A 55,588-nucleotide genomic window follows, 5' to 3' on the forward strand; every position below is an offset into this window, starting at 1 on the left:
CGCGGTCGTCGCGGGCCGTGAGCTGGCCTCCGCCGTCGACAACCCCGTCGTCCTGCCCGACGGCCGGGTCGAGTCCAACGGGAACTTCCACGGTGCCCCCGTCGCGTACGTACTCGACTTCCTGGCGATCGTCGCGGCCGACCTCGGTTCGATCACGGAGCGCCGCACCGACCGGCTGCTGGACAAGAACCGCTCGCACGGGCTGCCGCCGTTCCTCGCTGACGACGCCGGTGTGGACTCGGGCCTGATGATCGCTCAGTACACCCAGGCCGCCCTGGTCAGCGAGATGAAGCGGCTCGCCGTCCCGGCCTCGGCCGATTCGATCCCGTCCTCCGCGATGCAGGAGGACCATGTCTCCATGGGCTGGTCGGCGGCGCGCAAGCTCCGTACCGCCGTCGACAACCTCGCCCGGATCGTCGCCGTCGAGCTGTACGCGGCGACCCGCGCCATCGAACTGCGCGCCGCCCAGGGCCTCACCCCCGCGCCCGCCTCGCAGGCCGCCATCGAGGCGCTGCGCGCGGCGGGCGTCGAGGGCCCGGGGCCGGACCGCTTCCTGTCGCCGGACCTGGCCGCGGCGGACGCGTTCGTCCGTGCCGGCGGGCTGGTCGCCGCGGTCGAGCCGGTGACCGGGCCGCTGGCCTGAGGGCTGTCCCGCCCTCAGGGCCTCTCGTTCGAATCAGGCGGACAGGGCGTCGGCACGGCCCACCGGGGCCGATTCGGTGCGGCGTACCGAGCGGGTGACGAACGCGGCGCCGATGCCCAGGAACGCCATGCCGCCGATCAGATATGGGGTGGTGTCGAACCCGGCCCCGGTGTCGGCGAGCCTCGGACCGGTCGCGGTGCTCCCGGCGGCGTCGGCCGGCCGGTTCCGTGAGTCCGGTGCGCCGGCCGGTTCGACCGTCGCGTTGGCGGAGGGTACGAACCACAGGGCGGCCAGTAACGTGCCCGCGGCGGTGGCGGTCAAAAGTGGGCGGCGAGCAGCGGCCACGGAATCGTTCCCCCTTGTCACAGCCGTGAGTCAGGCCTGTACGCCGATGCTAGTGAGATCAGCGGGTCGTGGGAAAGTCGCACGTGCGGGGCGCTTACGCTCCGGCGCATGAGTACTTCTGAGTCATCGCGCTTTGTCCGGCTTCGGATCGACATGGTGGTGGAGATCACGGACCCCGCCGCGCTGAGCGGCACCGCACTGGAGTCCATCGCCGCCGAGTACGGGGAACCCGGCGGTGAGTCCGCCGAGGAGCGCATCCGGGCCGAGGCGGCCGTACGGGAGGACGGCGCGGAGGCCCTCGCCTCGCTCGTCGACCCGTTCGACCTGGTCGGAGAAGTGCCGGGGGTCGAACTCGCCCAGGCGTCGTGGAGCAGCGAGACCGTCGACTACGACCCGGACGACCCGGACACCTGGGACCTCGACGACGAGGCGGACGACGAGAACGGTGAGGGGGACGAGAACGGTGAGAATGACGAGAACGGTGAGGGGGACGAGAGCGACGGCACGGGGGACGAGGACGACGTCCCGCACAATGGGGTGGACGACCAAGAGCGCGGCGGCGTGAGCGGTGGTGCGGGACGACGGGTCTAGCAGGCGCGGTGTGCACGGCCCCGGTCCGCTCCCGGCGCACCGGGGCCGTGGCACGTACCGGTCGCACATACGCGACCGGCGCCGGGAACCATCGCTGCCGCGTACGCGTCGATGAGTGTTGTTCCCCACATCTTCCTTGGATGTGGAACGGAGGACCCTTTCTATGGGTTCTAGGAACATTGACGGTTTCGCCGGTCGACGGCGGCTCCGCTCGGGGTATTTGGGGATTCGGCAACGATGGAGAAGCGTGTGATGACGGGAAGCAAGCGGCGCAGGGGTCTGGTGGCCGCGTCCGCACTGCTCGGCGGCGTTCTGGTGCTCACTGCCTGCAGCGACGGGAGCAGCGCCGACGGCTCGAAGAATTCGCAGGCGGCGGCCGACAAGGCGGCCGCCGAGGACGCGTCGGAAGCGCAGATAGCCATCGCGCCGAAGAACGGCGCGACCAACGCGAGCATCAACAAAGACGCCAAGGTCACCGTCACCAAGGGCACGCTCTCCGAGGTCACCATGACCACGTCGGCCGGTGCGGCCGTCAAGGGCACGCTCGCCGCCGACGGCAAGAGCTGGAAGCCCGACGGCCAGCTGGAGCGCTCGACCACGTACAAGATCAGCGCGACGGCCAAGGACTCCAAGGGCCGCGAGGCGCACGAGAACACCTCCTTCACCACCGTGTCGCCCGCCAACAGCTTCATCGGCAACTTCACGCCCGAGGACGGCTCCACCGTCGGCGTCGGCATGCCGGTCTCGATCAACTTCAACAAGGCGATCACGGACAAGAAGGCCGTCCAGGACGCCATCACCGTGACCTCCAGCAGCGGCCAGGAGGTCGTCGGCCACTGGTTCAACTCGCAGCGCCTCGACCTGCGCCCCGAGAACTACTGGCAGGGCGGCTCCACCGTCACGCTGAAGCTGGCGCTGGACGGCGTCGAGGGCGCGAAGGGCGTCTTCGGTGTGCAGCAGAAGACGGTCACCTTCAAGGTCGGCCGCAACCAGGTCTCGACGGTCGACGCCAATACGAAGACGATGACCGTCACCCGGGACGGCAAGACGGTCAAGACCATTCCGATCTCCGCCGGTTCCTCCGCCAACCCCACGTACAACGGTCAGATGGTGATCTCCGAGAAGTTCCAGGAGACCCGGATGAACGGTGACACCGTCGGCTTCGGTGGCGAGTACGACATCAAGGACGTGCCGCACGCCATGCGGCTGTCCACCTCGGGCACCTTCATCCACGGCAACTACTGGAGCGGCTCCGGCGTCTTCGGCTCGGCGAACACCAGCCATGGCTGCGTCGGCCTGCAGGACGCGAAGGGCGCGGGCGACGCCAACCAGCCCGGCGCCTGGTTCTACAACAACTCCATGGTCGGCGACGTGGTCATCGTCAAGAACTCCCCGGACAGGACCATCACCCCCGACAACGGCCTCAACGGCTGGAACATGAGCTGGGCCGACTGGAAGGCGGACTCCGCGGCCTGACCTGCGGCACCCACCCCGTCCGCAGCTCCCGCAGTCCCTTCCCGAATCCCGTACGGAGGCGGCGGCACCCGGATCCCCTCGGATCCGCGGTGTCGCCGCCTCCGGCGTATGCGGGCGTTGTATGCGGGCGTTCTCATCTGGCTCGCATCGTGGCCTCGACCCGCCCTCACTCCTCGCGGCCCGTACTCCGCCCAGCCAGCGCCGCACCCCCATTAGTCTCGCAGTCATGACTGCCGCCATCACCGCCATGATCACCGCAGTGGCCGGGGTGCTCGGCACCCTCTTCGCGCCGGTCCTCGCGCAGCGGATGACCGATCGCCGGCGGGTGGAGCAGGCCCGACTCGATGGCGAACAGCGGAAGTTCGAGGAACGGCGTACCCAGTACACGGCCATGAACCGGGCCTCCCGGCAGTTCCACACGCTGCTCAAGGACGCCCTGCACCGCATCCGGGACGATGTCTACACCGAGCAGGAACGCACCCAGCTCGAAGAGGCCCGCCTCGACCACCGCGACCGCTACGCCGAGGCGCAGATGATCGTCCCGGAACGGATATTGCAGGCGTCCCGCGACCTGAACAGGGTCCTCGCCGCCGGTGACGCTGCCATCAAACGCCTCGACCGGGGCGTGGCCCGCGACGGCGAGAGCGTCGAACGGGCCCTGGAGGACCTGAAGGCGGCCGACCCCTGCCTCGACACGATGCGGCACCTGATGCGCCGGGACCTCGGCGTTACCGACTGAACCGCCCGGTGGCGCCTCAGAGCCTGTCGGGTGACCTCTGATCGGGCGGCCACGCCCTGGCACGCACGCTTCCCGCGTTGCCGAAATGCCCAAGTAGCTCCTTCCCCAAGCTCTCAGCTTCGTTCGAGCAGGGGATACCCCATCCCAAGCTCTCGGCTTCGTTCGAGCAGGGGAGACCCCATCCCAGGACATCCCGGCGCCTTGGAATCGCACGCACCAGACCGCGTCCGCTACCCGATCGAAGGTCACCCGACAGGCTCTCAGCAGCCCCCGAACGGCCACAGCCGGTACCGCGAGTCCAGCCGGTACTCGCCGCCCCGCGGCACCGTGAGCCGCGTCCACTCGCCGTCCTGCCGCAGGCAACCGCCGCCGTCGGCCCGCAGCCAGGGCGAGTACGCGATCCGTACCGTCACCGATCCGGCCGCGGGCATCCGTACCACCATGGAGGCGTCGTCGCCGCGTACGACGGTGCCCGGTGCCGAGACCAGCGGAACGGCGTCGCGCACCCGGTAGATCCGCCACCCGGCGTCCTGCCACACCGGTTCCAGCCAGTCCGTCCCGCGCCGGACGATCTCCGCCTCCGCCTCCGCCGGGCCGTCCGGCCTGCCGTTGTGCAGCACCACGAGGCCCACGCCCCACCGGTCCAGCCAGGCGCGGTACGCGGCCGGGGTCGGCCCCTCCCCGTAGAACAGCCGCCCGCGCTCCACGTCGAGCTGCCGGTTCCAGCCGCGGGCCATGTTCACGTAGGGGGCGAGGACGTCCGCCTCCCGGTGATTGCGGGCCGGAACGACCTCCACCCGGGTCCGGTCGGCACCCAGCCGGCGCAGCTCGGCGACCACACCGTCGGTGTGGGCCGCCCAGCCGGGCACCGTGTGGGAGACCCGCAGATCGTCATCGGTCTTGTTGATCAGCCAGCCGGTGTTGAACGCGAGCATCCCGACGAGCAGGGCGGCCCGCACCCGCGGCAGCCGGCCGCCCCGTGGCCGCCCCGCCAGGACGGCCAGTGCCGCCGCGAGCAGCACGGGCGGGCCCGCCACCCCCACCAGCCGCTCCACGTTCGTCCCGATGGGCGAGGGGATCAGGAAGGTCAGGACGACACCGACCCCGTACACCGCACTCGCGAACCGGACCACCCGCCAGCCGCCCTCGCGCGGCGCCCCGAGCCATACGGCCGCGCAGGCGGCCAGCGGCATCCACAACTTCCCCACGGCCATCGGCTGTTCGCCCGTGAAAGGGAACAGCACAGTCGTCGTCGCGACCACCACGAACGGCGGCACGAGCAGCACGGCCGCCCGCCGCCACTGCCGGTCGAGCCCGTACGCCGCACCCACCACCACCAGGAACAGCCCCGCCACCGGACTCGCCGCCGTCGCCAGCGCCGCACAGCCCGCGGCGACGGCCGTACGGTGTCGCACGTACAACAGCGCGACCAGCCCGATCGCCACGCCCAGCGCGAACGTCGTCCGCCCGGACGCGACATTGCACCAGAGCACCAGCGACCCCAGCACCGCGACCGCGACCGGCCACCGCACCCCTGCCCGCACACAGAGCCGCCCCAGCGCCCACGACCCGCCGAGCCCGGCGGCGACGGTGACGGCCCGCACCCCGAACACCGCCATGAGCGGCGGCGTCAGCAGGCTGTAATTGGCGGTGTGCGTCCCTCCGTACCAGGAGAGGTTGTACGCGGACCCGGGGTGGCGCGACGCGAAACCGGCCCAGGCGAACTGCGCCGCCAGATCACCGCCGCCGGTGGCCAGCACCAGCGCCCACAGCACGTACAACGGCACGACGACCAGCACGGCGACACCCGGAACCCACCACCGCGCGGCCTCTGTGACCGCCGGGCGCGGACCGGCACCGGGCCGTTCGCTCCGCCGCTCGTGCGTCGCCGTTCCCTCGGTGGTCTCCATCCCGCAAACCCTAATGGGACGGTGAGAACCGCACGATGGTGGAGCTGGCTCCACCACGGACCCGGGAGACCGGTCCCTCGTGGCGGCGGATACGGGCCGGGAGGATGGAGACGTCACGGAACACCGTCGACATCGGCCCAGCCACGAAGGATCCCCATGAAGGCCCTGCTCTGGATCGTGCTCTGCGCGGCGCTCGCCGCGAACGTCTCCCTGAACTTCCTCACGGAGGACAACGGCCTGCACATCGCCCTGAGCGTCGTCTCCGGCGTGGTGGTCCTCGCGTCCGGAGCGGGGCTGTGGATGCGGCGCCGTACCGCGCAGCCGTAGACCGGGTCCGGGAGGGGGCGTCCGGGGCGGGGACGTCCACGATGGGGACACCGTGGACGGAGATCAGGGACCACTGGGACAATCGTGCTGCCACAACGGTTCTGTACGTCGCTTTCGTGAGCGCAGAGCGCGCGATGTCCGGGCGACGCCCTCAATGGCGAGGGGGACCGCTGGTGCCCCCGGGACGGGGGCACCTTCGCGCGCGATCCCGACCCACGGAAGGTCTTGACCACATGAGTGTCATCGAGCCGCTGTACGCGGAGATTCTCCGCCGCAACCAGGGTGAGAAGGAGTTCCACCAGGCGGTACGGGAGGTCCTGGAGACCCTCGGCCCGGTCCTCGAAAAGCGACCGGAGTTCGTGGACGCCCGGATCATCGAGCGCGTCTGCGAACCCGAGCGCCAGCTCATCTTCCGCGTGCCGTGGTCCGACGACTCCGGCGACATCCACGTGAACCGCGGCTTCCGGGTCGAGTTCAGCAGCTCGCTCGGGCCGTACAAGGGCGGGCTGCGCTTCCACCCCTCGGTCAACCTCGGCATCGTGAAGTTCCTCGGCTTCGAGCAGATCTTCAAGAACGCGCTCACCGGCATGCCCATCGGCGGTGGCAAGGGAGGCGCCGACTTCGACCCGAAGGGCCGCTCCGACGCCGAGATCATGCGGTTCTGCCAGTCGTTCATGACCGAGCTCCACCGCCACCTCGGCGAGTACACCGATGTTCCCGCGGGCGACATCGGCGTCGGCGGCCGCGAGATCGGATACCTCTTCGGCCAGTACAAGCGCATCACCAACCGCTACGAGTCCGGAGTCCTCACCGGAAAGGGCCTGGGCTGGGGCGGCGCCCAGGCACGCACCGAGGCGACCGGATACGGCTGTGTGCTCTTCACCGCCGAGATGCTCCGCAGCCGGGGCGAGTCCCTCGACGGGCAGCGCATCGCCGTCTCGGGCTCGGGCAATGTCGCGATCTACGCGATCGAGAAGGCCCAGCAGCTCGGCGCGACCGTGGTGACCTGCTCCGATTCCGACGGCTACGTCGTCGACGAGAAGGGCATCGACCTCGCCCTGCTCAAGGAGATCAAGGAGGCCGGCCGCGGCCGGGTCTCCGAGTACGCGGAGCGCCGCGGCGAACATGCCACGTTCGTCCCCGGCACCGGCCTCTGGAACGTCCCCTGCGACGTGGCCCTGCCCTGCGCCACCCAGAACGAACTGGGCGAGACCGACGCCCTGGCGCTCGTGCGCAACGGAGTGAAGGCAGTGGCCGAGGGAGCCAACATGCCCACCACACCGGAGGCCGTACGCGTCTTCCAGGAGGCGGGCGTCGCCTTCGCCCCCGGAAAGGCGGCCAACGCGGGCGGCGTGGCCACCAGCGCCCTGGAGATGCAGCAGAACGCCTCACGCGACTCCTGGACGTTCACCCACACCGAGGAGCGTCTCGCGGAGATCATGCGCCACATCCACGACTCCTGCCACAGCACCGCCGAGCGCTACGGCAGCCCCGGCAACTACGTGGTCGGCGCCAACATCGCCGGCTTCGAGCTGGTCGCGGACGCGATGCTGGCACAGGGGCTGATCTGACCCGCCCGTCCGTTCAGTGACGGTTTCGGCCCGGCCGCCTCGTACGACCGGGCCGAAGCCGTGTCGGGCGGCCCCCACGGCACCGCGCGGCGCGCGGCGCGCGGCGCCGGAAGGTCTCCGCCGGACCCGTGTTCACGACCACCACCGCGAAGAACACCAGGCTTCCACATCCACGCCGCGCACGGCATTCGCACAACGAATGGTTGTGCTTGCCCGCTGCTCGGTTGTTTGAACTCTCCTTCACTCACTCGCTTTGATGCCGGTGGCCGACGTGCGGTGGTTCGGATCGGGGAGAGACGTGGCGGGTAGGACGGGCAGGCGGGCGCTGGGGCGGCGATTCGGCTGGTTGTGGGCGGCGTACGCGGTCAGCGCGTACGGCACGGGATTCGGGTTCGGCGCGTTTCCCCTGATCGCGGTCCTCGTGCTGCACTGCGGGCCGACCCAGGTGGCGGTGCTGGCTGCCGCTGGGCGGGCCGTGGGAGCCCTGGTCGCGGTGCCGCTCGGTCCCTGGGTGGAGTTCCGGCGCAAGCGGCGGGTCATGATGGCGATGGACCTGACCCGGTTCGCGGCGCTGATGAGCGTCCCCGCCGCGTTCGCGCTCGGCCTGCTCAGCTTTGCCCAGCTCCTCGTCGTCTCCGTCGTCGTCGCCGCGGCCGACATCGCCTTCAGGGCGGCGAGCGGTGCGTATCTGAAGGCGCTCGTACCGCCGCAGGACCTGCTCGTCGCGAACGGCCGGTTCGAATCCACCTCGTGGACCTCGACCATGGTCGGACCACCGCTCGGCGGGGCCGCGATCGGGCTGTTCGGCCCGATGGCGACCGTGGTGGCCGATGCCGTCAGCTACCTGCTCTCGGCGCTGGGCATCCGCGCCATCGGCGGGACGGAACCGCGCCCCGAGCGAACCGGTGCACCACGGCTGCGAGCAGGCGATCTGCTCGAAGGCTGGCGCTACATCCTCGCCCACCCCACACTGCGTCCGCTGCTCTTCAACGCGATCGTGGTCAACGGCCTGATCATGGCCTCACAGCCGCTGCTCGCCGTACTCCTGCTGGGCGACCTCGGGTTCGCACCCTGGCAGTACGGTCTCGTGTTCGCGGCCCCCTGTGTGGGCGGCCTCGTCGGCTCACGCCTCGCGCACCCACTCGCGGTGCGATTCGGGCAGCACGGGGTGATGCTCATCGCCGGGGCGCTGCGTGCGTGCTGGCCCGTCGGACTGGCATTCGTCCAGCCCGGTGTCCCGGGGATCGTGCTCATCATCGCCGTCCAGTTCGGCCTGGTGACCTGCTGCGGCCTGTTCAACCCGGTGCTGGCCACCTACCGGCTCGACCGGACCGACCCCCAACGGGTCGCCCGCACCCTGTCCGCCTGGTCGATCAGCAGCAGCGCCGCCATCGCGGCCATGACCGCCCTGTGGGGTCTGCTGGCCGCCGTCACCGGCCCCCGCACCGCGATCGCCGCCGCCGGGGTCCTCCTCCTGGCCACCCCGCTGCTGCTCCCGCGCCGCGAGAACGCGCCCCGGAACGAACTCACCGGAGACCGGAAGATCAGCGATCCCGTCTGAGGCCGGAGCCTCACCCAAGGCCCACCGCCTGCCCCGGTGCCGGCGAATGCCACCAAGTCGCCTTCCTCCAGCTCGACTTGACGGATCACGGCGTTCACGGCATTCGCAGCATTCACGGCATTCACGGAATCGGCCGTCACCCGCGCTTCGCCCCTGGCTCCGAGGGCGTTTTGCGCCGGTGGGTGCTCGGTCAGCGGTGCGGTGCGGCCTGAGCGCCCTGGGGTGTGCGGGTCAGTCGCCCTGGCCGGCGCTGCCCATCGGGCCGACCTTCACCGGGGAGCCGGAGCCGTCCGTGGCGGGCAGCGTGGCGGCGCCGGGCCATTCGACGGAGAACGACTTCGTCTCGTCGGGCGGGGTCACCACCAGGGCCGTGACGCGGACGCCGGAGCCGCCCGACTTGTTGATCGGGTAGGTGACGCCGAAGTACACCGACTTCCCGTCCTTGAGGGTCATCGGGGTGCTCTTCTCACCGGTACGCTCCGCGGACAGCGATCCCGCGCTGGTCTTCAGGTCGACGCCCGCGTACCCGGAGAGCACGCAGTCCCGGCCGCCGCCGTTCTTCAGCTGCACCGCGACGGTGCCCTCGGTGTCGCCGTCGATGGTGCTGTCCGTCGCGGAGATGTCCAGGTCGTCGGTGCGGCACTTGCCGATCTTGCCGTTCTCGCCGGAGCCGGTCCCGGCGGCCGTGCCCTGCCCGCCGGAGCCCTTCCCGGCAGAGTCCTTCCCACCGCCCGAGGAGGACCCGGCGGACGCGGCCGGCGGGTCGTTCTGCGCCATGGCGTCATCGTCGTTCTGGCAGGCCGTGAGCGAGAGACCCGCGGCAACGGCCAGGGCGGCGAAGGTGAGCTTGCGAACGCGCATCGTTTCTTCCTCAATATCGGTGGGGGGAGTGCGGACCGCTCGGCAGGAGTCGGTACGGGCGAGCGTTTCTGATCACCAGGAGCCGCCCGGACCGGCCAACCGTTCCACCCAACCACCCCCTAATACATCCCTGTTACACGCACAGCCGGGCACAATGCACACCACCACCGCGAACACCCCGCCGGGGCACGCCATAGGCCGGCCGATCCGGCGGTTCCCGCCACCGTTGCGCACCTGTTCGCGGCCGCCGCCCACTGGGACAGACCCGTAACCCGGCGGATCTTGACCACAACCGGTGGCATGCCCGCCGGGCGAAGCGCACCGCCACCGTGACCTATGGCACCGGTCGGGCAGCCGTCCGCCGACCGACCGGATCGCGCTCACGAGACTCAGTTGATGACGATGGAGAACCAGGAGTCGGAAAGCTTGTTGTCGGTGTCCGTCGCCCAGACCCTCGCCTGCCGCTTGGCCGAGTCGCAGCTGCCGGCGGTGCTCCAGGAGTAGGACACGATCTTGCCGCGGCTGAGCGATGAGACGCTGGGCAGAACGTTCCCCGGAGAGAGGTCGCTGTCACGGAAGGTCACGCAGTACTCGCCGGGGCCCAGGTGCTGGACATTTTCAATCCCCTTGGCGCGCCGCACCTTGCCGTCGGGTTCGACCGTTGCGCCCGCCTGTGCGTACGGGGCCTTGACGTTGTCGGCCACGGCAACAGCCACCCCGGCAGTGGCCGCCACAACGGATACGCCCACGGCACCGAGGGCGAGAGAGCGGGTACTCCTGCTCTTGAACATGCACGTTCTCCTCTGGGACATGCCCGAGGGCTCACGGACAAGCCCTCGCGACCGTGCGCAGTCAAACAGGTGCCAGGAGTGATGACCCAGGGATGGGGCTTCGCATCACCCTGAAGCCTGACCCCGGTCAAGCAGCCGTTACGCAGGCACGCCCCAAGGGTGGCGACATCGACTGGGGCGGCCCCGGAACACCGTCCTGGTCAGCAGGAAGGTGCCCGCCTGCCCGAAGCGGGCAGGCGGGCATCCACCGGGCTACGGGCAACCGGGCACTCACCCGCCCGTCAGTCACGGTCAGGTCTCGCCGAGGCCGGTGCAGTATGCGATCGTCGCGTCGTCCGCCGCCACCGCGTGGCGGGCCTCCGCCTGCCGGACGCGGCGGATGATCTCGGCGGGTCCGCTCGATGCCAGGAGAGCGATGACCGTCGGCCAGTCGGCGAGCCGGAACCGGTCCACGATGCGGCCGGCTCCGTTGCTGAGCAGAACGGCGCCGGTCAGCTCGGAGAGCGGACAGCTTCCGGTGATCGCTTCGTCCGCCGCTCGCGGGTCGTCCTTGGCCACCCAGAACCCGCCCGGCCGGTTCCGGTTGGCGCGCAGCTCCCGGAGGATCCGGTGGTACGCGTCGCTCCCCTCGGCAGCGGCTTCGAGCATGGACGCGTACGGGCGGCTGATGAGCACCTCCCGGGGATCGGAGACGACGAGCGGCGCGTCATCCGCTCGGTCGAGCACGAGGAACGAGTCACCGAGCACCAGGTACTCGACGAGGCCGTCGGAAAGGCGCAGGAGGGCTACGGCCGCCGACGGGCTGATGGGCGCGGCGACATCGCAGGTGTCCCGGTGATCGTCCGTCACCTGCTCGATGGCCTCGGCGAGCAGCTCCGAGAGGCTGCGATCGCGCACGAGTGACAGGAGACCGAGGAGGCTGCCTCCCAGACGGCCGGCGTACCAGGCCACACCGTGCCGGCAGATCGACGCGGTGCCGGGGATGCCGGCACCGTCGATCAGCACCGCTGCCGTCGGCAGGGCGCCGGTGAAGTCCTCGTTCGCGCGATCGGTCCGCGCCGCGGAACTCGTCAACGTCACCCGCAAGCCTGGCTCCTCTTCCACGTGGCCGGTGGCGCAGGGAAGCGCCACCCTGAGCCGGCCTCACGGGAAAGGCCTCGGCGATGGCAGCTGGTGGGGCCTGTGCCGTCTGGACCGAGGCGGGCTCGCAGTGGCGCCCTCGATCTCGTGGCGGGAGGTCGGGGTGCCACCTCCAAGTATCCACTCCGCCGCCGGACTGCTGCTCTCCGAGGAGTGGGGCCTCACCGATGGCCGTGACCGTCCACGGGTGCGACATCGGCACCTGGACGCGTGACCCCGCCGTCTGGGACACCCTGCGCTCGGGCCGGACTGGGCGGCGTAGCCCGAAGCTTCCGCTCCGCGCCGGCGCGCAGCGGCCCCGTACACACCCGGACGAGATGCCGCGGCCGGCCGTGAGGTCAATACGCCTGTGACAGAACGAGGACGTCGCGGAGGACCGCCTGTGACTCAGCGCGAGATACAAATATTTCCGACCGCATGCACCGCCCTACTTCTGGGGGAACACCGTGAAGTACACCCGCATCACTGCTCTCGCCGCCATCGGCGTCGCCGCCACCCTCTCGCTCACCGCCTGTGGCAGCGATGGCTCCGGGAAGGACTCGTCCTCCAAGGGCTCCTCGTCCTCGTCTTCTTCGTCCTCGGACGGCGGCTCGAAGTCGGAGGGCGGCTCGGAGGCCGGCAACGCGAAGTCGGGCTCCGGTAAGGACATTGAGGCAAAGGCAGCCGCGGTCGGAACGAAGACCGGCGGCAAGGTCGCGTTCTGCAAGACGAAGGACCTGGCTATCGACGCCAGGGACGCCGCGCCCGACAAGGACTCCGGCAGGATCGACATCACCATGATCAACCGGGGTTCGACCACCTGCTCGGCGACGGGCTTCGCGGGCGTCGACATCAAGGACGCCGACAACACCTCGAACCCCATCGAGCGCGGCCACGCCCAGCCGCGTATCACCATCCTGAAGCCCGGCGACGCCGCTGTCTTCAACCTCGCCTACGACATCGACAACAGCGGCAACAGCCTCGCGTCCCCGACCAACATCCTGGTGACGCCCCCGAACGAGACCCACACCGTGAGCCTGAAGTGGCCCGCGGGTGCGGGGGACATCAAGGGCGCCTACACCGACGTCGAGGTCTACCCCACGCACACGACCAAGTAAGGGCGGTGCGCGCGGCCTGGGTCCAGGACCCACTCATGCACACTGGCTAGGAACGGTACTTGCGACGGCGTTGCAGCTGATCAGAGCAGGTATGACGGTGATAGCCGCATCGGGAATCGTGTGTCACCGTGGGCCCATGGAAGGGAAAGGGCGCAGCTGCATACCTGACCACCACGATCACGGCAACAAAGGACACCACCACGGCGGCTCCCGCCTGGCCCGGTCGCGGCACCAACTGGCCCATCTGGTCAAGCCGCACAGCCATGAGGCCGCTGACAAGGTCGACGCGGCGATGGAGACCTCGCGAGAGGGAATGCGCACGCTGTGGACCTCCCTCGCCGTCCTGGGCGTCACGACGGTGGTCCAGGCCATGATCGTCGCCCTGTCGGGATCGGTGGCGTTGCTGGGCGACACGATCCACAACGCCGCCGACGCGCTGACCGCGGTGCCGCTGGGCATCGCGTTCGTCCTGGGCCGACGGACGGCCAACCGTCGCTACACCTATGGCTACGGTCGTGCCGAGGACCTGGCCGGTATTTTCATCGTCATCACCATCGCGGCCTCCGCGGCCTTGGCGGCATGGGCAGCGATCGACCGGCTGCTCAACCCCCGCGACATCACCCACCTGTGGGCGGTCTCCGCGGCCGCACTCGCCGGGTTCGTCGGCAACGAGTGGGTGGCCCGCTACCGCATCCGTACCGGCCGCCGCATCGGCTCGGCCGCCTTGGTCGCCGACGGTCTGCACGCCCGCACCGACGGCTTCACATCCCTGGCCGTCCTCTTCGGCGCAGCAGGGGCAGCCCTGGGCTGGCGCTACGCCGACCCCGTCATCGGCCTGCTCATCACCGCCGTCATCCTCTTGGTCCTCAAGGACGCTGCCCGGGAGGTCTGCCGTCGCCTGATGGACTCCGTCGACCCGGCCCTGGTGGAGAACGCCGAAGCGGCCCTGGCTTCCGTGGAGGGCGTACGCGGGGTCGGCCAGGTGCGCATGCGCTGGATCGGCCACGTGCTGCGCGCCGAGGCCGACATCGTCATCGACCCTCATCTGACCGTCGTCGCCGCCCACCGGCTGGCTGTCGAGGCCGAACACGCTCTGATCCACGCCGTCCCCCGCCTCACCGCAGCCACCGTGCACACCGACCACACACCCACGGGCGGCAACGACCCGCACGCCGCCCTCCACCACCACAACCACATACGACCGGGCCACACGCCCCGAGCCGGCAAGGATGCGGGAGTGTCTGATGCCACCCTCGACGATGTGACGACGACCCTCGGCCGGTGCCACCCCGATCGGGCAGGAGACGCCCGTCCCGCCGATCCCGCAGTAGTCCGCCCGAGTGCCGTCGCGATGCGATCACCAGGCGCCAGCGCGCCGAGAATCGGCCTCAGTCCCGCACCAGTGGGCAGGCCGACCGTGGGCGCGATCCGGTCGAACGACCCAGGCGCGTGCTCCGTCGCGTCGGCAATGACGAAGTGGGGGAGATCCCGAGCTGGGCCAGCCGTTCACCAGCCGCACGGGTGAGATGGGGGTCCAATTCCAAGCTGGTCACGTGCTGATCCCCGATGCGCCGAGCCACATAAGCGGTGAGTCCACCACTCCCGGTCCCCAAATCCAGGACCGAAAGCCCGTCCCCCAGCCGTCCATGCCGAAGCATGCGCACCACGAGACTCGGCATCGTTGCCGATGACGTGGGCCGACCGTGCGCCCGATCCCCGATTTGGGCATGGTCGGCATGCAGGGAGTCAACGCAGCCGCCCCGGTATGACGCGTAACGCCGGGACGGCTGCCGGCAGGGCAGCTCAGTTGCCGCAGGCGCATCCCGCCGCTGGCTTGGACGTCACGGTCTCGGCGGTCCCGCTCTGGCTGGTGCAGCAGACATCGCTTTCGAGGGCAGGGCTCTTGCCCAGCTGGTCGGCGTCTGCCTTGACGACGTAGATCTCCCACGGCTCCTTGCCGGGGCCGTGGACCCAGACCTTGTCTTGGAGGGCGTAGCAGCAGGAGGTGTCGTTCTCCTCGAAGGTCGCGAGCCCGGCGTCCTTGAGGCGGGTGGTGGCGGCGGTGACCTCGTCGGTGGTCTCCACCTCGACGCCGAGGTGGTCCAGGCGGGTTTCCTGTCCCGGCTCGCCCTCGATGAGGACGAGCTTGAGCGGCGGTGCGGTGATCGTGAAGTTCGCGTAGCCGGGGCGCCGCTTGGCGGGCTGGACGCCGAAGAGCTTGGAGTAGAAGGTGACCGACGCTTCGAGGTCGGCGACGTTGAGCGCGAGCTGGGCACGGGACACGGCGGTCTCCCCGAATCAGTTGCATTGATGCCTGTCGATGCAACCTTGCGCCTTGGATCGAGAAACGTCAACATAGAAGCATGTCGAAACAAGAGCTTGTGGCGCTCGGCCAGGACGGCGTCGAAGGATGCTGCCCCGCCCTGCTGACCGCTCCACTGGACGAAGGCCAGGCCGAGACGCTGGCAAGGGTGTTCAAGGCCCTGGGCGACCCGGTGCGGCTGCGGCTGCTGTCGATGATCGCCTCCCGCGCGGGCGGGGAGGTCTGTGTCTGCGACCTCACCCCCGCCTTTGACCTGTCGCAGCCGACGATCTCCCACCACCTGAAACTGCTGAAGCAGGCCGGGCTCATCGACTCCGAGCGGCGCGGTACCTGGGTGTACTACCGGCTGCTGCCACAGATGACCGACCGCCTCGCGGCGATCCTCACCCGGCCCACCGGGCAGTCCTTGGCAGAGACCGCGCCGGCCGGGGCCGCCTCGTGAGCGCCGAGTCCACCACCACGGTGCCCGCAGGGCCGGTCGCCGGGCGGCTGTCCTTTCTGGACCGCTTCCTCGCCGTGTGGATTCTCATCGCGATGGCCGCTGGCCTCGGCCTGGGTCGCCTCGTGCCCGGCCTGGGGAGCGCGCTCGCGAAGGTCACCGTCACCGGCGTCTCGCTGCCGATCGCGCTCGGCCTGCTCGTGATGATGTACCCGGTGCTCGCCAAGGTCCGCTACGACCGCCTGGACACCATCACTCGCGACCGGCGCCTGCTGATCCCGTCCCTGGCCCTGAACTGGGTCGTCGGCCCGGCCCTGATGTTCGCCCTGGCTTGGCTCTTCCTGCCGGACCTACCCGAGTACCGCACCGGCCTGATCATCGTCGGCCTCGCCCGCTGCATCGCCATGGTCATCATCTGGAACGACCTCGCCTGCGGCGACCGCGAAGCCGCCGCTGTCCTCGTCGCCCTGAACTCCGTGTTCCAGGTGATCGCGTTCAGCCTGCTCGGCTGGTTCTACCTCTCCGTACTCCCCGGCTGGCTCGGTCTGGAACAGACTGCGCTCGACGTGTCCGTATGGGAGATCGCCCGCAGCGTGCTGATCTTCCTCGGCATCCCGCTGCTGGCCGGGTTCCTCACCCGCCGCCTGGGCGAGAAGGCCAAGGGACGCACCTGGTACGAGACGAAACTGATCCCCCGCATCGGGCCGTTCGCCCTGTACGGGCTGCTGTTCACCATCGTGGTGCTGTTCGCCCTCCAGGGCGACGCCATCACCTCCCAGCCGCTCGACGTCGTACGGATCGCGTTGCCGCTGCTGGTGTACTTCGCCGTGATGTGGGCCGGGTCCATGGTCGTCGGGCGCGCGGTCGGACTCGACTACCCGAAAGCCACGACGCTGGCGTTCACTGCTGCGGGCAACAACTTCGAGCTGGCCATCGCGGTCGCCATCGCCACCTTCGGAGCCACCTCCGGCCAGGCCCTCGCCGGAGTCGTCGGGCCCCTCATCGAGGTGCCCGTCCTCATCGGCCTGGTCTACGTCGCCCTGGCCGCCCGCCGCTTCTTCCCTCAGCCCACCCCGGCGGCCACACCGGCTGCCTCTCCGGAAGGCTCCGCCCGTGTCTGAGATCAAGCCGTCCGTGCTGTTCGTGTGCGTCCACAACGCCGGCCGCTCGCAGATGGCCGCCGCCTTCCTCACGCACCTCTCCGAGGGCCGGGTCGAGGTTCGCTCCGCCGGGTCCGCACCGGCCGACGTTGTGAACCCGGCGGCCGTTCAGGCGATGGCGGAGGTCGGCATCGACATGTCCGCCGAGACGCCGAAGGTCCTGACCGTCGAAGCCGTGCGGGCGTCCGACGTGGTGATCACCATGGGCTGCGGCGACACCTGCCCCGTCTTCCCCGGCAAGAAGTACCTCGACTGGAAGCTGGAAGATCCGGCCGGGCAGGGCCTCGACGCCGTACAACCGATCCGCGACCAGATCGAGCAGCGCATCCGCGGCTTGCTCGCCGAACTCCTGCCCGAGCGCACCTGACCTCCGCTTGGCAATCGCCGCTGTCGTCCAGCGGACAGGCGTCCCGGGCAGGCAGCGGAATCCGTGCCGCGAGGTCTGCCCAGGCCGCTCCGCCGAGCAGTTCAGCCAGCCGCCTCTCGAACGGCCAGCAGCTGATTCAGCGCGGGCGTTCTTCGCCGCGCCGCTAGTAGGAGACATGCCTTGCCAGGGCATCGAGCTGTCGGCAGTGGTACTCAGTGCCCGGTGAGAGCCGCCGTAGTAGCACCTCCCACGGCTGCCCGCCCGGCCGCACGACGACGGCATGGGCGCCCCGGGCCTGGATTACCATGCAGGGCATCTCTTTGACCCGTTCGAACACCACCTGACCAGGCTTCAACTGCCGCCAGCAGGTGAACACCTGTGATGGGTGTGGCGCTTCGGATGGGCGGTTGCGGTGTTGCTTTGCAGTCGACGCGGCAGGCGCATTGATTCCTCGGGTGCTCACCCCAGCCCGCAGTTGGTCAGCGTTCATCGCTGACGTGAAGGCGGCACGTGGTACCCGCTGAGCGTCGTCCCGGCGGCTGTGTCAGCAAGAGAGGGCTGGGTGCGCTGTAACGCGCGGGTGTAGGCGTGCCCGCCGGCCAAAAGCAGGCAGGCGGGCACTCACCGGGCCCCGGTTGGTCTGTCACTCCCCAGCCGGAGCGATCCCCACGGGGCATGCAACGCCGGTGCCGCCGATCCCGCAGTAGCCCGCCGGGTTCTTGTCCAGGTACTGCTGGTGGTACGCCTCCGCGGGCCAGAACGTGCGGCCCTGCGCCGGGAGGATCTCCGTGGTGATCTCGCCGTAGCCGGAGCCGGTGAGGACCTTCTGGTACGCCTCGCGGGAGGCCGTCACGGCCGCCGCCTGCTCGGGGGAGTGGGTGTAGATCGCCGAGCGGTACTGCGTGCCCACGTCATTGCCCTGGCGGAAGCCCTGGGTCGGGTCGTGGGACTCCCAGAACAGCTTCAGCAGCTCGGGGTACGAGACGGTCTTCGGGTCGAAGACGACCCGGACCGCTTCCGTGTGGCCGGTCAGGCCCGAGCAGACCTCTTCGTACGCGGGGTTCTCGGTGTAGCCGCCCTGGTATCCGACGAGCGTCGTCCAGACGCCGTCCGTCTGCCAGAACTTGCGCTCGGCGCCCCAGAAGCAGCCCAGCGCGAAGTCCGCGATCTCCAGACCCTCCGGGTACGGGCCCAGCAGCGGGTTGCCGAGGACCGTGTGGCGGGACGGGACGGTGAATTCGGGGGTGGGGCGGCCCTTCAGGGCCTCCTCAGGGGTGGGGAGCTGGGGGGTACGGCGGTGCAGGAACATGCGGGGGCTCCTCCAGGGGCTGGGGTTTACGGTCCGTACAACGCGGTGCGGGCGCCGGAGATTCCGGCGCCCGCACCGTGTACGCGAGGGTCAGTTGCCGTTCGCCTCCACGACCCGCCGGGCGCTGTAGCCGCGGCAGTGGACGCAGTACTTCTTCGGATCCCTGAAGTACGACCACGGGGCACCGGCATCGAAGTGGCCGTCGATCGCCCGGAACTGCCCCACCGCCGCCCGTGTCACCGGACGGCCGCCGGGCAGTACCCCGGCGGCAGGTGCCCGGCGGCTACCGCGGCAGCGTCGCCGGGCTGCCGCCGTTCGCCTCGTAGCCGGCGACCGCCAGCGCCCGGTAGACCGTGTACTCGGCGGCCGGGTCGGAGTTCTGGGTCCACGGCAGGGCCCCCACGTGGCCGTCGATGTGGACGAGCTGGTTCATCGCCTCCGACCAGCGCTCCATCCGGACGAGGAAGAGGACCAGCAGGTGCCGGACATGGGCGAGCATCGGATCGTCCGCACGGGCCGCGTGCACCGCGAACAGGGCGCCCTCGACCGCCTTGGTCACCACCGCGCTCCGGTAGAAGCCCTGCACGAGATTGACCTCGGGAAGGTGCTCGTACACCGCGAAGAGCGGCAGCGCGGCCAGCAACGAGCCCTGCGGGGCACGGGCGGCCGCCGTGGTGGCGAAGCGGTCGGCCTCCTCGCGGGAGCCGTGCCACTTCTCGCACCAGTAGTGCAGCGCGGCGATGTGCGCGCCCATGTGGGCCGGGGCCCGGTCGATGATCTTCGCCCAGAGCTGGTCGAACTCCTCGTGGGAATACCCGAGTCCGCGGCCGACGGCCAGTTCGACGAGGTACGGGACGGGGTCGCCCGGCGCCAGCAGTGCCGCCTCGCCGCAGACCGTACGGGCCTCCTCCAGGATGATCCGGAAGTCGTCCGTCCCCGCGGTCGACGAACGCCACGCCTGCTGCACCAGGAACTCGGCGTGCACCGCCGCACCGCCCGCGTCCTTCGGCGCCTCGGCGCGCCACATCCGCAGCCACGCACCACCGGCACCGGGCTGCTGCGCCAGCTCCAGCGAGGCGGCACCCGCGAACGCCTGCACCCGCTGCCACCGCACCTCGCCCTCCTTCGGCGTACCGGCCAGCAGCTGCGAGGCCGCCCGCCAGTCCTGGCTGCGCTGCACGACATCGAGCACATCGAGCAGATCCTGGTCCGGGCCCGGCAGCCGGACGTCCAGTTCCTCCTGGCGTACGAAGCCGTAGGTGTCCGGATCGGCGGCGTCCGGCGAACCGGGTGCGACCTGACGGATTCCGCCGCGGCGACGCAGCACGAAGGGGCCGATGACCGCGGCGAGCATGCAGAGCGCGAGCAGGAACCAGAGAATCTCCATGCCCCCATTGTCACCGGACGGCCCTGAAGCCCGGTGAGCGCCCTCGTGACGAACTACGCTCGGGCCCCATGAGCGACCAGCACAGCTTCGAGACTCTCGCCATCCACGCCGGAAATACCGCCGATCCCCTCACCGGCGCCGTTGTTCCGCCCATCTATCAGGTGTCCACGTACAAGCAGGACGGCGTGGGCGGGCTGCGCGGCGGCTACGAGTACAGCCGCAGCGCCAACCCGACCCGTACCGCCCTGGAGGACAACCTCGCGGCCCTGGAGGGCGGCCGTCGCGGCCTCGCCTTCGCGTCCGGCCTCGCGGCCGAGGACTGCCTGCTCCGTACTCTGCTCGCTCCGGGCGACCACGTGGTCATCCCGAACGACGCCTACGGCGGCACGTTCCGGCTGTTCGCGAAGGTCGTCTCGCGGTGGGGCGTGGAGTTCTCCGTCGCCAATACCTCGGACGTGGCGGCGGTGCGGGCGGCGATCACCCCGCGCACCAAGGCGATCTGGGTGGAGACCCCGTCCAACCCGCTGCTCGGTATCACCGACATCGCCGCGATCGCCGGTGTGGCCCGCGCGGCAGGTGTGCGACTGGTCGTCGACAACACCTTCGCCAGCCCCTACCTCCAGCAGCCGCTCGCCCTGGGGGCCGATGTGGTGGTGCACTCCACCACGAAGTACATGGGCGGCCACTCGGACGTCGTCGGCGGTGCACTGATCGTCAACGACCCGGAACTGGCCGAGGAGTTGGCGTACCACCAGAACGCGATGGGTGCGGTCGCCGGGCCGTTCGACGCCTGGCTGGTGCTGCGCGGCATCAAGACCCTCGCGGTCCGCATGGACCGGCACTGCGAGAACGCCACCAAGATCGCCGATCTGCTGACCCGGCACCCCAAGGTCACCCAGGTCCTCTACCCGGGGCTGCCCGAGCACCCGGGGCACGAGGTCGCCGCCAAGCAGATGAAGGCCTTCGGCGGAATGGTGTCCTTCCGGGTCGTGGGCGGCGAGGACGCGGCCGTCCACGTCTGCAACCGGGCGAAGCTGTTCACCCTGGGCGAGTCGCTGGGCGGCGTCGAGTCCCTGGTGGAGCACCCGGGCCGCATGACGCACGCCTCGGCGGCCGGCTCCCCGCTGGAGGTGCCGGCCGACCTCGTCCGGATCTCCGTCGGCATCGAGTCCGCCGACGACCTGATGGCCGATCTGACGCAGGCCCTCGGCTGACGCCTCCGACGCAGGTCCTCGGCCGGTGCTCGTGCGCGGCCGGGGCACGACGAAGGCGGGCGGCCCGGTCACCGAGGCCCGCCCGCCGGCCTCCGCGCCCGGGGCCGTCAGGTGCCGGCCTTCTCGTCGTCCAGCGACGCCCGGATCTGTTCGCGCAGTTCCGGGCCGTCGGTGTGTTCATGGACGGAGACCGCGTGTTCCGCCGCGGCCCGTACGACTTCCTCTTCCTCGCCCGAGATGGTGAGCGAGCAGTTCGTGACGCTCGGATACGTGCGGCAGTCGGCGACTTTCCTGGTCATCGCAGCCTCCTCGGCCGGTTCCCGCGGCGCCCCTTCCAGGATATTCGCCGGTGCGACGGCTCGCCCCGAACCGGACCTCACCAGCTGTCCGGCGGCGTCGTCTCACTGGGCGGCACCTGCCACGGCTGCGTCGTCACCGCCCACACCATGAACGCGACCACCGCGGCGAACGCCGCGAGCAGCACCAGCCGACGGGCGAAACGCCGCCTGCGCAGCAGCCGGCCGCCGTGCTCGGCCGCCCGCTGCGCCAGATCGGCGGGCACCTGCGGATGGGGACCGTCCAGCATGCGCCGGACCTCGTCCTCCCGGCTGCCGCCACCTCCGCGGCGGCTCACGGCGTGGCCCCCAGCGGCCGTTGCGGCCCCCACCGCGCCGTGGGCCCGCGGGTGCCGCGCATCGTGGCCACCGAACGGTTGCAGATCGCCCGGACCCGCTCCACCGGAAGCCCCAGCAGCGCCGCGGCCTGCTCCTCCGCGACGCCCTCGTACAGCCGCAGTACGAGCACCAGGCGCTCCTGCGGGGTGAGCCGGTCCAGCGGCCCGCCGCGTGGCCGTCTGTGCCGCCACACCTCATGGGCGAACCCGATGGCCAGCTCCCGCCGGGTGCGGTCGTACGGGTCCTCGCCGCGCAGCCGTTCCCACTGCGCGTATGTGCGGGCCAGCGCGGCCGTGAGCATCCGCTGGGCCCGGGGGTTCGCCCCGGGCGGCCGCAGGGGCTCGGCGGTGAGCAGCGTGGCCGTGTGCAGCAGTCGGCTGGCCGCGCCCGCGACGAAGGTCTCGAATTCCTGGGCGCGGCGCCGCTCCCGGCCCGCCTGGCGCTCTCGCACACTGCTCATCCGAGCCGTTGCGGGGGCTCCTGGTCAAGAGGTGTGCGCCGCCCGGTGGCGGCGGTGGTGCCGCCCGCTATCCGGCCGGGGGCGTCTGGTGTGTGGTCTGCCGGGCGGCCAGCGCGGTGTTGAACCGGGTGAGCAGCGTGCAGAACGTCTCGCGCTCCTCGGCCGTCCATTCGTCCGTCACCTGCGTCATGAGTTCGCGCCGGGAGGCGCGGACCTCGTCCAGCCGTGCCTGGCCGCGCGGCGACAGCTGGAGCACGACGGCCCGGCCGTCCTCCGGGTGCGAGGTGCGCTTGACCAGGCCGGTGTCGACGAGCGGCGCGACCTGCCGGGTCACGGTCGAGGAGTCGATCCCCATGCCCGCGGCCAGCGCCTTGACGCCCATCGGGCCTTCCCGGTCCAGCCGGTTGAGCAGCAGATAGGCGGCACGGTCCATGGAATTGCGCACCTGGCCGATAGCGCCGAGGCGGGTCTGCTCGGCACGGCGGGCGAATACCGCGACCTGGTGCTGCAGCGCATCGAGGACGTGGTCGGAACCCGTGGATTCGGGGGTGGCGCCCCCGGAAGGAGACGCAGCTGTCGTCATGTCCTGAGGGGGCATGGCCGGGGGCTCTCTTCGTGCGGTGTCGGATGGGTGGGGGACAGAGTACGCGGCCACGGGGCAACGCGTACCAGCGCTGCACAAACCTGTGGACAACGGGGCGGGACGGGGTCGTACCGGGCGTCCGGGGCGGCGCCGAGCTGCAAGACTTACGGTATGAACTTCCGCACGTCCGGCCGCTTTCCCCCGCTGATCCTCGACGACATCCGCGGGGCGCAGAAGATGCTCTCCGGTGTGGCCAGGGTGACCGCCATGGAAGGCAGCCGCCACCTGACGGAGCTCGTGGGCGCTCCGGTCCACCTCAAGTGCGAGAACCTGCAACGGACCGGTTCGTTCAAACTGCGCGGCGCGTACGTACGGATCGCCGGGCTGTCCCCGGTGGAACGGGCGGCCGGGGTCGTCGCCGCGAGCGCCGGAAACCATGCGCAGGGCGTCGCCCTCGCGTCCGCGTTGCTCGGCGTACGGTCGACGGTCTTCATGCCCGTCGGGGCGCCGCTGCCGAAGGTGGCCGCCACCCGCCAGTACGGGGCACAGGTCCGGCTGCACGGCCATGTCGTCGACGAGACGCTCGCCGCCGCGCAGGAGTACGCCCAGGAGACCGGTGCGGTCTTCATCCACCCCTTCGACCACCCGGACATCATCGCGGGACAGGGCACGGTGGGCCTGGAGATCCTCGAACAGTGCCCCGAGGTGCGCACCATCGTCGTGGGGGTCGGCGGCGGCGGTCTCGCCGCCGGCATCGCGGTGGCGGTCAAGGCGCTGCGGCCCGATGTGCGGATCGTCGGCGTGCAGGCGGCGGGCGCGGCCTGCTATCCGCCGTCGCTGGCCGCCGGACATCCGGTGTCGATCGGCTCACCGACCACCATGGCGGACGGCATCAGGGTGGGGCGCCCCGGCGACGTGCCGTTCGACCTGGTGCGGGATCTGGTCGACGAGGTCCGTACGGTCTCCGAGGACGAGCTGTCCAGTGCGCTGCTGCTCTGCCTGGAGCGGGCGAAGCTCGTGGTGGAGCCGGCCGGCGCGAGCCCGGTCGCGGCGCTGCTGAGCGATCCGGAGTCGTTCCGCGGGCCGGTGGTCGCGCTGCTGTCGGGCGGCAATGTGGACCCGTTGCTGATGCAGCGCGTCCTGACCCACGGGATGGTGGCGGCCGGCCGGTATCTGAGCCTGCGGCTGCGGCTGACCGACCGCCCCGGCGCGCTGGCCACGCTGCTGGCCGTGCTCTCGGTGGTCGACGCCAATGTGCTCGACATCGGCCATGTGCGGACCGACCCCCGGCTCGGACTCACCGAGGTCGAGGTGGAGCTGCAGCTGGAGACGAAGGGCCCGGAGCACTGCGAGGAGGTCTCGACGGCGCTGCGCGACGCGGGGTATCTCGTGATGGGCTGACTCCCGGGCACCGACGCGAGGTGCCTCCGGCCCGACGGACCGGAGGCACCTAGGGCCTCTCGTTTGGATCATGCCGGGCTCGCGGGGCCTGGCACGCACTCCCCCAAGGCCTTAAGGGCCAGGGGGGACCCCCCTCCGCGTTGTCGTCACTCGCCAGGGCTCCGCCCTGACTCCCTCCTCCGCCTTGCGATCGCACGCACCAGGTCCCGCTCCCTGATCCGGCCTGATCCAAACGAAAGGCCCTAGCGCCGATGGTGCGGGATCAGCCCGTGTAGGGCTTCGCCGCGAGGATCTTCACGGTGGCCGTCCTGCCATTCGGCAGCTCGTACTCGGCGTCGTCGCCCATGCGCTTGCCGTTCACACCGGTGCCGAGCGGCGACTGCGGGGAGTACGTCTCGATGTCCGCGCTCGCGTACTCGCGCGAGGCGAGCAGGAAGGTCAGCGTGTCGTCCGGGTCGTTGTCGAAGGCGATCGTCACGACCATGCCGGGCTCGACCACGCCGTCGTCGGCGGGCGCCTCGCCGACCTTCGCGTGCTCCAGGAGCTGGGTGAGCTGGCGCACGCGCAGCTCCATCTTGCCCTGCTCCTCCTTGGCCGCGTGGTACCCGCCATTCTCCCGGAGGTCACCCTCCTCACGGGCCGCCGCGATCTTTACGGAGATTTCCGTGCGCGCGGGACCAGACAGGTACTCCAGCTCGGCCTTGAGCTGGTTGTACGCCTCCTGCGTGAGCCAGGTGACGTTTTCGCTGGTCTGGGTCACAGGGTGCTCCTCGTCGGTACTGGGAATACAAAGCATCGCCCTACCCGTAAGCATGTGCCTTCACGGGTGGGCGAAACCACGAGCCTAACAATTCCCCAGGAAAAGGGGGAGAAGGTAAAACGTCGGAACCGTGTGTGGGCAGGTCAGCGCCTGCGACGCCGGTTCAGCGCCGGTGTGCGGCGGTCAATGGGCCGCCCCGCCGTCCTCGGTGCAGCCCAGCAGTTCGACGCTGGTCGCCCTGGATGTCGTGCGCAACGACAGGACGCGGTCGATACGGTCCGTGCGCTCGTCGAAGCGGAAGTCCTTGCGAGCGACGTCGCTGCCGTCCTCGTGCTGCGAGCGGAGGGTGCAGTAGCCCTTGGCGTCCGTGTCCTTGCGCACCTCCAGGTGCACCTCGACCCGCTCGTCCGAGACGACCTTGAACTTGATCACCTCGGCGCTGATGTCCTGGCCGCCGACGTAGTCGAAGCCGATCCAGCCGATGATGCCGAGGAGAGCGACGCCCAGCACCGAACCGATGATCTTGAGCTTGCGGTCCGCGCGCTGGTCGGCGGAGCGTCCGTAGCGGTTCTCCGGAAGCTCTTCGCGCACCGCGGCCATGATCGTTCCTCCCGGACCGGGGATCGAGGAATTTTCCACCCCCCGGTTCGGTCACTATAGAAGCCTGCCGACCGCCACCCGACCGCCACCCCACACCGACGTCCCACCGGGACGGCACTTCTCCACGGCGTCCAGAATCAATGAGGATCGAGTCTTGACTGAGCAGCTGCGACTGATGGCCGTTCACGCCCACCCCGACGACGAGTCGAGCAAGGGCGCGGCCACCATGGCCAAGTATGTGTCCGAGGGGGTGGACGTGCTGGTCGTGACCTGCACGGGGGGCGAGCGCGGCTCCATCCTCAACCCGAAGCTCCAGGGCGACGCGTACATCGAGGAGAACATCCACGAGGTGCGCAAGAAGGAGATGGACGAGGCCCGGGAGATCCTGGGCGTCGGGCAGGAGTGGCTCGGCTTCGTCGACTCGGGGCTGCCCGAGGGCGACCCGCTGCCGCCGCTGCCCGAGGGCTGCTTCGCGCTGGAGGACGAGGAGAAGGCCGCCGGCCGCCTCGTCCGCAGCATCCGTGCGTTCCGGCCGCAGGTCGTCACGACGTACGACGAGAACGGCGGGTACCCGCACCCCGACCACATCATGACCCACAAGATCACGATGATCGCCTTCGACGGCGCGGCGGACACCGAGCTGTACCCCGAGTCGGAGTTCGGCCCGGCCTGGCAGCCGCAGAAGCTCTACTACAACCAGGGCTTCAACCGGCCGCGCACGGTGGCCCTCCACGAGGCGCTGCTGGCCCGTGGCCTGGAGTCCCCGTACGGCGAGTGGCTGGAGCGCTGGAAGGAGTTCGAGCGCGACGAACGCACGCTGACCACGCACATTCCGTGCGCGGACTTCTTCGAGATCCGCGACCGGGCGCTGATCGCGCACGCGACGCAGATCGATCCCGACGGCGGCTGGTTCCGGGTTCCGATGGAGATCCAGAAGGAGGTCTGGCCGACCGAGGAGTACGAGCTGGCGAAGTCTCTCGTCGATACCTCCCTCCCCGAGAGCGACCTCTTCGCGGGCATCCGCGACAATGCCTGATATGTACGCGACCCAGGCACTGACCGACCTTGTTCCGCTTGCCGAAGAGCTCGACAAGAACAAGGTGACCCCCGGCGTTCTCGGCTTCATCGTCTTCGCGGCGCTCGCCGTGGGCGTGTGGCTGCTGATGAAGTCCATGAACCGGCACATGGGCAAGGTCGACTTCGTGGAGGCCCCGGACCCGGCGGAGGCTGCCGACGCCCCCGTCGGGGCGGGTTCTGCGAAGCGGAAGTAGACACGGGGCGGTTCCCGGGCGTCCGGCGGCCGCCCCCCCGGCCCGGCCCCGGCCCCGGCCCCGGCCTCGGGCGGGCCGGGGCCGGGGACGAACATGTCCTCAGCCGCCGGACGGACCGGCTGCGGGCCGGACCGGTACGCCCATGACCTCCCGGGCATGACGTGTCGGCGTCATGCCCAGGCGCCACGCCTGCCAGCCGTCCTCCAGGTCCACACCGCGGTTCAGCACCACCGTGAACGCCTTCGCGCACTCCTCCAGCTTGCCGTCGCGCGTCGGATGACCGGCCAGGAGCAGGTCGGACAGCTCCTGCTGTGCCACCACCGTGCCCACCTCGCTGCCGCCCGGTGACGCGTACGGCAGCAGGGTGCAGCGCAGGAAGCGGGCCCAGTCCGCGCCCCGCGCGTCGCCGTAGGAATCGAACAGCTCCGCCGCCTCGCCGCACAGCTCCAGTGCCTGCGGGGCGCGGTTGTTGCCCGCGTCGACCAGAGCCAGCTCCAGGCACGTCCACGCCTCGCCGTGGGCGACGCCGATGCGCCGGAAATCGGCCCGGGCGTCGACCAGGAGCTGGCGGGCGAAGCCGGAGTTGCGGAGGTTCCCGGTCTGCGCGGCCCGCTGGTCGCGGGTGACCCGGCCCGAGTGGTGGCGGGCGCACGCCAGCCCGTACACGTCCCGCATCCGGGAGAACATCGAGCGGGCCCGCTCCAGCTGCCGCACCGCCTGGTCGGTGTCGCCGTTCTCCTCCAGGGCCTGGCCCAGGTAGTACCGCGTCCACGCCTCGCCGCGCGCGTCCTCGTTGTCGCGGTGGCGGGCCAGGGCCAGGTGGAGTTCCTCGGCCGCCGTGGCCGGGTCGCCGTCGAGCAGCCGGGCGCGGGCCAGCTGGGTCAGCGCCCAGGCCTCGCCGCGCTCGTCACGGGTGCGGCTGTACAGATCCAGGGCCGTGCGCAGGGCGTCCTTCGCCCGGTCCACCTCGCCCATCCGCAGCAGGGTCTGGCCCAGCTGGAACTGCGTCCAGGCCTCGCCGTGCAGCGACTCGCCCTCCCGGTGCAGGGCCAGCGCGGAGTCCAGGAGGGTCAGCGCCTGGGCCAGACGGGCCCGGTCGCGTTCGACGGCGGCCAGGGCGTGCAGCGACCAGGCCCGGTCCTCGGCCTGCTCGTCGGAGGACTGGAGCTCGATCGCCTCCCGCAGCCGTGCCGCCGCCTCGGTCAGATTGCCCTGGTGGTGCAGGGTGATGCCGAGGGAGCAGAGCGCCAGCGCCGTACCCGCGTCGTTCTGCGCCTCGCGGTAGAGCCCGACCACCGACGACAGTGTGGTGCGGGCCTTGTCCAGTTCGCCGAGCTGACGGGCCGCGATGCCGGTGCGCCACTGCACGGACCGCTCCAGCAGCCCCTTGTCCACGGCCTGCGTGAGCTCGCTGATCTCGCCCAGCCGGTAGAGGTCGCCGCGCAGCAGGCAGTAGTCGCACAGCGCGCCCAGCAGATCCAGTACGGCCCCCTGGTCGACGCCCTCCGCGTGCCGGAGCGCCGAGGTGATGAAACTCGACTCGTCGTCCAGCCAGCGCAGCGCCGAGTCGAGCGAATTGAACCCGTGCGAGCCGAACTGCCCGGCCCGGGTGGACATCTTGCCGTCCACCATGCGGATCACCGCACCGGCCAGCTCCGCGTAGTTCTTGATCAGCCGCTCCTGGGCCGCGGTACGGTCGGCCGCGGTCTCCTCCTCCCGCAACCGGTCCAGGGCGAAGCCCCGTACGAGATCGTGCAGCCGGTAGCGCGAGCCGCGTACGTGGTCCAGGAGCCCGGCCCCGGCCAGGGCCGTCAGCAGCCGCCCGGCCTCCTGCTCGTCGGCAAAGAGCAGCGCGGCCGCCGCCGCGGCGCCCAGGCTGGCCCGCCCGGCCAGCGCGAGCCGGCGCAGCAGCCGCCGGGCCTGATCGGACTGGTCGGTGTAGCGCAGCCACAGCGCCCGCTCGACCGGCGCGATCCGGCCGGCGTGCGCGGCGAGATCGGTGGCGAGCGCGCCGGGGGTGCGCGCGCCGAGCGAGGAGCCCGCGATCCGCAGCGCCAGCGGCAGCCCGCCGCACAGCTCGACGACGGTGTCCGTCGACCGGGCGTCGTACGGCCCCTCCTCCGTCTCCCCGGCCGCCTCGCGCAGCAGCTCCTCCGCGCCCGCCGCGTCCAGCGCGCCGACCGGCAGCTGGTGGACCCGGGCGGGGATGCCGGCGGGCAGTTCCAGGGGCTCGCGGGCGGTGACCAGGACGAGGCTGTCGGAGCGCTCGGGGATCAGGGTGCGGACCTGGTCGGCGTCGCCCGCGTCGTCGAGGACGATCGTCACGGGGGTGCCGGTCAGATGCTGGTGGTACAGCTCGCTCAGCCGCCGCACCTGCTGCTCGGCAAAGGCCCTTCCCCGGTCTCCCGGCTCCGCTCGGCCAGGGGAGCCCCCATCCCGGAAGAGCAGCTGTTCGCGGGGCGCGCCCAGCCGGTTCAGCAGATGCAGCAGCGCGTCCCGGGCCGGCAGCGGCGCCTCGCCGGGCACGTCGCCGCGCAGGTCCACCACGCAGGCGCCCCGGAACTGGTCCTTCAGGCTGCGGGCCGCCCGCACCGCGAGCGTGGTGCGTCCCGCGCCGGGCGCGCCGTGCAGGACGACGACGGTCGGCTTGGTCTCCGTCGACGCGCGGGCCTCGCGCACCCACTGCGCGATCTGCGCCAGCTCGGCCCGCCGCCCGGCGAACGGCCCGTCGGCGGCGGGCAGCTGGCCGAACGACTGGTCGAGGACCGCGCGCATGCGGGCCGCCGCGCTGCGGTCACCGCCCCGCAGCTGCGGGGCGGTGCGCACCTGTGCGGGGACCTTCTTCGCCGGTGTGCGCGACGAGGGGCTGAGCATCCGCTGCTGGTCGAGGAACGGGCGGATGCCCCGTACCTCCAGCGCCGCCAGCCACTGCAGCCGCAGCTGTTCGGTGCCGCCGGGCTGCCCGAGCGCGCCCGCGCGCCGGTGGGCGGCGGGCCAGTGCGACGCGGTGGCCCTGGCGACGGTCGTCGCGGCCCCCGCGACCGCGACGACGGCGCCCGCGCCGAGGGCCGGCCCCGTCGCCGTACCGAACGCGACGTCAGCGCCGAAGGCGGCGACCGCAGCAACCCCGGTGACCAGCAGGGGAGTCCCCAGGGCCGCCCGGCTGAACCGCTGCGACAGCGGTTGCTGCCCGGCCTCCGCCGCGTCCAGCGCCTGGAGATACGCGGCGTACTCGTCGGCCGCGCCGGCTGCCAGGGAATCGAGCGCGGCCCGCCCGCGTGCTGTCAGCGTGCCGGCGTCGGCCCGCCCGCCCGAGCGCCGCACCTCTTCCTCGACTGCTCGTACCAACAGCCCTTCGGCTTCCGTCCGATGGCTGTCCCGCATGTGTGTCCCCCTCCGGTTACGACGATGGCACCTGCCTCGGCCGGCAGCGCCGCCCAGTGTCCTGCGTGCGGCCCGTCGGCGCGAGGGAGCGGGGCGGCGGACCGCGCCTGAGAGAGGATGTGGGTGTGCCGTCCCGCCCGGAACGTGAGACTTCCCCGTACTTGCCCCGGCATGCCGGTGTGGCGGCAGTGGTGTGCGCCCGTCCGGGCAGCTCATGTGACGAGCGTCACGCCGATTTCCTCGGGCCCGGTGTAGTCCGGACGCGGGGCGCCGGGCGTATGCCCGGTGAGACCGAGGAGATCCAGGAGCTGTTTGTTGACCGTCGAGGAGTTTGAAGAGTTCTATGCGCAGACGGTCGCCCGGCTGACGGGGCAGTTGTTCGTGATGCTCGGTGACCAGCACGAGGCGCAGGACGTGGTGCAGGAAGCTTTCGTCAAGGGCTGGAGCCGACGGCGTCAGCTCGACCTCGACGGGCAGCCCGAGGCGTGGATCCGTACCGTCGCATGGCGTCTGGCGGTGAGCCGGTGGCGCGGCCGGCGGCGGACGGCGGACGCCTGGCGGCGCAGCGGCGCCCCGCCCCATGCGGAGGCGCCCGGCCCGGAGTCGGTGGCCCTGGTGGAAGCGCTGCGGGAGCTGCCGTCCAAGCAGCGCCGCACGCTGGCCCTGCACTACGTGTGCGATCTGACGGTCGAGCAGATCGCCGCGGAGACCGGTGTGGCGGCCAGCACCGTCAAGACCCATCTGGCCCGGGGCAGGGCCACGCTCTCGCACCGTCTGCAGGATCCGCGTACCGAGGAGGGACCCTGTGTCTGAACCCAACGACCCGCTGCGGTCCCTGTTCAAGGAGGCCGCGGACGCCGGCCGGTCGCGCGCCCGTTCCGCGCCGCCCTCGTACATCACCGAGCGCGGGGAGCGCGTGCGCAGGCGCCGGGTCGTCGCGCTGGCGGTCGGAGCGTGCCTGGTCCTCTCCGGTACGGGCGCGGCCGTGGCCACGCTCCTGCCCGGAAATCCGGACACCACCCTCCCGGCCACCACGCCCACCACCCCGCAGCCCTCTCCCAGGCTCTCCCCGTCACGTACCAGCCCGCCGACGACGGACGCCCCCACTCCCGGCGAGAGCGTCTCGACATCACCGGCCAGCCCCACCGGGAGCACCAGCACGCCCCCCTGACCACCCGCCTCCCGTGCCCCGGGCAGTGCCGGCCGGGGCCGTTCGTTCCGTACCCGGGCCGGCGCGGCCCGGGGCCGTTCGGCACGCGCACGTCCGATCCAGGAGATTCTGCTGTGAGCCTTTCGACCCCCCGGCGGCCGAGTGAGTGTCCGTCCGGACGGACCGGGACCGCTTCCGGTCCGTCCGGCGACACTCCGCCGACGAGCACGGCATCCTTCGGCCGGCTCCTCCACCGGCTGAAGCCGGCCGACCGCGAGGTGCTGTGGCTGTACCTGCTGACCCGGCTGGGCATCTGGACCACCGCCTACTGCACCCGCTGGCTGTTCCTCGACGACCACCAGACCCGCCAACCCATCTCGTTCTTCTCGCCGTGGCAGCGGTGGGACTGGTGGCACTACCTGCACATAGCCCAGGACGGCTACTTCCCGAACGGGGCCGGTCCCTGGATATCCGGCTGGGACAACAGAGAAGCCTTCTTCCCCGGCTTCCCCTACCTGCTGCGGGCCGTCCACACCGTCGTCCCGAGCTGGCCCGCGGCCGGTGCGCTGATCTCCTTCGTCGCGGGGGGCGTCGCCGTGCTGGCCCTGGCCCGGATCGCCCGGCTGCACCTGCCGCAGGAGAACGCGGGGCAGCGCGCCGCCCTCTTCTTCCTGCTCTCCCCGTGCGCCGTCTTCCTGGCCGCCGGCTACACCGAAGCGCTCTTCCTCGCCCTGGCCCTGCCGGCCTGGCTGGCCGCCCAGCGTCTCAACTGGCCGCTCGCGGCCGCCCTGACCTGCCTGGCCACCACCGTCCGGGTCAGCGGACTCTTCGTCGCCGCGGCCCTCGCGGTCCACTTCGTGCTCCATGCCCGCACCGCCGCCCACTGGCGCCGCCTTCCCTGGCTGGCGCTGCCCGCCCTCCCGCCGTTGCTCCAGAGCTGGTACCTGCACGCGCACACCGGTGACTGGATGGCGTGGAAGCACGCGGAGGAACGCGGCTGGTACCGCGACTTCCACGCCCCCTGGGAAGCCTGGCGGAACACCTGGCACGCGGCCTTCGGACACTCCCAGAGCACCGGGTACGCCCTGATGTCCCAGGCCGAACTCCTCGCCATGCTGGTCGGCGTCGGCCTGCTCGTCGTGCTGGTGTGGCGGCGACGCTGGCCGGAGGCCGTGTACATCGCCCTCACGCTGTGGGCCCTGGGCACGTCCTACTGGTACACCTCCATCCCCCGCGCGACCCTCCTGTGGTGGCCGCTGTGGACCGGACTCGCCGCCTGGAGTCTGCGGTGCCGCCACGTCAAGACCGCCTATCTCGCCGTCGCGGCGCCGCTGATGACCGTCTTCGCCGTCACCTTCCTCTCCGGACGGTGGGCCGGCTGACCCGCGGCTTCCTCTCCGGACGGTGGGCCGGCTGACCCGCGGCCCGCACGCCGGCGGGCCCCGGGAGCGGGCCCGTTCGCGGGCTGCCCGGTGACGCATGGGCACGGCCCCGCCGAGTGCGCAAGGATTGGGGCATGCCCAACCGACTCGCGCACGCCACGTCTCCGTACCTCATTCAGCACGCGGACAACCCCGTCGACTGGTGGCCGTGGGAGACCGCCGCCTTCGAGGAGGCGCGCCGGCGCGACGTGCCGGTGTTCCTGAGCGTGGGGTACAGCTCCTGCCACTGGTGCCACGTGCTCGCCCACGAGAGCTTCGAGGACGAGGAGACGGCGGCCTTCATGAACGAGCACTTCGTGTCCGTGAAGGTGGACCGGGAGGAGCGGCCCGACATCGACGCCGTCTACATGGAGGCCCTGCAGGCGGCGACCGGCCAGGGCGGCTGGCCGATGTCGGTCTTCATGACCCCGGACGGCCGGCCGTTCTACTTCGGCACGTACTTCCCGCCCGAGCCGCGCCATGGGTCACCGTCCTTCAGGCAGGTGCTGGAGGGCGTACGGGCGGCCTGGGCGGGGCGGCCCGATGAAGTGGCCGAGGTGGCGGAGAAGATCGTGCGGGATCTGGCCGGCCGGCGGCTGGACTACACGAAGGCCGGACTGCCCGGCGAAGCGGAGCTGGCCCAGGCGCTGCTCGGGCTCACCCGCGAGTACGACCCGGCCTCCGGCTGGTTCGCCGGCGACACCCGGTTCCCGCCGGGCATGGTCGTCGAGTTCCTGCTCCGGCACTGGGCCCGGACGGAGTCCGAAGGGGCCCGGGACATGGCCGAGGGGCTGTGCGCGGCCATGGCGCGGTCGAGCCTGTACGACCAGGTGGGCGGAGGCTTCCACCGGTACGTACTGCGCCGGCCCGACGGACCCCTGATCCCGCACTTCGAGAAGATGCTCTACGACAACGCGCTGCTCTGCCGGGCGTACGCCCATCTGTGGCGGACGACGGGTTCGGCCCAGGCCCGCCGGGTCGCTCTGGAGACCGCGGACTTCATGGTGCGCGAGCTGCGGACGCCGGAGGGCGGTTTCGCCTCCGCGCTCGACGCCGACAGCGAGGACGGAGCCGGCCGGCACGTCGAGGGCGCGTACTACGTGTGGACGCCGGAGCAGCTGCGGGAGGTCCTCGGCGAACAGGACGCGGCCTTCGCCGCCGAGTACTTCGACGTGACGGAGGAGGGCACGTTCGAGGAGGGCGCCTCCGTCCTCCGGCTCGCGCGGACCGGCACCGGGGCGGACCCGGACCGGGCCGCCGACGTACGCGCGAAGCTGCTCGCCGCCCGTGAACTGCGCCCGCGTCCCGGGCGGGACGACAAGGTGGTCGCCGCCTGGAACGGCCTGGCGATCGCCGCGCTCGCCGAGACGGGGGCGTACTTCGACCGGCCCGACCTGGTCGAGCGCGCCACGGAGGCGGCGGATCTGCTGGTACGGGTCCACATGGGCGACGTCGCCCGGCTGGACCGGACCTCGAAGGACGGCCGGAGCGGCGGGCACGCCGGGGTCCTGGAGGACTACGGCGACGTCGCGGAGGGTTTCCTCGCCCTGGCCGCGGTCACGGGCGAGGGGGTCTGGCTGGAGTTCGCCGGCTTCCTGCTCGACATCGTGCTCCAGCACTTCACCGGCGAGGGCGGGCAGCTGTACGACACGGCGGACGACGCCGAGCAGCTCATCCGCCGTCCGCAGGACCCCACCGACAGTGCGACTCCGGCGGGCTGGACGGCGGCGGCGGGTGCGCTGCTCTCGTACGCCGCGCACACCGGCTCGGAGGCGCATCGTGCCGCCGCCGAGGGAGCGCTGGGGGTGGTGAAGGCGCTCGGGCCGCGGGTTCCCCGGTTCATCGGCTGGGGGCTCGCGGTCGCCGAGGCGCTCCTCGACGGGCCGCGCGAGGTCGCGGTCGCCGGGCCCGTGGGCGGCGAACTGCACCGTACGGCGCTGCTGGGGCGGGCACCCGGCGCGGTGGTGGCGGCGGGGGAGGCTGCGGGGACGGAGTTCCCGCTGCTGGCGGACCGGCCGATGGTGGGCGGGGCGCCGACGGCGTACGTGTGCAGGCACTTCGTGTGCGACGCTCCGACGACGGATCCCGGGGAGCTGGCACGGAGCATCGGAGCGGGCTCGCCCGGGGACCGCTGACGGGGAAGTGACGGGACCGCCGACCGGCGGAGGCGGCGACGGGGGAGCAGCGGCGCGGATCCGCCGATACGGGTCCGCTGGTACAGGTCTGCTGCTGAAACCGGTCCGCCGGCGCGGGACCGAAGACGCGGGACCGAAGACGGAGGAGCGGCGGGGCGGTGGCCCGGAGGGTGCGGAGTCCCGGTTACAGCGCCGGGCCGCCTTCGAGCGTGTCCAGCGCCCGGTTGATCATCCCGATCAGGTCGCCCTCCTGCCCGTGCTCGCCCCAGTACAGCGTCGCCTCGCGCAGCGCCGCCAGCACGGCCGCGACGAACACCCGGACCTCCAGGTCGTCCGGTTCGCGGCCGCCGCGGTCGGCGAGCGCCCGGGCCAGCGTCCTCGCCGTTTCCGACAGGGTCTCCGTCATCCGGGCCCGGACGGCGGGGACCTCCACCATCAGCCGGGTGCGCTCCCGCAGCTCGTTCTCCTCGCCCGCGAGGAACATCGTCAGCGCTTCGGCCATGATGAGCCGCAGCGACTCCAGCGGCGGTTCGTCGGCCGGCCGGTTCCGCAGCCGGGCCTCCAGGACCGGGTCGTACGTGTCGGTGAGGACGATGTCCTCCTTGGCCGCGAAGTACCGGAACACCGTGCTCGGCGACACCTCGGCCGCCTCCGCGATCTGCTCGACCGTCGTCGCGTCGTACCCCTGCTCGGATATCAGCCGGTACGTCGCCCGGCGGATCGCGATCCTGGTCCTGAGCTTCTTCCGCTCGCGCAGCCCCGGCGGGGGCTGCGCCACCGGCGCGGAAACGGAAGGGGTACGGGAGGTGGCGGTCATGGTCGACATTGTCGGGCATCGACGGGCGCCGGGACCATGCCCGTACGCTCCCGCGAGGGCGTTCAGCCGTGGTTGTAGGCCACCAGCGAGATGCCGACGTAGTGCACGACGAAGGCCGCCAGGGTCAGCGAGTGGAAGACCTCGTGGAAGCCGAACCACCGCGGTGACGGATTGGGCCGCTTGAGGCCGTAGATGACACCGCCGGCGCTGTAGAGCAGCCCGCCGACGACGACCAGCACCAGCACCGCGATCCCGCCGGTCCGCATGAAGTCCGGCAGGAAGAAGACCGCGGCCCAGCCCATCGCTATGTAGCACGGCGTGTACAGCCAGCGCGGGGCGCCGACCCAGAACACCCGGAAGGCGATGCCCGCGGCCGCCGCCGCCCAGACCGCCCACAGGAGCGGCGTCCCGGTCGACTCGGGGAGCAGGAGCAGGGTCAGCGGGGTGTAGGTGCCCGCGATGATGAGGAAGATATTGGCGTGGTCGAGCCGGCGGAGCACCGCCTCGCCGCGCGGGCCCCAGGTGCCGCGGTGGTACAGCGCGCTCACGCCGAACAGCAGGCATGCGGACAGGACGTAGACGGCGCAGGCGATCCGGCCGCGGCCGGAGTCCGTCAGCGCGATCAGCACGATCCCCGCGACGATCACGGCGGGGAACATCCCGGCGTGCAGCCAGCCGCGCAGGCGTGGTTTCAGCGGGGCGGTGTCGAACTCGGCTGGTTCCAGCCCGGGCGGCTCGGGCGCGGCGGCAGCAGTCATTCCGGCATCGTACCTACGCCACCGTAGGTAGCGGACAGGAGTGGCAATGCTCACGTGTGCGGCCCTCTGGACATATGGGCGCAACGGTCGGATGATCAAATGAGTGCGGTCGGCACCGGATGAGCGCCAACGAGATTCGAAGGGGTCGAAGCATCCGGGTCGCAGCCCCCACGGGGCCAACCAAACAGCAACCCTCAACAAGGAGCGATCGTGGCGCGCGACATCGCGGCTCCCCTCACTGCCCCCACCAACCACCAGGAGCTCATCTCCTGGGTGAACGAGATCGCAGCCGTCACCGAGCCGGACCGGGTGGTCTGGTGCGACGGCTCCGAGGCCGAGTACGAGCGCCTGTGCGGGGAGCTCGTGGCCAAGGGCACGTTCACGAAACTGGACGAGACCAAGCGCCCGAACTCCTACTACGCCGCGTCCGACCCGAGCGATGTCGCCCGCGTCGAGGACCGTACGTTCATCTGCTCCGAGAAGGCGGAGGACGCGGGTCCGACGAACCACTGGAAGGCCCCCGCCGAGATGCGGGAGATCTTCACCGGGGACCAGGGCGTCTTCCGCGGCGCCATGCGCGGCCGCACGATGTACGTCGTGCCCTTCTGTATGGGTCCGGTCGGCTCCCCGCTCTCCGCGATCGGCGTCGAGATCACCGACTCCGCGTACGTCGCCGTCTCGATGCGCACCATGACGCGCATGGGACAGGCCGTGCTCGACGAGCTCGGCACCGACGGATTCTTCGTCAAGGCCGTCCACACGCTGGGCGCCCCCCTGGAAGAGGGCCAGGAGGACGTTCCGTGGCCGTGCAACTCCACCAAGTACATCTCGCACTTCCCCGAGGACCGCGAGATCTGGTCGTACGGCTCCGGCTACGGCGGCAACGCCCTGCTCGGCAAGAAGTGCTACGCCCTGCGCATCGCCTCCGTCATGGCCCGCGACGAGGGCTGGCTCGCCGAGCACATGCTGATCCTCAAGCTCACGCCGCCGAAGGGTGAGTCCGAGGAGCCCAAGTACATCGCCGCCGCGTTCCCGAGCGCCTGCGGCAAGACCAACCTCGCCATGCTGGAGCCCACGATCCCCGGCTGGACCGTCGAGACCATCGGCGACGACATCGCCTGGATGCGGTTCGGCGAGGACGGCCGCCTCTACGCGATCAACCCCGAGGCCGGTTTCTTCGGCGTCGCGCCCGGCACCGGCGAGCACACCAATGCCAACGCCATGAAGACCATGTGGGGCAACTCCGTCTTCACCAACGTCGCGCTCACCGACGACGGCGACGTCTGGTGGGAGGGCATGACGGAGACCGCTCCGGCCCACCTCACCGACTGGAAGGGCAACGACTGGACGCCCGCGTCCGAGACGCCGGCCGCCCACCCCAACGCCCGCTTCACCGTCCCGGCCGGCCAGTGCCCGATCATCGCGCCCGAGTGGGAGGACCCGAAGGGCGTGCCGATCTCGGCCATCCTCTTCGGCGGCCGCCGCGCCTCGGCCGTACCGCTGGTCACCGAGTCCTTCGACTGGCAGCACGGGGTCTTCCTCGGGGCCAATGTGGCCTCCGAGAAGACCGCCGCCGCCGAGGGCAAGGTCGGCGAGCTGCGCCGCGACCCGTTCGCCATGCTGCCGTTCTGCGGCTACAACATGGGCGACTACATGGCCCACTGGCTCAAGGTCGGCGCGGAAAAGCCGGACCAGTCGAAGCTCCCGAAGATCTACTACGTGAACTGGTTCCGCAAGAACGACGCGGGCAAGTTCGTGTGGCCCGGCTTCGGCGAGAACAGCCGCGTCCTGAAGTGGATCGTCGAGCGCCTGGAGGGCAGGGCCGAGGGCGTCGAGACGCCGATCGGCGTGCTGCCCGCCAAGGGCGCCCTGGACACCAAGGGCCTGGACCTCTCCGAGTCCGACCTGGACTTCCTGCTCACGGTCGACAAGGAGGTCTGGCGCGAGGAGGCCGGACTGATCCCCGAGCACCTCAACACCTTCGGTGACCACGCGCCGAAGGAACTGTGGGACGAGTACCGCGCGCTGGTCCAGCGCCTGGGCTGACGCCCCCGGGCGCATCCCGCGTGGCTGCGCCCCGTACACCCCGCGGCCGGGTCTCCCGACATCCGCCCTGACCTGTGGCGTCACCGGCCCGCGCCGCGGTACGACCCCCGGAATCCCCTCACGGTTCCGGGGGTCGCCCCTTGCCGCCCCTTCATGGAACCCGCGCCATCAGTCCTGGTCGCCGGTGCAGATTCCGTTCTCCCAGGCCCAGGCGGCGATCTCGACGCGGTTGCGGGTCGCGAGCTTGCGCTGGACGTTGCCGAGATGGGTCTTGACCGTGGACAGGGTGACGTAGAGCTCGGCGGCCAGCTCCTCATTGGTACGGCCTCGCGCGACGAGGCGTACGACATCGAGTTCACGCTGGGTCAGGGGATCGACCAGCACGCCCGGCCCGGCTTTTGCCGTACGGACCGGGCGAGCCCGGGAGGCGGCCGGCCGCCGGCTGCGATGGGGCGCCATGTGCGCGAGGAGACGGACGGTCACCGAAGGAGAGATGAGCGAGTCCCCCGTGGACGCGGCTCTCACCGCTTCGGTGAGCAGGCCGGGAGCCCCGTCCTTGAGGAGGAAGCCGCAGGCGCCGTTACGCAGGGCGCTGTAGACGTATTCGTCCAGGTCGAAGGTGGTGGCGATGAGGATGTTCAAGGGGTCCGGGACGTCGGGGCCCGCGAGGAGACGGGTGACTTCCAGGCCGTCCAGCTCGGGCATCCGGATGTCCAGGAGGCAGACATCAGGCCGTAGCCGCCGGGCCTGTTCGACTGCCGTGGCCCCGTCCGCGGCCTCGGCGACGACCTGCATGTCCGGCTGGGAATCGAGGATCATACGGAACGCGGCGCGGACCATCGCCTGGTCGTCGGCGAGGAGTACCCGGATCGTCATGCCGGACATGATCGCAGGTGGTGCGCCGTCCATCAGCTGGATGAGGTGGATGCGGCGCCCAGGGGGAGAACGGCCAGGACGCGCCAGCCGCGTCCACTCTGCGGGCCGGCGGTGAGTTGCCCGCCGATCGCCTCGACCCGCTCGGCCAGACCGACCAGGCCATAGCCGCTCCCGTCCGCCTTCCCACGGGCGGCCGGGGTGCCGCCCCGGCCGTCGTCGGTCACCGACACCTCCAGCCGGCCCCGGGAGCCGGGTTGCACGGTGACCCGCACCCCGACCCGGTCGGCTCCGGTGGCGTGCTTGCGGACATTGGTCAGTGACTCCTGCACCACGCGGTGGACCGTGGTGGTGGTCTCGGGCGGGAGACGGCGTTCGGTGAGCCCCGGGTCCAGGGTCAGGTCGGCGGGCGGGCCCAGGACGGAGAACTCCTGTGTGAGGTCCCGCAGCATGCTCAGGTCGCCCGTGGGATGGGTGGTGGCCGGTGTGGCGGTGTCCCGCAGGGTGGAGACCATGGCGCGCATCGCCCCCATCGCCTGAGATCCGGCACGTTCGATCTCGGCGAGCATCCGGTCCAGGTTCTCCGGGGACTGGCTGTGGCCGGCCGCCGCCGTGAAGCGCGCAGCCTTGGTCTGGGCGACGATCGCCGTGACGTGGTGCGCCACGAAGTCATGCAACTCCCGTGCGTGCTCCACGCGCTGGGCCCGCCGCATGGCTTCGCGTTCCCGGGCGCGCAGGGTGTCGTACAACCGCAGGCACACCCCGAGCACCACCATGAACGGCACCGCGACCACAGCGATCAGGCTGATCAGGAGTTGGTGGTCCTGCCGTTCGGCGATCCGCAGGGGAAGCAGTGCGGCGGCGATCGCCGGTCCCGCCGCGTAGGCGACCGCTTTTGATGCCGGGTAGCGCCGTACGGCGCGGGTGATCAGCAGCAGGGCCGCGCACAACTCCACCATGCCCGGGGTGTTTTCGGGACGGTGGGGCAGTTGCGTCTCCACCACGGACAGAGCGCCCGAGGCGGCCGTGGCAAGGGCGATCTGCTGTGCGAGCAGGCGTTCGGGCGCGACCAGGGCGGCCAGGCACAGTACCCCGGAGACCACCGTGGCCGCAGCGGCCGGCAGGTAGGGCGCGTTGAGCCCCTCCAGCACCACGAGGACGACCAGAGCAGCACCGATGAGGCACAAGAAGGCTCGCTGGGTGAGGGACCGAGCCCGGAAGGCGGAGACCATGCAGGCCACGCTACGGCAGCGCCGTGCACGCCACTTCGGCCATTCGGCCGAGGCAGGGGGCGGCCGCTTCGGTATTCCGGTGGATCCGCGGCACCCGCACCACGCCGAAGGATCGACCCCAGGGACTCCCCGGTAACCGCCGGCCGCGTCCTCGCCGCATTCGGCCGATCCCATTCGGTCAGTCCGCTATTCCACGAGCAGTTGTGCAGGAGCGATGAGATGAACCAGAGGACGGATACCCTCTCGTCCCCCGAGAGGGCCGGCGCGGTGATCGCCGCCGCAGGCGACCTGACCAAGATCTACGGCAAGGGCGAGACCCGCGTCATGGCGCTGGCCGGGGTGTCGGCCCGCTTCCTGCGCGGCGAGTTCACCGCGATCATGGGGCCCTCCGGCTCCGGCAAGTCCACGTTCATGCACTGCCTGGCCGGACTGGACACGCCCACGTCCGGTACGGCGCGCATCGGCGACACCGACTTGGGTTCGCTGAACGACGCACAGCTGACCAAGGTACGGCGCGAGCGCATCGGCTTCGTCTTCCAGGCGTTCAACCTGCTGCCCACCCTCACCACCTGGGAGAACATCACCCTGCCGTGCCACCTGGCCGGGCACACCCCTGACCAGGCGTGGCTGACGAACCTGATCAACCTCCTGGGGCTGGCGTCCCGGCTCGACCACCGCCCCGCCCAGCTGTCCGGCGGCCAGCAGCAGCGGGTCGCCTGCGCCAGGGCCCTGGCCACCCGGCCGGCCATCGTCTTCGCCGATGAGCCCACCGGCAACCTCGACTCCCGGGCGGGAGCCGAAATCCTGTCCTTCCTGCGGGCTTCCGCACAGGAGTTGGGCCAGACGATCGTGATGGTCACCCACGATCCGGTCGCCGCGGCCTACGCCGACCGCGCCCTCTTCCTGGCCGACGGACGCCTTGTCCATGAGATGTTGGACCCGACCGCGGCCGGGGTGCTGGAGCAGATGAAGACCTTCGACGTCTCGCAGCGAGTCGGCTGACCGCGATGACCCACCACGCGATCCCCTCCCGAAGGCCGTCGACGTTCCGCGCCGCTGTCCGCACCCTTCGCTCCCACCGCCTCCGTTTCGCGATGCCCGCCCTCGCTGTGCTGCTGGGCGTGGCGTTCGTGACCGGCTCGCTGTTCTACAGCGAGTCCGTCAGCACGGCCATGGCCCGTGCACAGACCAACTCCCAACCCGATGTATCGGTGGAGATCGCACCGGACCGTTCTGCCGAATCGTCGTCCGCGGCCTCCTCCGGCGGCCCCCGGGAACTCGACGATTCGCTCCTGCGGCGGCTGCGCACGCTGCCCGGCGTCTTTGCGGCCCGTGGCACGGTCGAGGGCCACTCCTTCCTCGTCGGATCCGACGGCACCCTGGTCGGCGACCTGTACCGAGCCGCGGGCGTCAACTACGTCCCCGACCGTACGGGCAAGGACCCTCGCTACCCGCTCACGGCGGGCCGCGGCCCCCGTACCACCGGGGAGATCGCCGTCGACCGGCAGGCCGCCGAACGGGCCGGGTACCAGGTGGGCGACCGGGTACGCATCGTCGTCAACGGCACGGCCAAAAGCGCCCAGTTGGTCGGCATCTTCACCGCGCAGGACAGTCGCACGGCGGCCGGCGGCACCCTCACCGCCTTCGACACCCGCACCGCGCAACGGCAGTTCGCCTCCGCCCCGGGCAGCTACTCGGCGATCACCCTGACCGCGGCCGACGGCACACCACAGACCCAACTCGCCGAACAGGCACAGAGGTTGCTGCCCCCCGGATTGCGCGCCGCGACCCGGGAGGACCTGGAATCCGAGGCGACCTCCGCCGACGACGGCCAGAAGCTCACCACAATCCTGCTGGGCTTCGCCGGCATCGCCCTGTTCGTCTCCACGCTGCTGGTCGCCAACACCTTCACCATGCTCAGTGCGGCCCGCGCCCGCGAGCACGCGCTGCTGCGTGCGGTCGGCGCCACCAGGAAGTACGTGATGCGCCAGGTCCTGGCTGAAGCCGCCATCGTCGGAACGGTCGCCTCCGTCGCCGGCTACGTGCTGGGCATCGGGGTCGCGACGCTGTTGAACAAGCTGTTCGGCGTCACCGCAGGCCCGAATGCCGCTTTGCAGATCTTCTCCGTCACACCTGTGCTCGCGGCGTTCGCGGTCGGCATCGGCGTCACCGTACTGTCGGCGTACCTCCCGGCCCGTCGAGCGGCGGCCGTTGCGCCCGTGGCGGCGCTACGTACCAGCGAGCCGCCCACCGCTGCCTCGCTGCGCCGCCGCAACATCGTCGGCCTGGCCATCACCGCGTTCGGAGCCCTGCTGGTCGCAGCCGCCGTCGGCAGCGAGAACCTCCTCTTCGGCGCCGTACCCGTCCTCCTGATCGGACTGATCGTCCTCACCCCGCTGCTCGCCCTGGGCGTCACCGGGCTGCTGCGCTCCCCGTTGACCCGGCTGGCAGGCATCCGCGGCAAGCTCGCCGTGGAGAACGTCCGGCGCAACCCACGCCGTACGGCGGCCACCGCGACCACCCTCATGGTCGGCCTCGCGATGGTCACCGCCGTCACCGTGGCCGTCACCTCGGTCAACCGCATGGACGAGCAGGAAGCCGACAGCTCCATGACCTCGGACCTGCGCATCACGGCTGTCGACTTCGCCGAGATCGGCGATGACACCGCCGCCCGCGTGGCACGGCTTGCGGACGCCGAGGCCGTCACGCCGATCATTCGCACCTACTTCGATCTGTCCGACACCGACTCCCTGTCGACGACCGCCGTCAACCCCGCCACGGTGCAACGCCTGACACCGGTCACCGCCCGGAAGGGCTCTTTGGACCGGCTCGACCACGGCATCGCGGTCACCGAAACGACGGCCGCCGCCCACGGCTGGCGACTCGGCTCCCGAGTCACCGGCATCCTCAGCGATGCGGGCACGAAGACCAGCCTGCCCATCGTCGCGATCTACGACGGCCCGGACGATCTGACCCCGGTCCTCATCTCCGACAAGGCCCTGCCCCGCACCTCCGGCACCGAGGACCGGCCGCGCACCGAATCCATCCTGATCAAGGCCGCCCACGGCCGGACGGCCGCGCTCCGCAAGGAGATCCAGCGGACCCTGGACAACCCGGCGCTTCTTGTCCAGGACCGTGCCGACGCGAGGGCGGCTGCCGCTGCGCGGAACGCCCCGTTCCTGAACATCATGTACGCGTTGCTCAGCGTCACCGTGCTGATCGGCGCCCTCGGGGTGGTCAACACCATGGGCATGGCCGTCTTCGAACGCGTCCGGGAGATCGGCGTACTGCGGGCTCTCGGCCTGGACCGCCGAGGCGTCGGCTCCATCCTGCGCCTGGAGTCGGTGACCATCTGTCTCCTCGGCTCGGCACTCGGCCTCATCGCCGGCAGCGCGATCGGCGCGGCGGCCGTCTTCAGCCAAGAAGGCGTCCCCCTCGTCATCCCGTGGGACAGGACGCTCCTCTTCTTCCTCGCCACCACCGCAATAGGCGTCCTCGCCTCCCTCTGGCCAGGGCGCCAGGCCGCGAGAATCCCGATGCTCAAAGCCATCACCAGCGACACCGAATGACAGCCGAGCGCCCTGCGAAGTCCGGATCCCGCCACCACTTACAGGGGTCCCTCCGGTGTCCCGCCTCCGGGGCACGGATGAGTGACACCCGGTCCACGCGCCTCGACGGCCCGTGGACCGGGGTCGTCAGAGGGCGCCGACCAGCCGCGCCGGGGCGGCAGGGGCGGTGGCGGCGATCGCCGCCGTGTGGGCGTCCATGCGCTCGGCCGCGAGAATCGCGACGGCCGTGTCGGCGCGGGACGCGGCCACCACCAGCGCCCGGCCCGCCAGGGCGTGGGCGCGGCGGTGGAGCGCGAGTGCGGGTGCGTCGGTCCGGCCGGCGTGCCGGGCGGGCGGCGCGCCGCGCAGCCTGGCCACCTGCTCGGCGATGCGGTCGCCCGCCGCGCCGAGGTCCAGCTCGTCGGTGACCGCGAGGAGTGCGGCCAGGTGCCCGGCCAGCTGGATGTCCAGCTCCTCCTCGCGGGAACGGTGCGGGAAGTCGTCGGCGTGGTCGGCCGGTGTGTGGACCGATTTGGTGCGGATCGGTTCGTACATGGATGGCCTCCTGGTGTTGCTGTGGAACCATCCTACATTGGATTTAGTCTAAAGTTGTCCGCGATCGATTCCGCGGTGGCCGACGGGAAGGCCGACGGGTGGCCGACGGGAAGGCCCACGGGGCGGTTGGCGGGGGCGACGGGGTGGCCGAGAGGGTCGCCGACGAGGATGCCGGACGACCCGCTACGGCTGGCCGTACCCGTCCAGGAAGTGCGCGATCCGGTTCACCGCGTCCGTCAGATCCTCGACCGAGGGCAGCGTCACGACACGGAAGTGATCGGGCTCCGGCCAGTTGAACCCCGTACCGTGCACGACCATGATCTTCTCGGCCCGCAGCAGGTCGAGGACCAGCTGCCGGTCGTCCTTGATCTTGTAGACCTTGGGGTCCAGGCGCGGGAAGAGATACAGCGCCCCCTTCGGCTTCACGCAGGTCACGCCCGGAATGGAGGTCAGCAGGTCGTAGGCGACGTCCCGCTGCTCCAGGATCCGCCCGCCCGGCAGCACCAGCTCGTTGATCGACTGCCGTCCGCCGAGCGCGGTGGCCACGGCGTGCTGCGACGGCATATTGGCGCAGAGCCGCATGTTGGCGAGGATCGTCAGCCCCTCGATGTACGAGGACGCGTGCGCCTTCGGCCCGCACACCGCCAGCCAGCCCGAGCGGTATCCGGCCACCCGGTAGTTCTTGGAGAGCCCGTTGAACGTGAGCACCATCAGATCGGGCGCGATGGTCGCGGTCGGGGTGTGGGTCGCTCCGTCGTACAGGATCCGGTCGTAGATCTCGTCGGAACAGACGACCAGGTTGTGGCGCCGGGCGATCTCCGTCAGCCCGCGCAGCATCTCGTCGTCGTAGACCGCACCCGTCGGGTTGTTCGGGTTGATGATCACGATCGCCTTGGTGCGGTCGGTGATCTTCCGCTCGATGTCGGCGAGGTCGGGCATCCAGTCGGCCTGCTCGTCGCACCGGTAGTGCACGGCCGTACCGCCGGCCAGCGAGACCGAGGCGGTCCACAGCGGATAGTCCGGAGCCGGTACCAGGACCTCGTCGCCGTCGTCGAGCAGCGCCTGCATCGACATCTGGATCAGCTCGGAGACGCCGTTGCCCAGGTAGATGTCCTCGACGTCGAGTTCGATCCCCTTGGTCTGGTAGTGCTGCATCACCGCCCGGCGCGCGGACAGCAGCCCCTTCGCGTCGCCGTAGCCGTGCGCCCCGGAGAGGTTGCGCAGTATGTCCTCGAGGATCTCGGGCGGGCACTCGAACCCGAACGCGGCAGGGTTGCCGGTGTTCAGCTTGAGGATGCGATGACCGGCCGCTTCCAGCCGCATTGCCTCCTCAAGCACGGGGCCCCGGATTTCGTAACAGACATTGGCGAGCTTCGTGGACTGGATGACCTGCATGTCTGGGAGCTTACGACCGCGTTTCACGAGCCGCCCGGGCTTTGTCCTCCGGTTGCCCCACCCGGGTATTTCCGCTCGCCCGCGCCGTCTTCCATAGCCATGCGCCCACCGCCCGGCGCCGTGGGAACGCCGGGCGGTGGCAGCGACGGGGCTTCGAATGCGGTGGGGCAGGGAGTGACGGACCCGGACGGGTGAGATGCGCCACGACGCGGGGAGTGACGGTCCTGGTTCTCGGGGCCCGGTCCCGAGAACCACGGCCAGGCCCCGAGGCCGGGCCGTCACGGCTTCAGCTTGTCGGCCTCCCGGACCTCGTGGAGGTGGATGAGGACGTCGTAGGACTTGGCGAGCGCGACGTCGCGCGGCTCCTCGGGGAACCGCGTGCCGACGCCGAGCGTGGGCCGGGCAACGTTCAGCCAGGTGCGCGCGGCGGCCGGGGCGGTGCGGGTGTCCAGATAGAAGTCCCGGTAACGGACCTGGTCGAGGGTGTGCTCGTTCCTGCCGGGGCCGGCCGCACCCACGGTGAACTTCTTCCACTCACCACCGATGGCGTCATCCTTCGAGAGGAAGGAGCCTTGGTCGAAGGTGAAGCCGATGGGCAGGTAGCTCCTGCCCATCGTGTCGCGCAGGAACGATCCCTGCGTCTTCGGGTACAACTCCGGGTTGCTGGCGAGGTAGCCGACGTGGTCGTTCTGCGCCGACAGCAGGATCTTGCCGCCGGTCCGCTTCTGCCACCAGGTGACGTTCTGGGCCATCACCTCGTCGCGGAAGCGCTGGAATTCGGCCATCGAGTCCATGTCGGCGGGGTTCATGGTGAGGAACTTGGTGGTCTGGGCGATCGAGCGGGCGTTCTGCTCGGCCCAGTCGAATGCCTCGCCGCCCGAGCCCTTTTGGCTGCTGACCAGCTCCAGGGCCTGCTGCGCCTGGGCGGCGAGCCGCTGCCGTTCCGCGAGCGGTTTACCCAGGTAGGCGAAGACGTCGTCGATCGGGCGCAGTCCGGTGTAGAGCTCGTTGAGCTGCGGCAGCGCCTCCGGGTGGTTCTCCTTCACATAGCCGGTCACCCGGCCGAAGAACTCGTCGTTGATCGAGGGGGCGCCGATGTCGTCGCCCATGAAGTGGACGGGGCGGTCGGGGTGGTGGCGGTTGTACTCACGCATCCACTCGATGAGACCGACGAACTCCTCGCGCTCCCACGGAGAGCCGGCGAACACTTCCTTGGCCAGCTTGCGGGCGTCGCCCTTGCCGGTCTGGAGGTAGTCGTCGACCTGGAGGCCCCCGGACCAGCTCAGCTCCAGGGCGAAGGTGGTGAAGCCCTTCTTCTCGACGAGGTGGCGGAAGACCCGTTCCTTCATGGTGAAGAACTCGTGGGATCCGTGGGTGGCCTCGCCGAGTCCGACCACCTTGGCGTCGCCGACCATCGCGCTCAGGGCCCGCAGGTCGGCCGTGTTCCCGCCCGGTTCGGTCGAGCGCAGCGGATGGGCCGCCTGCTCCAGCGCGTGGACGGGGCCCTGCTTCCCGCCGGGTGTGCCTGCGGTGCCCGCGGGACCGGCCGTGGCGGCCTGGACTGCCACGGGAACGAGGACCGCTCCCGCCGCGACCACCGCGGTCGCCAGCAGTGCGCGCCGGCTGATGCGCTTCCGGTGCTTGGCCATGTTCGTACCCCTCAACTTGCATTCGGTGCTTGAGAGGGATCTTCGCCCGTGACTACCCAGCCGCGCGCTGGGGTCAGCTTCCGAAATGCTTCGGGGGAATACCCCCGGACGGCGGTACCGCTGACTCCACTGATCCGGGAATGGAGCGTCGGGTTGCGCCACGTCAGCTCAGATGCGCGGAGCCTGACAGACATGCGGCGGCGCTTCCTCGTCGTCACTCCGGCAGCCGGGTGTCCCCGGGCAGGCGGATGCCGAAGTCGGCCGCCAGGACCCGGAGCACCTCGGCGCCGTCCGCCAGCTCCCGTTCCGTGCGGGTGCCGTCGTTCGCCGTGACCGTGAGCGTGCGGCCGGTCAGCGACGGGGGGAGGTGCCGCCGCGCGTCGAGTATGCGCTGACCCCGCTGGGTGTCGGACTCAACGAGGCGCTGCGGCCGCTCGGCGCCTGGGGGAGGGAGAACATCCTCGTCGACGCCGAGCGACCGCATCCCTGACGGGCGGGAGAGCGCGCTACGACGTGCTCAAGGTACGGGCGCGAGCGCGGAGAGCAGCGGCTGATACCCGCGGTGGCCCACCCGGCCGGTCCGGGCACAGGGCGATCCTGCGCACCGGGCTGTCGCAGTCGGCCCGGGAGCTGACGGGCCGACACCGCGTGGCTTGAAACCGCCCCTTGTGGGAGCCCCTCTCGTACGCCAACATGCGCATGTCAAACCGAAGGAATTTCGGTCACAGGGGCCATCAGGGCCCTGGACAGGTCACCAGAGGGGACCCCCCACATGAAGAAGCCTCTCGTCGGCGCGCTTTTCACCGTTCTGCTCCTCGGGGCGGGAATCGCGCCCGCGACCGCGGCCGCCGGCCACGACGCGGCGCCCGGCACGGTCAAGGCGCAGAGCCGGCCCCAGGAACAGATCAAGCCGAAGGCGGTCAACTTCGCCGGAACCGTGGCGCTCAGCAACTGTTCCGGCTCCGTCGTCCGTACGCCCGACTCCCAGCCCGGCGACCCCGCGCTCGTGCTCTCCAACGGGCACTGCATGGAGTCGGGATTCCCGGGGCCGGGCGAGGTGGTGTTCAACCAGCCGTCCACCCGTAGCTTCACCCTGCTGAACGCCGCCGGCAGCGGCGTCGGCACCCTGCGGGCCAGCAAGATCGCGTACGGGACGATGACCGACACCGACATATCGGTGTACCAGCTCACCAGCACCTACGCGCAGATCGAGAGCACCTACGGCATCAAGGCGCTGGAGCTGAACACCGCGCACCCCGTCCAGGGCACCGCGATCACCGTCGTCTCCGGCTACTGGAAGCGCACGTACGCCTGCAATGTGGACGGCTTCGTCTACCGCCTCAAGGAAGGGGAGTGGACCTGGAAGGACTCGGTCCGCTACACCTCCGCCTGCCAGACCATCGGCGGTACGTCCGGCTCCCCGGTGATCGACAACGCCACCGGCAAGGTCGTCGCCGTCAACAACACCGGCAACGAGGACGGCCAGGAGTGCACGGACAACAACCCGTGCGAGGTCGACGAGAGCGGCAAGGTGACGGTGCGCGAGGGCATCAACTACGCCCAGGAGACGTACGGCATCGTGCCGTGCATCGGCGCCGGCAACAAGTTCGACCTCAGCCGGGCGGGGTGTGCCCTGCCCAAGCCGTGAGCGTGTGAACGAGCTGCCGCCGCGCTGCCCGGCCGGGCAACGCGGCGGCCACGCGTGTCCGTGGGTTCAGCGCGGCGGTCACGTGTGTCCGTGGGTTCAGCGCGTGCCCGCGCGCCGGATTGCCGCCTCGATCCCGTCCAGCAGTACGCCGAGCCCGGCGTCGAACGTCTCCCGCGCCTGGCGCTCCAGGAAGGGCAGCTCCTCGCCGTCGGGGCCGGGCGAGGGCGGCGGAGGGGCGGACGCGCTCTCCATGGCGCTCAGGTCCGGGTAACGGTCCGCGAAGTCGGGCGCCACCTCGCCCAGCAGTGCCGAGCGGGCGAACCACCACTCCTCGTCCGACTCGCCCGTCACCGCCGCGGCCTGCCGCGCCTCGGCGACCGTCCCGGCGCAGCCGCGGACGAAGTGGGACAGCGTGCCGGTCAGCCGCCGCAGGAGCGGGGCGTCGAGCCCGGTCCCGGCCAGGAGGCGTACGAGGGTGTCCAGGGTGCCGTACTCGTGCGGGCCGAGGACCGGGCGGGCCTGGGAGACCTGGAGCACCCAGGGGTGGCGGAGGTGGAACGCCAGCGTGTCATGGGCCCAATCGGTCAGCCCGGTGCGCCAGTTGTCGACTCCGGGGTACTCCGTGGGCAGCTCGGCATGGACCGCGTCGTACATCAGGTCCAGCAGTTCGCTCTTGCCGGGGACGTACGTGTAGAGGGCCATCGCCGTACGTCCCAGCCGCTCGCCCACCGCGCGCATCGAGAGCGCGGCCATGCCGTCCTCGTCGGCGACGGCGATCGCGGCGGTCACGATCGCGTCGACGCTCAGCCCCGGCCTCGGGCCCGGCGCGGGGCCGCGGCGCGGCTCCTCCGGCCGTTCGGCGCGCCACAGCAGGGACATCGAACGGCGGGCATCGCCCTGTCCGGCAAAGACCACCACTTGCGACTCCTTACGCCATAAAGTAACTTCGCCCGGGCAATTCCTTAGGGCGTAAAGTATCAGTCGCAGAGAGTGGGGCCGCGATGGGTCAGGCGTTGCCTGTGTCGTACGTACGGGTCGTGGGGGTGGAGCGGATCACCCCGAGGACGGCACGCGTCACCTTCTCCGGGGACGCGCTGGCGGAGCTCATGGAGGACCGGCCCGACCAGCAGATGAAGCTCTGCTTCCCCAGGGAGGGGCAGGAGGCGCCCCGGCTGCCGGAGCCGGACGCCGACGACACCCATGGCATGCGGTGGTACGAGGCGTATCTCGCGATCCCCGAGCCGGAGCGTCCGCTGATGCGGAGCTTCACCGTCCGCGGGTACGACCGCCGAAGCGGCCTGATGACCGTCGACTTCGTACTCCACGGCGACGGAGGCCCGGCCGCCCGCTGGGGCCGGGACGCGCGCGCCGGGGACGTTCTCGGCATGGTCGGCCCGTCCTCGATGTACGCCCGGCCGCTGCCCGACGCCGACTGGCTGCTGCTGGCCGGGGACGAGACGGCGCTCCCGGCGATCGGGACGCTCCTGGAATCCCTCCCGGCCGGGGGCCGGGCGGTGGTCTGTGCCGAGGTCGCCGACGAGGCGGAGGAACAGGTGCTCGCCTCGCCCGGCGAGGTGACCGTGCACTGGGTGCACCGGGACCGGGGCGGGAGACTCGCGGATGCGGTGAGGGGTGCCGGGCTGCCCGCCGGATCCGGCGCGGCATGGCTGGCCGGTGAGGCCGGGGCGGTACGGGCGCTCCGTCGCCACCTGGTCGAGGAGCGCGGACTGCCCAGGGCCGCCGTGGAGTTCAGCGGCTACTGGCGTAGCAGCCTCAGCCAGGACGACGCCCCGACCGAGGAGGACCTGGCCTGGGCGAAGGAGCGGGCGGCGGAGGATTGGGACCCGGCCTGACAGGGCTGTCCCGTGACGGGGCGGCTCTTGGCCTCGCCGTTGCGGGGGTGCGTGCCCCGGTGCCGTCTCAGGGGTGCGGCTGCCGTCGGCGGATCACCTGCGGCCGGCCGCAGGCGTCGACGGGTCGCCGGTACCCTGCCCGGCCCGTGCCGCCCCGCCCCGCACCGCTTTTCCCGCCAGCACCTGCGTCCGGCGGCCGTCCTCGATGACGAAGCGGCCGTCGATCAGCACATGCGGGATGCCGGCCGGCAGCGTGCGCGGCTCCTCGAACGTCGAGCCCGCCGCCACCGTCGCCGGGTCGAAGAGGACCAGGTCCGCGCGGTAGCCCTCGCGGACGTACCCGCGGTCGGCCAGCCGCAGCCGCCGCGCGGGGCGGGAGGTGAGGTGGGCGACGCACTCCTCCAGCGACAGGATGCCCAACTCCCTTACGTACCGGCCGAGATAATGCGGGAACGTGCCGTACGCGCGCGGGTGCGGCTTGTCGCCCTGGAGGATGCCGTCGCTGCCGCCGGTGTGCACCCGGTGGCGCATGATCTGCCGGACGTTCTCCTCGTGGCCCACGCGCTGGAGGATCGTCGTGCCGAGCCGGTCCTCGACGAGCAGCCGGCGGGCGGTCGCCCAGGGCTCCTCGCCGCGCAGGCGCGCGGACTCGGCGACCGTACGGCCGACCTGGCCGGCGAGGACCGGCACGCTGACGCCGGAGATCTCGATCGTGTCCCACTCGATCGGCACGCCGTGGCAGCCGTCCGAGCCGAGCACCTCCAGATGGTGCCGGATCCGTTCCGCCGTCGCGTCGTCCGCCAGGCGCGCGAGGACCGACTCGGGTCCGCCCTCGCCCGCCCAGCTCGGCAGCATCGCGACGAGGGTGGTGCAGCCGGGGGTGTACGGGTAGGTGTCGAGGGAGATGTCCGCGCCCGCGTCGAGGGCGTCGTCGAGCAGGGCGAGCAGTTCCGGCGCCCTGCCCTTGTTCACCCCGAAGTTCATGGTGGCGTGGGCGAGGTGGAGGGCGCAGTCCGCGTTCCCGGTGAGCCGCACCATCTCCTCGTACGCGCCGAGCGCGTTGGCTCCGTACGAGCGGTGGTGCGGGCAGTAGTAGCCGCCGTACCGGGCCACCACCCGGCACAGTTCGGTGAGTTCGGCGTCGTCCGCGTACATGCCGGGGGTGTACGTGAGGCCGGAGGACATGCCGACCGCGCCGTCCGTCATGCCCTGGGCGACGAGTTCCTTCATCCGGGTCAGCTCGGCGTCGGTGGCCGGGCGGTCCTCCCAGCCCATCACGTGCATCCGGACCGTGCCCTGGGGGATGAGGTAGGCGGCGTTGACCGCGATGCCCTGCCCGCCGAAGTTGCGGTCGAGGCGGTCCAGGTACTCGCCGACCGTGCGCCAGTCGAAGTCGAGGTCCGAACCGTCGCCGTTCCAGCCGGTGATCGTCCTGCGTACCTCGGCGAGCGTACGGTCGTCGGCCGGGGCGTACGACAGGCCGTCCTGGCCGAGGACTTCGAGCGTGACGCCCTGCGCGGCCTTGGCGCTGTGGTCGGGGTCGCGGAGCAGTGCGAGATCGCTGTGCGCGTGCATGTCGACGAAGCCGGGGGAGAGGGCGAGTCCGTCGGCGTCGAGGATGCGACGGGCGAAGGGGCGCGGGCCGGGGGCGTGTTCGGGGTGGATCTCGGCGATCCGGCCGTCGCCGATGGCCACGTCGGCGCGGTGGGCGGGGGCGCCGGTGCCGTCGATGACGCGTGCATTGCGGATGACCAGGTCCATGGGGCCCGCCTTTCAGGGGCGTTCGTTCCCCGGCCCGCGGGGGATCAGAAGAACGTGCGGATGTAGTCGGTGACCGTGCCGTCCGCCTCCACCAGCGGAATCAGCTGCCACTTGTCGAAGCTCGTGCACGGATGCGACAGGCCCATCCCCACCCAGTCGCCCACCTCCAGCTCCGCGCCCGGCTCCGTACGCACCCAGGTGTGCTGGTCCGACAGTCCGCTGACCGCGACACCCGTCGCAGGCCGGAGCGTGCCGTCGCGGCCGGACCGTACGACCTGGGCCTGCGGGAGGTCGAGGTCGTACGCCGCGTCCCGCTTGCCCGCGTTCAGGAACGCCTGCTCGGGGGTGGGGCGGGAGACGACCTGGGCCCAGAGCCGGAAGGCGGGCCGCAAAGTCCCCTCCTGCGGAACGCGGTTGAACGGGGTGAGTTTCCGGTAGTGGCCGTCGTCGTGCGAGACGTACGCCCCCGAGCGCAGCAGCCTGAGCACCGGACCGGAGAGTTCAGGCATCTCCGCGAACGCGTCCGCCACCGTGTCGAACCACGCGCTGCCGCCCGCGCTGATCACGATCCCCTCACCGGCCGCCACCGACGCCGCGAACCTGCCCGCGCGGTCGAAGCCGACGGCCAGCGCCACGAGTCGGCGCAGCCACTCGCGTACCCGCTCCCCGGACGCGTCCGGCACCTCGCCCTCGTAGCCGGCCACGCCCACCAGACGCAGGGTCCCGGTCGCGGCCACCGCGTCGGCGACCGCCGCGCACTCGGCCTCGGTACGGACACCGGTGCGCGCGCCCTCGCCCGCGCCCAGTTCCACGACGACGTCGACCGGCCGGGAGGCGCCCGCCGCCCGCAGCGCCTCGTCCATCAGCTCGACGCCGCGCACCGAGTCGACGTAGCAGATGAACCGGAACTCCGGGTCGTCGTCCAGCTCGCCGGCCAGCCAGCGCAGGGCCGCGGCGTCGACGAGTTCGTTGGCGAGGAAGATCCGCCGGATTCCGTACGCCCGGTAGACCCGCGCCTGGTGCGGCACGGCGGCAGTGATGCCCCAGGCACCGTGTGCCAGCTGGCGGGCGAAGAGCTGCGGAGACATGGAGGTCTTGCCGTGCGGGGCGAAGGCGAGCCCGTGGCGCTCCGCGTACGCCTCCAGAAGGGCGAGATTGTGCTCGACCGACTCGGCGGACAGGGCGAGCACCGGGGTGGTGAAGCCGCCCGTGAAGAGATTGCGCCGCTCGGCGGCGAGGGCGCCGACGGTCAGGCCCTCCGCGTCGGGCGGGAGCGCCTTGAAGCGGTAATCGACCAGCTCGTCGGCTAGTCCGGTCACAGGACGGTCGGCGGCCAAGGGGGCCTCCTCGATCGAAGTATTCGTTGCAGCATATGCAACTCTCATTGCGTATACCGCTTGACGCTGTCTAACATCCGAGCCGACGCCGGGTCAATGCCGACGGCCTGCGTCGATTCTTCCCCGCCCCGCCGCACATCCGCCCGCCTTGCCGCCCCACCGCCCGCCCCGCCGCACCACTGCCCGCCCCGCCGAACCCACCGACCCCGCGAGGAGCCCCGAGTGCCCGGAACCCCGGCCAGGACCGCCGACGCCGACACGGCCGCCGAAGTCGTGTGTCTCGGCGAATCCATGGTGACGTTCCTGCCGTCGCAGCCCGGACGCCTCGCCGACGTGCCCTCCTTCGGCCGCGGCATCGGCGGCGCCGAGTCCAACGTCGCCTGCGCGCTCGCCGCGGCCGGGCACCGGGCGGCCTGGGTCGGCAGGGTCGGCGCGGACGGGTTCGGGGACCACCTCGTCGGGGCGATCGCCGGGTACGGGGTCGACACCTCCGCCGTGCGGCGCGATCCGGAGCGGCCCACCGGGATCTACTTCCGTACGGCGACGGACCGGGCCACCGATGTCCACGAGGTCGCGTACTACCGGGCCGGGTCCGCCGCCTCCGCGATGTCCCCGGACAACGTCCCGCACGAGGTGCTGTTCGCGGCCCGCGTCCTGCACCTGTCCGGCATCACGGCGGCGCTCTCCGCCGACTGCCTGGCCCTGCTCCACGACCTGACCGCGCCCCGGCCCGACCGCCCGCTGATCTCCTTCGACGTCAACCACCGGCCGGGCCTGTGGCGCGACACCGACGCCGCCCCCGGCGTCCTCCTCGACCTCGCCCGCCGCTCCGACCTGGTCTTCGTCGGCGAGGACGAGGCGGAGGAGGCGTGGGGGGTGAAGGGCGCGGAGGCGATCCGTGCGGTGCTGCCGGAGCCGGAGGTGCTGGTCGTGAAGCGCGGGTCCGACGGGGCGACGGTGTTCTCGGGGCCCCGCCCCGGCCCCCGCTCCTCGGACACCGAAGGGGCCGGTCCTGTCTCCGCGGGA

General features: G+C 71.1%; 52 protein-coding genes and 2 pseudogenes (2 of these 54 cut by a window edge). 27 read left to right on the top strand and 27 right to left on the bottom strand.

Translation table 11 applies throughout. The features are described from left to right. On the top strand, positions 1-643 hold the 3' portion of the coding sequence (hutH, locus tag ACF08M_RS19010) for a histidine ammonia-lyase (protein ID WP_392186397.1). It extends 908 nt beyond the left edge of the window; the window shows 643 of its 1,551 coding nt (coding positions 909-1,551); its start codon lies beyond the left edge, outside the window; the stop codon is at positions 641-643. A 33-nt stretch (positions 644-676) separates the two neighbouring features. Here the strand turns inward: hutH and ACF08M_RS19015 are convergent, their stop codons facing one another. Beyond that, positions 677-988 (bottom strand): hypothetical protein, encoded by a 312-nt coding sequence (locus ACF08M_RS19015; RefSeq protein WP_392186398.1) that lies wholly within the window; start codon positions 986-988, stop codon positions 677-679. Between the two features lie 108 nt (positions 989-1,096). Here ACF08M_RS19015 and ACF08M_RS19020 point away from each other — a divergent pair, with 108 nt between their 5' ends. From ACF08M_RS19020 to ACF08M_RS19030, 3 genes are all read left to right on the top strand, one after another. Beyond that, the gene (locus tag ACF08M_RS19020) at positions 1,097-1,579 is read left to right on the top strand and encodes a hypothetical protein (protein WP_392186399.1); all 483 of its coding nucleotides are present in this window, start codon (positions 1,097-1,099) and stop codon (positions 1,577-1,579) included. A 237-nt stretch (positions 1,580-1,816) separates the two neighbouring features. Next, positions 1,817-3,055, top strand: coding sequence for an Ig-like domain-containing protein (locus ACF08M_RS19025; RefSeq protein ID WP_392186400.1), 1,239 nt, complete (start codon positions 1,817-1,819; stop codon positions 3,053-3,055). Positions 3,056-3,281: 226 nt separating this feature from the next. After that, positions 3,282-3,794, top strand: a complete 513-nt coding sequence (locus ACF08M_RS19030) for a hypothetical protein (protein ID WP_392186401.1) — start codon at positions 3,282-3,284, stop codon at positions 3,792-3,794. A 260-nt stretch (positions 3,795-4,054) separates the two neighbouring features. Here the strand turns inward: ACF08M_RS19030 and ACF08M_RS19035 are convergent, their stop codons facing one another. After that, on the bottom strand, positions 4,055-5,704 hold the full coding sequence (locus ACF08M_RS19035; protein ID WP_392186402.1) for a hypothetical protein: 1,650 nt from the start codon (positions 5,702-5,704) through the stop codon (positions 4,055-4,057). 156 nt (positions 5,705-5,860) lie between these two features. Here ACF08M_RS19035 and ACF08M_RS19040 point away from each other — a divergent pair, with 156 nt between their 5' ends. From ACF08M_RS19040 to ACF08M_RS19050, 3 genes are all read left to right on the top strand, one after another. Then, the gene (locus tag ACF08M_RS19040; RefSeq protein WP_392186403.1) at positions 5,861-6,031 is read left to right on the top strand and encodes a hypothetical protein; all 171 of its coding nucleotides are present in this window, start codon (positions 5,861-5,863) and stop codon (positions 6,029-6,031) included. A 233-nt stretch (positions 6,032-6,264) separates the two neighbouring features. Then, positions 6,265-7,602: an NADP-specific glutamate dehydrogenase gene (gene gdhA / locus ACF08M_RS19045; RefSeq protein WP_392186404.1), complete on the top strand. Its 1,338-nt coding sequence runs from the start codon at positions 6,265-6,267 to the stop codon at positions 7,600-7,602. Positions 7,603-7,858: 256 nt separating this feature from the next. After that, positions 7,859-9,163 (top strand): MFS transporter, encoded by a 1,305-nt coding sequence (locus tag ACF08M_RS19050; protein WP_392186405.1) that lies wholly within the window; start codon positions 7,859-7,861, stop codon positions 9,161-9,163. Positions 9,164-9,394: 231 nt separating this feature from the next. On the opposite strand, the gene ACF08M_RS19055 is transcribed toward ACF08M_RS19050, so the two are convergent. From ACF08M_RS19055 to ACF08M_RS19065, 3 genes are all read right to left on the bottom strand, one after another. Next, the gene (locus ACF08M_RS19055) at positions 9,395-10,024 is read right to left on the bottom strand and encodes a DUF4232 domain-containing protein (protein WP_392186406.1); all 630 of its coding nucleotides are present in this window, start codon (positions 10,022-10,024) and stop codon (positions 9,395-9,397) included. 389 nt (positions 10,025-10,413) lie between these two features. Beyond that, on the bottom strand, positions 10,414-10,815 hold the full coding sequence (locus ACF08M_RS19060) for a hypothetical protein (RefSeq protein ID WP_392186407.1): 402 nt from the start codon (positions 10,813-10,815) through the stop codon (positions 10,414-10,416). Positions 10,816-11,106: 291 nt separating this feature from the next. Beyond that, on the bottom strand, positions 11,107-11,901 hold the full coding sequence (locus tag ACF08M_RS19065; RefSeq protein ID WP_392186408.1) for an integrase: 795 nt from the start codon (positions 11,899-11,901) through the stop codon (positions 11,107-11,109). A gap of 500 nt (positions 11,902-12,401) precedes the next feature. On the opposite strand from ACF08M_RS19065, the gene ACF08M_RS19070 reads away from it, so the two are divergent. Beyond that, positions 12,402-13,052, top strand: a complete 651-nt coding sequence (locus tag ACF08M_RS19070) for a DUF4232 domain-containing protein (RefSeq protein WP_392186409.1) — start codon at positions 12,402-12,404, stop codon at positions 13,050-13,052. Between the two features lie 136 nt (positions 13,053-13,188). Further along, positions 13,189-14,253, top strand: a pseudogene (locus ACF08M_RS19075) (cation diffusion facilitator family transporter); the annotation flags it as partial. 187 nt (positions 14,254-14,440) lie between these two features. Here the strand turns inward: ACF08M_RS19075 and ACF08M_RS19080 are convergent. Both ACF08M_RS19080 and ACF08M_RS19085 read right to left on the bottom strand, forming a co-directional pair. Further along, positions 14,441-14,731: a methyltransferase domain-containing protein gene (locus ACF08M_RS19080; RefSeq protein ID WP_392186410.1), complete on the bottom strand. Its 291-nt coding sequence runs from the start codon at positions 14,729-14,731 to the stop codon at positions 14,441-14,443. Positions 14,732-14,855: 124 nt separating this feature from the next. Then, a complete protein-coding gene (locus tag ACF08M_RS19085) occupies positions 14,856-15,335 on the bottom strand; it encodes an ArsI/CadI family heavy metal resistance metalloenzyme (protein ID WP_392186411.1) in 480 nt (159 codons plus the stop codon). A gap of 80 nt (positions 15,336-15,415) precedes the next feature. Between ACF08M_RS19085 and ACF08M_RS19090 the strand changes: the two genes are divergently transcribed. Genes ACF08M_RS19090 through ACF08M_RS19100 form a run of 3 tightly spaced genes read left to right on the top strand, consistent with a single transcriptional unit; the run spans position 15,416 to position 17,341 of the window. Beyond that, a complete protein-coding gene (locus tag ACF08M_RS19090; protein ID WP_392186412.1) occupies positions 15,416-15,817 on the top strand; it encodes an ArsR/SmtB family transcription factor in 402 nt (133 codons plus the stop codon). Positions 15,818-15,837: 20 nt separating this feature from the next. Then, a complete protein-coding gene (gene arsB, locus ACF08M_RS19095) occupies positions 15,838-16,935 on the top strand; it encodes an ACR3 family arsenite efflux transporter (protein WP_392186551.1) in 1,098 nt (365 codons plus the stop codon). Further along, entirely contained in the window at positions 16,928-17,341 is a 414-nt protein-coding gene (locus ACF08M_RS19100) for an arsenate reductase ArsC (protein ID WP_392186413.1), read from the top strand. The genes arsB and ACF08M_RS19100 overlap by 8 nt, the downstream gene beginning before the upstream one ends. Before the next feature lie 643 nt (positions 17,342-17,984). Here ACF08M_RS19100 and msrA read toward each other — a convergent pair. The 3 genes from msrA to ACF08M_RS19115 all read right to left on the bottom strand — a co-directional run bounded on the left by msrA (position 17,985) and on the right by ACF08M_RS19115 (position 20,037). Next, complete coding sequence (gene msrA, locus ACF08M_RS19105) at positions 17,985-18,650, bottom strand: peptide-methionine (S)-S-oxide reductase MsrA (protein WP_392186414.1); 666 nt, start codon at positions 18,648-18,650, stop codon at positions 17,985-17,987. 90 nt (positions 18,651-18,740) lie between these two features. Further along, positions 18,741-18,875, bottom strand: coding sequence for a hypothetical protein (locus ACF08M_RS19110; protein WP_392186415.1), 135 nt, complete (start codon positions 18,873-18,875; stop codon positions 18,741-18,743). A 58-nt stretch (positions 18,876-18,933) separates the two neighbouring features. After that, the gene (locus ACF08M_RS19115) at positions 18,934-20,037 is read right to left on the bottom strand and encodes a hypothetical protein (RefSeq protein ID WP_392186416.1); all 1,104 of its coding nucleotides are present in this window, start codon (positions 20,035-20,037) and stop codon (positions 18,934-18,936) included. 68 nt (positions 20,038-20,105) lie between these two features. Between ACF08M_RS19115 and ACF08M_RS19120 the strand changes: the two genes are divergently transcribed. Then, positions 20,106-21,251: a cystathionine gamma-synthase gene (locus ACF08M_RS19120; protein ID WP_392186417.1), complete on the top strand. Its 1,146-nt coding sequence runs from the start codon at positions 20,106-20,108 to the stop codon at positions 21,249-21,251. Positions 21,252-21,358: 107 nt separating this feature from the next. Here ACF08M_RS19120 and ACF08M_RS19125 read toward each other — a convergent pair whose 3' ends face one another. The 4 genes from ACF08M_RS19125 to ACF08M_RS19140 all read right to left on the bottom strand — a co-directional run bounded on the left by ACF08M_RS19125 (position 21,359) and on the right by ACF08M_RS19140 (position 22,983). Next, entirely contained in the window at positions 21,359-21,550 is a 192-nt protein-coding gene (locus tag ACF08M_RS19125) for a DUF1059 domain-containing protein (protein ID WP_392186418.1), read from the bottom strand. 77 nt (positions 21,551-21,627) lie between these two features. Continuing rightward, complete coding sequence (locus ACF08M_RS19130; RefSeq protein WP_392186552.1) at positions 21,628-21,837, bottom strand: hypothetical protein; 210 nt, start codon at positions 21,835-21,837, stop codon at positions 21,628-21,630. Positions 21,838-21,881: 44 nt separating this feature from the next. Beyond that, positions 21,882-22,376 carry a sigma factor-like helix-turn-helix DNA-binding protein gene (locus ACF08M_RS19135; protein ID WP_392186553.1) on the bottom strand — a complete coding sequence of 165 codons (495 nt, stop codon included), beginning with the start codon at positions 22,374-22,376 and terminating at the stop codon, positions 21,882-21,884. A 76-nt stretch (positions 22,377-22,452) separates the two neighbouring features. Further along, a complete protein-coding gene (locus tag ACF08M_RS19140; RefSeq protein ID WP_392186419.1) occupies positions 22,453-22,983 on the bottom strand; it encodes a MarR family winged helix-turn-helix transcriptional regulator in 531 nt (176 codons plus the stop codon). 156 nt (positions 22,984-23,139) lie between these two features. Here ACF08M_RS19140 and ilvA point away from each other — a divergent pair, with 156 nt between their 5' ends. Then, positions 23,140-24,369, top strand: coding sequence for a threonine ammonia-lyase (gene ilvA, locus ACF08M_RS19145; RefSeq protein ID WP_392186420.1), 1,230 nt, complete (start codon positions 23,140-23,142; stop codon positions 24,367-24,369). Positions 24,370-24,631: 262 nt separating this feature from the next. Here the strand turns inward: ilvA and greA are convergent, their stop codons facing one another. Continuing rightward, entirely contained in the window at positions 24,632-25,129 is a 498-nt protein-coding gene (gene greA, locus ACF08M_RS19150) for a transcription elongation factor GreA (RefSeq protein WP_392186421.1), read from the bottom strand. Between the two features lie 183 nt (positions 25,130-25,312). After that, a complete protein-coding gene (locus ACF08M_RS19155) occupies positions 25,313-25,729 on the bottom strand; it encodes a DUF4307 domain-containing protein (protein WP_392186422.1) in 417 nt (138 codons plus the stop codon). Between the two features lie 154 nt (positions 25,730-25,883). On the opposite strand from ACF08M_RS19155, the gene mca reads away from it, so the two are divergent. After that, positions 25,884-26,765 (top strand): mycothiol conjugate amidase Mca, encoded by an 882-nt coding sequence (mca, locus tag ACF08M_RS19160; RefSeq protein ID WP_392186423.1) that lies wholly within the window; start codon positions 25,884-25,886, stop codon positions 26,763-26,765. Position 26,766: 1 nt separating this feature from the next. Continuing rightward, positions 26,767-27,000 carry a hypothetical protein gene (locus tag ACF08M_RS19165; RefSeq protein WP_392186424.1) on the top strand — a complete coding sequence of 78 codons (234 nt, stop codon included), beginning with the start codon at positions 26,767-26,769 and terminating at the stop codon, positions 26,998-27,000. Between the two features lie 99 nt (positions 27,001-27,099). Here the strand turns inward: ACF08M_RS19165 and ACF08M_RS19170 are convergent, their stop codons facing one another. After that, positions 27,100-30,384, bottom strand: a complete 3,285-nt coding sequence (locus ACF08M_RS19170; RefSeq protein WP_392186425.1) for a tetratricopeptide repeat protein — start codon at positions 30,382-30,384, stop codon at positions 27,100-27,102. A gap of 315 nt (positions 30,385-30,699) precedes the next feature. Here ACF08M_RS19170 and ACF08M_RS19175 point away from each other — a divergent pair, with 315 nt between their 5' ends. From ACF08M_RS19175 to ACF08M_RS19190, 4 genes are all read left to right on the top strand, one after another. Next, entirely contained in the window at positions 30,700-31,197 is a 498-nt protein-coding gene (locus ACF08M_RS19175) for a SigE family RNA polymerase sigma factor (RefSeq protein ID WP_392186426.1), read from the top strand. Next, positions 31,190-31,555: a hypothetical protein gene (locus ACF08M_RS19180; protein ID WP_392186427.1), complete on the top strand. Its 366-nt coding sequence runs from the start codon at positions 31,190-31,192 to the stop codon at positions 31,553-31,555. Before ACF08M_RS19175 ends, ACF08M_RS19180 begins: the two co-directional genes overlap by 8 nt. A gap of 113 nt (positions 31,556-31,668) precedes the next feature. Further along, positions 31,669-32,916: a mannosyltransferase family protein gene (locus ACF08M_RS19185; RefSeq protein WP_392186428.1), complete on the top strand. Its 1,248-nt coding sequence runs from the start codon at positions 31,669-31,671 to the stop codon at positions 32,914-32,916. Positions 32,917-33,050: 134 nt separating this feature from the next. Next, a complete protein-coding gene (locus ACF08M_RS19190) occupies positions 33,051-35,090 on the top strand; it encodes a thioredoxin domain-containing protein (protein WP_392186429.1) in 2,040 nt (679 codons plus the stop codon). Between the two features lie 184 nt (positions 35,091-35,274). Here ACF08M_RS19190 and ACF08M_RS19195 read toward each other — a convergent pair whose 3' ends face one another. After that, a complete protein-coding gene (locus ACF08M_RS19195) occupies positions 35,275-35,916 on the bottom strand; it encodes a TetR/AcrR family transcriptional regulator (RefSeq protein ID WP_392186430.1) in 642 nt (213 codons plus the stop codon). 53 nt (positions 35,917-35,969) lie between these two features. Then, positions 35,970-36,665 (bottom strand): hemolysin III family protein, encoded by a 696-nt coding sequence (locus tag ACF08M_RS19200; protein ID WP_392186431.1) that lies wholly within the window; start codon positions 36,663-36,665, stop codon positions 35,970-35,972. Positions 36,666-36,875: 210 nt separating this feature from the next. On the opposite strand from ACF08M_RS19200, the gene ACF08M_RS19205 reads away from it, so the two are divergent. Beyond that, positions 36,876-38,711 (top strand): phosphoenolpyruvate carboxykinase (GTP), encoded by a 1,836-nt coding sequence (locus tag ACF08M_RS19205; protein ID WP_392186432.1) that lies wholly within the window; start codon positions 36,876-36,878, stop codon positions 38,709-38,711. Positions 38,712-38,879: 168 nt separating this feature from the next. Here the strand turns inward: ACF08M_RS19205 and ACF08M_RS19210 are convergent, their stop codons facing one another. Then, a complete protein-coding gene (locus ACF08M_RS19210; protein ID WP_392186554.1) occupies positions 38,880-39,596 on the bottom strand; it encodes a response regulator in 717 nt (238 codons plus the stop codon). Between the two features lie 23 nt (positions 39,597-39,619). Next, positions 39,620-40,816, bottom strand: a complete 1,197-nt coding sequence (locus ACF08M_RS19215; RefSeq protein WP_392186433.1) for a sensor histidine kinase — start codon at positions 40,814-40,816, stop codon at positions 39,620-39,622. Positions 40,817-41,035: 219 nt separating this feature from the next. On the opposite strand from ACF08M_RS19215, the gene ACF08M_RS19220 reads away from it, so the two are divergent. Beyond that, complete coding sequence (locus ACF08M_RS19220) at positions 41,036-41,818, top strand: ABC transporter ATP-binding protein (RefSeq protein WP_392186434.1); 783 nt, start codon at positions 41,036-41,038, stop codon at positions 41,816-41,818. 5 nt (positions 41,819-41,823) lie between these two features. After that, positions 41,824-44,385 (top strand): ABC transporter permease, encoded by a 2,562-nt coding sequence (locus ACF08M_RS19225; RefSeq protein WP_392186435.1) that lies wholly within the window; start codon positions 41,824-41,826, stop codon positions 44,383-44,385. A gap of 126 nt (positions 44,386-44,511) precedes the next feature. On the opposite strand, the gene ACF08M_RS19230 is transcribed toward ACF08M_RS19225, so the two are convergent. The 3 genes from ACF08M_RS19230 to ACF08M_RS19240 all read right to left on the bottom strand — a co-directional run bounded on the left by ACF08M_RS19230 (position 44,512) and on the right by ACF08M_RS19240 (position 47,963). Next, positions 44,512-44,919 (bottom strand): hypothetical protein, encoded by a 408-nt coding sequence (locus ACF08M_RS19230; protein WP_392186436.1) that lies wholly within the window; start codon positions 44,917-44,919, stop codon positions 44,512-44,514. Positions 44,920-45,102: 183 nt separating this feature from the next. Then, entirely contained in the window at positions 45,103-46,314 is a 1,212-nt protein-coding gene (locus ACF08M_RS19235; RefSeq protein WP_392186437.1) for a pyridoxal phosphate-dependent aminotransferase, read from the bottom strand. Positions 46,315-46,592: 278 nt separating this feature from the next. Continuing rightward, positions 46,593-47,963, bottom strand: a complete 1,371-nt coding sequence (locus tag ACF08M_RS19240) for an erythromycin esterase family protein (RefSeq protein ID WP_392186438.1) — start codon at positions 47,961-47,963, stop codon at positions 46,593-46,595. Between the two features lie 364 nt (positions 47,964-48,327). Between ACF08M_RS19240 and ACF08M_RS19245 the strand changes: the two are divergent. Next, a pseudogene (locus tag ACF08M_RS19245) lies at positions 48,328-48,453 on the top strand (winged helix-turn-helix transcriptional regulator); the annotation flags it as partial. 282 nt (positions 48,454-48,735) lie between these two features. Beyond that, positions 48,736-49,611, top strand: coding sequence for a serine protease (locus tag ACF08M_RS19250; RefSeq protein ID WP_392186439.1), 876 nt, complete (start codon positions 48,736-48,738; stop codon positions 49,609-49,611). A gap of 96 nt (positions 49,612-49,707) precedes the next feature. On the opposite strand, the gene ACF08M_RS19255 is transcribed toward ACF08M_RS19250, so the two are convergent. Next, positions 49,708-50,529 carry a TetR/AcrR family transcriptional regulator gene (locus ACF08M_RS19255; RefSeq protein ID WP_392186440.1) on the bottom strand — a complete coding sequence of 274 codons (822 nt, stop codon included), beginning with the start codon at positions 50,527-50,529 and terminating at the stop codon, positions 49,708-49,710. Positions 50,530-50,612: 83 nt separating this feature from the next. Between ACF08M_RS19255 and ACF08M_RS19260 the strand changes: the two genes are divergently transcribed. Continuing rightward, positions 50,613-51,464 carry a siderophore-interacting protein gene (locus tag ACF08M_RS19260; protein WP_392186441.1) on the top strand — a complete coding sequence of 284 codons (852 nt, stop codon included), beginning with the start codon at positions 50,613-50,615 and terminating at the stop codon, positions 51,462-51,464. 93 nt (positions 51,465-51,557) lie between these two features. Here the strand turns inward: ACF08M_RS19260 and ACF08M_RS19265 are convergent, their stop codons facing one another. Together ACF08M_RS19265 and ACF08M_RS19270 are read right to left on the bottom strand one after the other, a co-directional pair. Next, the gene (locus ACF08M_RS19265; protein WP_392186442.1) at positions 51,558-53,225 is read right to left on the bottom strand and encodes an amidohydrolase family protein; all 1,668 of its coding nucleotides are present in this window, start codon (positions 53,223-53,225) and stop codon (positions 51,558-51,560) included. A gap of 44 nt (positions 53,226-53,269) precedes the next feature. Further along, positions 53,270-54,562 (bottom strand): alanine racemase, encoded by a 1,293-nt coding sequence (locus tag ACF08M_RS19270; protein WP_392186443.1) that lies wholly within the window; start codon positions 54,560-54,562, stop codon positions 53,270-53,272. Between the two features lie 222 nt (positions 54,563-54,784). Between ACF08M_RS19270 and ACF08M_RS19275 the strand changes: the two genes are divergently transcribed. Then, positions 54,785-55,588, top strand: partial view of a sugar kinase gene (locus ACF08M_RS19275; RefSeq protein ID WP_392186444.1) — the 5' portion only. 339 nt of this gene lie beyond the right edge of the window; 804 of the gene's 1,143 nt are visible here — the first part of the coding sequence; its start codon is at positions 54,785-54,787; the stop codon falls past the right edge of the window.

The organism is Streptomyces sp. NPDC015032 (assembly GCF_043080425.1).
Classification (GTDB): Bacteria; Actinomycetota; Actinomycetes; order Streptomycetales; family Streptomycetaceae; genus Streptomyces.

Excerpts from the sequence above, each read along its gene's own strand:
- ACF08M_RS19020 (WP_392186399.1), top strand. The coding sequence starts at position 1,097 with ATGAGTACTTCTGAGTCATCGCGCTTTGTCCGGCTTCGGATCGACATG.
- ACF08M_RS19025 (WP_392186400.1), top strand. The coding sequence starts at position 1,817 with ATGGAGAAGCGTGTGATGACGGGAAGCAAGCGGCGCAGGGGTCTGGTG.
- ACF08M_RS19030 (WP_392186401.1), top strand. The coding sequence starts at position 3,282 with ATGACTGCCGCCATCACCGCCATGATCACCGCAGTGGCCGGGGTGCTC.
- ACF08M_RS19035 (WP_392186402.1), bottom strand. The coding sequence starts at position 5,704 with ATGGAGACCACCGAGGGAACGGCGACGCACGAGCGGCGGAGCGAACGG.
- ACF08M_RS19040 (WP_392186403.1), top strand. The coding sequence starts at position 5,861 with ATGAAGGCCCTGCTCTGGATCGTGCTCTGCGCGGCGCTCGCCGCGAAC.
- gdhA (WP_392186404.1), top strand. The coding sequence starts at position 6,265 with ATGAGTGTCATCGAGCCGCTGTACGCGGAGATTCTCCGCCGCAACCAG.
- ACF08M_RS19050 (WP_392186405.1), top strand. The coding sequence starts at position 7,859 with ATGCCGGTGGCCGACGTGCGGTGGTTCGGATCGGGGAGAGACGTGGCG.
- ACF08M_RS19055 (WP_392186406.1), bottom strand. The coding sequence starts at position 10,024 with ATGCGCGTTCGCAAGCTCACCTTCGCCGCCCTGGCCGTTGCCGCGGGT.
- ACF08M_RS19060 (WP_392186407.1), bottom strand. The coding sequence starts at position 10,815 with ATGTTCAAGAGCAGGAGTACCCGCTCTCTCGCCCTCGGTGCCGTGGGC.
- ACF08M_RS19080 (WP_392186410.1), bottom strand. The coding sequence starts at position 14,731 with ATGCCGAGTCTCGTGGTGCGCATGCTTCGGCATGGACGGCTGGGGGAC.
- ACF08M_RS19090 (WP_392186412.1), top strand. The coding sequence starts at position 15,416 with ATGTCGAAACAAGAGCTTGTGGCGCTCGGCCAGGACGGCGTCGAAGGA.
- msrA (WP_392186414.1), bottom strand. The coding sequence starts at position 18,650 with ATGTTCCTGCACCGCCGTACCCCCCAGCTCCCCACCCCTGAGGAGGCC.
- ACF08M_RS19115 (WP_392186416.1), bottom strand. The coding sequence starts at position 20,037 with ATGGAGATTCTCTGGTTCCTGCTCGCGCTCTGCATGCTCGCCGCGGTC.
- ACF08M_RS19120 (WP_392186417.1), top strand. The coding sequence starts at position 20,106 with ATGAGCGACCAGCACAGCTTCGAGACTCTCGCCATCCACGCCGGAAAT.
- ACF08M_RS19125 (WP_392186418.1), bottom strand. The coding sequence starts at position 21,550 with ATGACCAGGAAAGTCGCCGACTGCCGCACGTATCCGAGCGTCACGAAC.
- ACF08M_RS19130 (WP_392186552.1), bottom strand. The coding sequence starts at position 21,837 with ATGCTGGACGGTCCCCATCCGCAGGTGCCCGCCGATCTGGCGCAGCGG.
- ACF08M_RS19140 (WP_392186419.1), bottom strand. The coding sequence starts at position 22,983 with ATGCCCCCTCAGGACATGACGACAGCTGCGTCTCCTTCCGGGGGCGCC.
- ilvA (WP_392186420.1), top strand. The coding sequence starts at position 23,140 with ATGAACTTCCGCACGTCCGGCCGCTTTCCCCCGCTGATCCTCGACGAC.
- ACF08M_RS19155 (WP_392186422.1), bottom strand. The coding sequence starts at position 25,729 with ATGGCCGCGGTGCGCGAAGAGCTTCCGGAGAACCGCTACGGACGCTCC.
- ACF08M_RS19165 (WP_392186424.1), top strand. The coding sequence starts at position 26,767 with ATGTACGCGACCCAGGCACTGACCGACCTTGTTCCGCTTGCCGAAGAG.
- ACF08M_RS19170 (WP_392186425.1), bottom strand. The coding sequence starts at position 30,384 with ATGCGGGACAGCCATCGGACGGAAGCCGAAGGGCTGTTGGTACGAGCA.
- ACF08M_RS19190 (WP_392186429.1), top strand. The coding sequence starts at position 33,051 with ATGCCCAACCGACTCGCGCACGCCACGTCTCCGTACCTCATTCAGCAC.
- ACF08M_RS19195 (WP_392186430.1), bottom strand. The coding sequence starts at position 35,916 with ATGTCGACCATGACCGCCACCTCCCGTACCCCTTCCGTTTCCGCGCCG.
- ACF08M_RS19200 (WP_392186431.1), bottom strand. The coding sequence starts at position 36,665 with ATGACTGCTGCCGCCGCGCCCGAGCCGCCCGGGCTGGAACCAGCCGAG.
- ACF08M_RS19210 (WP_392186554.1), bottom strand. The coding sequence starts at position 39,596 with ATGTCCGGCATGACGATCCGGGTACTCCTCGCCGACGACCAGGCGATG.
- ACF08M_RS19215 (WP_392186433.1), bottom strand. The coding sequence starts at position 40,816 with ATGGTCTCCGCCTTCCGGGCTCGGTCCCTCACCCAGCGAGCCTTCTTG.
- ACF08M_RS19220 (WP_392186434.1), top strand. The coding sequence starts at position 41,036 with ATGAACCAGAGGACGGATACCCTCTCGTCCCCCGAGAGGGCCGGCGCG.
- ACF08M_RS19225 (WP_392186435.1), top strand. The coding sequence starts at position 41,824 with ATGACCCACCACGCGATCCCCTCCCGAAGGCCGTCGACGTTCCGCGCC.
- ACF08M_RS19230 (WP_392186436.1), bottom strand. The coding sequence starts at position 44,919 with ATGTACGAACCGATCCGCACCAAATCGGTCCACACACCGGCCGACCAC.
- ACF08M_RS19235 (WP_392186437.1), bottom strand. The coding sequence starts at position 46,314 with ATGCAGGTCATCCAGTCCACGAAGCTCGCCAATGTCTGTTACGAAATC.
- ACF08M_RS19240 (WP_392186438.1), bottom strand. The coding sequence starts at position 47,963 with ATGGCCAAGCACCGGAAGCGCATCAGCCGGCGCGCACTGCTGGCGACC.
- ACF08M_RS19250 (WP_392186439.1), top strand. The coding sequence starts at position 48,736 with ATGAAGAAGCCTCTCGTCGGCGCGCTTTTCACCGTTCTGCTCCTCGGG.
- ACF08M_RS19260 (WP_392186441.1), top strand. The coding sequence starts at position 50,613 with ATGGGTCAGGCGTTGCCTGTGTCGTACGTACGGGTCGTGGGGGTGGAG.
- ACF08M_RS19265 (WP_392186442.1), bottom strand. The coding sequence starts at position 53,225 with ATGGACCTGGTCATCCGCAATGCACGCGTCATCGACGGCACCGGCGCC.